The following is a 57,671-nucleotide window of genomic DNA, read 5'->3' as shown; positions in this document are numbered from 1 at the left end:
AAACCAGCTATCGCTAAACTCGCAGACCAAATTTCTTCAATTTTCGTTCCAGTTGTAGTAGCAATTGCTCTCCTATCTGCATTGGTCTGGTTTATGGTGGGTCCGGAACCTAAAGCCAGCTACGTGCTCATTGTCACTACTACCGTTCTTATTATTGCGTGTCCATGCGCATTAGGGTTGGCGACCCCGCTATCTGTAACGGTTGGTATTGGTAAAGCGGCCGAGATGGGGATCTTGATTAAAGATGCCGACGTTTTGCAGTCAGCAGGCAAAATAGACACGGTGGTCTTTGACAAAACAGGCACCTTGACTCAGGGCAAGCCAAATGTTCAAAGCATCTACGCAGTCAATGGTCATAGTGACCAGTTGCTAACGCTCACAGCTTCAATAGAACAACAGTCAGAACATCCACTTGCTAAAGCGATTGTTCAACAGGCTCATCAGCAGTCTCTACCACTGTTCGAGGTATCGGAATTTGAAAACCGCCGCGGTCAGGGAGTGCTTGCAAAAGTAGAACAACAATCTATTGCCGTTACCTCACTGGCTTATGCGCGTGAGCAAGCATGGCGTTTAGATGAGGTTGATAGTGAACTTCAACAATATCTAAACAACGCTTGGACACCGATTATTGTCGCTGAAAACTCAACTGTGATTGGCGTTATCGCCATCGCAGATCCGATAAAGCCCGATGCGAAACAAGCTGTAGAAGCACTAAAAGCCATCAATATCACGCCAATTATGCTCACTGGTGATAATTCGAGTGTCGCACAAGCCATTGCACAACAGCTGGGAATTGAGCAAGTAATCTCGCAAGTGTTGCCAGATGAGAAAGCAGGCCATATTGCTGATTTACAAAGTCAAGGCCACTGCGTTGCAATGATAGGCGATGGCGTTAACGATGCGCCAGCTCTAGCCCTTGCTAATATTGGCATCGCGATGGGGGGAGGCAGCGATATTGCCATCGAGAGTGCACAGATGACACTGCTTAACTCGTCACCACTGTCTGTTGTTCGAGCGATTGAACTCTCTAAAGCAACAGTACGTAATATGAAACAAAACTTATTTGGGGCCTTCGTCTATAACTCGCTAGGTATCCCTATTGCCGCAGGTATTCTTTATCCCAGCTTTGGCTTTTTGCTTAGCCCTGTTATTGCAGGTGCAGCGATGGCACTTTCCTCGATTACCGTAGTAAGCAACGCTAATCGTTTAAGACTTTTTAAAAGCTCGTAGAGGTTATTATGAAACGTAAATTTTTTGCCCTAGCAACACTGACTCTGATTTCTGGTCACGCATTAGCGACCGATGTACTCAACCATAAATCACCATACTGTGGCTGTTGTACTGAGTGGACGAAACATATGCAAGATGCAAGCTTTACAGTTGAAGAGAAGTTACACGAAAACATGAATCCTATTAAGCAAACGTTGGGGATTACACCTGAACTTGCTTCTTGTCATACAGCAGAAATTAATGGCTACGTATTCGAAGGTCATATTCCACCGGAAGACATTCAAGCTTTCCTTGAAAACCCACCACGCAATGCGAAAGGACTTGCTGTTCCGGGCATGCCAATGGGTTCTCCAGGCATGGAATATGGCAATGAAAAAGACGAATATTCAGTCTACGCGTTCAACGAAAAAGGTCAGGTATTTGAGTACCGACACTATAAAGGCAACAAATAACCAAATCTGTTGAGATTATATCAACGGCGCTTAAACGTGTTCTCCACATGTTTGAGCGCCAGTTACTTTCAATAAAATCATCAATTTAGATCTAAATTAACATCAAATTTAACTACGTGTAGTTTTGTTTTTCGCATTATTTCTCATCCTCAGATAACTTCCTCTTCAGTTAACTGACGCCCAACAGTTTGGCGCTCATCCTGACTCATCTGCATCACCACAACCAAATTAAGATGCAGAGTTCACCACTTAACTACCAGATAGAATTGAGAAGAATTATGCGTAAACACCTAATTGTCGTAGCTACTGCTGCTATCGTTTCTTTACCAACTTTCGCTAACACTCCATACGTAGCTGTAGAGCTTGCAAAGGGTTCATACAACACATCTGTCACGGAAGCAGAAGATAAAATGATCGCCGACAAACTTGATAATGCAGGCTCATTCGCTATCAAAGCAGGCAGCTACGTAAACGACAACGTACGTGTCTACGGTTACCTACAATACAACGGCGAAAACGAGCTAACCACTACCGATCCAATCGAAAATGATCAAGTGAAGTTCAATTTAGAAGGCTACCAATTCGGTGTGGGTTCAGATTATGTTTACCACATCGACAAGAGATTTTACGTTCTGGCTGGCGGCTCTCTGGGCTTTTACCAAAGTGAGCTAGAGACAAGTGTGACTATCTCTGGCTTTGGCACGGGTACAACGACTAGCAAAAACTCAGGCCTAACTTACGGTCTTAATGCAGGCTTAGGCTATATGTTCACCGACCATTTTGGTATGGAAGCAGGCTACCGTTTCAACTACTACGCAGGTAACGAGCATAAAGTGAGCGACGAACCACTGGCTAAGTTCAGCTCTTCTAACCAAGGCTATATCAACGCGACTTACAAATTCTAATCGTTGTAAAACTCGGTGCGTTACCCCTGACGCCCCGAGTTTCTCATTATTGATACAGAGAAACTAAGTTAGCTAGGAATCTATAAGTCACAGGAATATTTTAGTAGAATGCTCGGCGTCTTTTTGTTCCCCAAATACCTCTATGAATCTTCTCGATCTGGCTAAACAAAGCGGTAAAAGCATCGCTATAGCCGACCTAATCTATGACCCTATTGATAAAACGCTGACAAATAACCAGCAAGAAATTGCTTTGGAACCACGCAATGTTGCGCTATTAGAAGTCTTGTTAGCTAATGTTGGTGAACCAACGTCCATCGAACAATTCATCGATCAGGTGTGGGGCAATCAGTATATTTCTAAAAATGTCGTCACTAATCGCATCAGTCTATTGCGTAACTTGTTCAGAGAAAATCTCCCTGACATCGATTCAACCAAGCTAATTGTGACCTACCCTAAACGTGGTTATTACATCCCAAATTGCCATGTTCAACTAATAGAGAAGTCACACACTCTTTCGCCTCTGAAAGAGGCAAACAAGAGACACTCCAAACCGTCAAAGAGGGTGACTGCCTGCACCGCTGTTATTCTCGCTTGTGTGGTTGGCCTCGCAACCCTAGTGAATACTTACTTTGATGTAAAAGTTGAGTCAAAAGGTCAAGCTTTATACGTTCCTCAAGTACGTCTGTTACTTGATCAGATATCTTCTTCGCAGCCATCTACTCAGCACGAGGCACTTAAACTCAAAGTGCTTTTTCTCCATGCATACAGCCATTCTCCCTACATCCATTTGGCGAACATGCGCTCACCAAGCTACTACTTAATGAGTCTAAGCGAATATCATCATTTTCCTGGTTCAGATGCCCTGAATGATTCCGATTACAAACTCACTTTTAACCTGGTAAAGGACAAAGACGTCAGCGATAAACTGGAAGTCATCCTGAATCATTCGGTTTCTGCACGTGTCGCATGGCGAAATCTATATACGTTGAAGACCAACAACCTGTTGGAGACGGTCAATAAAATCAATGCTGATTTAACTGAGTATTTCAAGCTACCGACGCCAATTATGCAGATCGAACACAAGCTACAAACCAGTCTTAGTCAAATTACTGATAGTGATTTTGACCGCCTGGCAGATCAGCCGATGAGCGGAGCTGAAATCAGTTTCTATACTCGAGAATTACTGTTCAGTGCCCAGTCGCCAGACGCTCTGAGAAAGTGGATCAATAAAGTAAAACAAACCACGCTAACACCGTCTCCAGAATTACATATGCTACTGGCATTACTCACTTATCGCGCTGGAGACATTGAAAAAAGCCTACAGATGCTGCAAAGAGAGTATGTAGCGGAAATACCGAGCAACGCTTTGATCTTGTTGCTTCAAGCAAATATTAGCCGTAAAAAACGCAACATAGATGAATACTTGAGCAACTACCTAAAGGCAACAGCGGCTCTAACAAGTAGTGTACCTGCCAAGCAAGTTTTGGCTCACTATACGAGTGAAAACAGGCCGGCTGCCTGCTTAGATTTATGGAAAAATGCGCTCTCAAACATTGACTATATCCAAATGCCAGACAGCATTCTTTGGCAGGCAGTGGAACGATTTTGCTCGCCTTTAGATGGCGCATAGATGGCAAAGCCCAGTATAGGATGCACAAAAAAAGCTGCCACCGGCAGCCCTTTTAGAATCAGTTAGCGTGCATTAACCTTGAGTAACTAATTGCGTCATCATCTCAATATGCAAGTCATCGTCATTGAGGCAAGGAATATAGGTAAATGTTTCACCACCATTCTCGGTGAAAATCTCACAACACTGCTCAGCCAGTTCTTCCAGTGTTTCCAAACAATCGACAGAAAATGCAGGCGCAAGAATATCGAGCTTTTTAATCCCTTTACTCGGTAGTGTTTCCAAGGTCTTGTCCGTATAGGGCTGTAGCCACTCTTCACGACCAAAACGAGACTGGTAGGTCATACCGATTTGATTGGGTGCCAATCCTAACTCACGTGCAAGTAGCGTCGTGGTGACATCGCAATGCTGTGGGTAGATATCACCATTATCCGCATAGCGCTTAGGAATTCCATGGTAAGAACACAGCAGATAGTCACCTTTGCCGTTCTCTTGCCAAGAACGTTTTACGCTCTCTGCCAACGCTTTGATGTACAAAGGATGATCATGATAATCACGAATGAACCGATAACTTGGTACAACGGGCATCTTTTTAAATGCTTTGGTCAATCCATCCGAGACTGCCGCCGTCGTTGTACCTGAATACTGAGGGTATAGAGGCAGGACAATCACCTGTTCAACACCTTGCTCAAGTAGAGCTTCCAAACCTGTTTGCAAGCTCGGGTTGCCATACGTCATACCAATTTCAACAGGCATATCAATTGAAGTTTTTAGCTTCTCTGCTTGTCTTTTCGAATAGACCATTAACGGTGAGCCCTGCTCCATCCAAACTGACTGATACAACTTGGCTACTTTAGGTGCGCGAACAGGCAAGATAACACCATGCAAAATTGGACACCATAACCAGCGAGTCATATCGACCACTCGTTTGTCATGGAGGAACTGACCCAAAAACTGCTTTACTGCAGGGGACGTTGCTTCATCAGGGGTACCAAGGTTGACCAATAATACACCTTGTCTCTTATTGTTTTGCATAGCTTCCTATCAATCCTAAAAGGGATATTTACGTAAATAAGATCTTGATAGATCAACGAATAAACATAAAAAAGCGACCCAACTTGGGTCGCTTTAACTATAACAAATTTTCAAAATTCGCTGTTAGCTATTTATGCTAGCGCTTTCTCGATATCAGCACTGACTTCAGCAACTTGCTTAGTACCATCGAATTTAAGGTATTTAGTGTTACCCGCTTCTGCTTCTTTACCGTAGTACTCGATTAGTGGCGCAGTTTGATCATGGTAGACACCAAGACGAGCACGTACTGTCTCTTCTTTGTCGTCGTCACGAACAACAAGGTCTTCACCCGTTACGTCATCTTTACCTTCAACTTTAGGCGGGTTGTAAACAACGTGGTAAGTACGGCCAGAAGCCAGGTGAGCACGACGACCAGCCATACGCTCTACAATCACGTCATCAGCAACGTCAAATTCGATAACGTAATCGACCGCTACACCCATTTCTTTTAGACCATCAGCCTGAGGAATAGTGCGTGGGAAGCCATCTAGTAGGAAACCTTTTTCGCAGTCATCTTGAGCGATGCGCTCTTTGATTAGACCAAGGATGATTTCATCAGAAACTAGCTGACCAGCGTCAATAACAGCTTTAGCTTGCTTACCAAGCTCTGTACCTGCTTTGATAGCAGCACGTAGCATGTCACCAGTAGAGATTTGCGGAACACCGTATTTTTCCATGATGAAATTTGCTTGTGTGCCTTTACCTGCACCTGGAGCACCTAGAAGAATGATGCGCATGTTGAATCCTCTTAAGATAATGATGATTTATACCGAAGCTCACTATGGTGTCGTAAATCACACAGCCTTAGCTCACGGTAAGTTTCGGTATAACTGTTATTACAGTTAACAATAAAACAGGCGTGCACATTACACGCCCGCTCGTTTGGTTTCAAGAATGCATTCTATCATACAATTTAAAACCAAAGCGCGAATTACGACTAAAGAATGCTTAAACACTCACATTTGCCGCTTATTTAACGCGCTTCATTCACGATTAAAGCAATTAAGCTAAAAAGCCCGCAAGATGCGAGCTTTTTACCAATTTTCAGCTATTAGCCCTTAGTCAAAAGCGCATTAATTGCACCTAAGAATTGAGATGGATCTTCCATTGAGCCACGCTCAGCTAACATCGCTTGACCAAGTAGAAGTTCAACCCAACGGCCAAAGGCTTCTTCGTCTGCTTCATCAGCCATACGCTTAACCAAGGTATGTTCAGGGTTAATTTCGAAGATGTACTTCACTTCTGGCGCAGCTTGACCTGCGGCTTCCAGCAGTTTGGCCATCTGCGTACCCATGTCAAAGTCGTCAGTCACTACAACGGCTGGCGTTGTTGCTAGCTTAAAGGTGGTACGAACCTCCTTAACACGATCGCCTAAGTACTCTTTAGTACGTTCAACGACTGACTTGAACTCTTCTTCGGTTTCTTTGTGTTTCTCTTTCTCAGCTTCATCTTCAAACTTGCTAAGATCGAGCCCCGCCTTTGTGATCGACTGGAACTGTTTACCATCAAATTCAGTGAGGTAGTTCATCAGCCACTCATCAATACGGTCAAACATTAGAATGACTTCGATGCCTTTAGAACGGAACTGTTCTAAGTGTGGGCTATTCTTAGCCGCCGCATAACTATCCGCTGTTAAGTAGTAGATCTTATCTTGACCTTCTTTCATGCGCTCAACGTATGACGTAAGGCTAACGGTCTGTTCAGAAGAGTCCACTTCCGTCGAAGCAAAACGCAACAAGGCCGCAATTTTTTCCTTATTGCTGAAGTCTTCTGCTGGGCCTTCTTTTAGCACCAAGCCAAACTCTTTCCAGAATGATTGATACTTTTCTTCATCATTCTTAGCCATGCGCTCTAGCATCGTTAGAACACGCTTAGTACAAGCATTGCGTAGAGACTGAGTCACTTTGTTGTCTTGTAGGATTTCACGCGATACATTGAGTGGCAGATCGTTGGAATCTATCAGGCCACGTACGAAACGTAGGTACGATGGCATAAACTGCTCTGCGTCATCCATAATGAATACGCGCTGTACATACAATTTCAGACCAGATTTGTGGTCACGGTTCATCATATCCCAAGGTGCTTTCGCAGGGATGTAAAGTAAGCTGGTGTAGTCGTTTTTACCCTCAACACGGTTGTGGCTCCATGTTAGAGGATCGGCAAAATCGTGAGAAACGTGCTTGTAGAACTCTTGATACTCTTCTTCAGAAATATCGGATTTATTGCGAGTCCAAAGTGCTTGAGCCTTATTGATCTGCTCCCATTTTTTCTCACCTGTTTCTTTGCCTTCATCATCACGAACTGACGTTTGAATCGCAACAGGAATACCAATGTGATCGGAATACTTGCTGATCACTTCACGCAGACGCCATTCGTTTAGGAACTCTTTACCTTCTTCTCGCATATGAAGAACAATATCTGTACCGCGAGTTTCTTTGGTGATGTTTTCGATGGTGTACTCACCTTCACCCGCTGAGTGCCATTGAACGGCTTGGTCACTCGCTAGGCCAGCTGCGCGAGTGCGAACCGTGACGGCATCAGCAACGATGAATGCAGAGTAAAAGCCGACACCGAATTGACCAATTAACTGAGAGTCTTTCGATTGATCTTCTGAAAGCTTAGAGAAAAACTCCGCTGTGCCAGATTTCGCGATGGTGCCCAGATGCTCGATGACATCCTCACGACTCATACCGATACCGTTGTCTGAGATCGTTAAGGTATTCGCTTCTTCATTAAAGGAAAGTTTTACGCCAAGTTCAGCGTCACCTTGGTACAAGTCTGGATTTGACAGTGCTTGAAAGCGCAGTTTGTCAGAAGCGTCAGACGCATTAGAAATCAGCTCGCGAAGGAAAATCTCTTTATTTGAATAAAGAGAATGAATCATCAAATGAAGTAATTGTTTTACCTCAGACTGAAAACCGCGAGTTTCTTTGTTTTGTGTTACTGTTTCGCTCATGATAACTCCATAAGTTCTATAGTTATCAAGCCACTACCCTAATCAAAAAAAGAGTAATTTGGCCCAAATCTGTCAGTTAACATGAGGGTGACAAATGTAAATTCAAGGTCAAGAATCATAAAAACAGTGTTTTTTTATCTCAATCTTTACTATCCTTGCACTCTCTAAAAATCAAAAAATCTAAACTAGAGTAATTTTGGACTAGTCTTAGAAAGCGCCTTACTTGAATAACTGTCTGAAACTTAAATTAAATGGCCATCATTAATGAGTAATATAGGTACTAAGTTTAATCTTGCGAATAGATTTACTTTTGATCCCAATACAAACTCCCTCACAGACAAGGAATGCGAAAACGAACTGATTCGTTTAGGGAGCAACGAAAGCCGGATTCTTCTTTTACTTTGTGAAAAACCGAGTGAAATCGTCTCGCGTAATGATTTACACGATTTCGTATGGCGTAAACAAGGCTTTGAAGTCGATGATTCAAGCCTAACGCAAGCCATTTCTACACTACGTAAGCTTCTCAAAGACTCAACAAAGTCACCAATGTTCGTTAAAACGGTGCCAAAACGCGGTTACCAGCTAATCTGCTCGGTAGAACGTACAACGCCATTGATGAGTGGTGTTAACGAAGTTGAACAACCTGCTGTTGCAATGGAAGACGTAGAAATACCTCTTCAGCATGCTTCTGAACCTGTAATTGATACTGAGCTTATTTCTGCAGAACCTCAATTAGAAGCACCTATTCCAGCGCCTGAAGTAACGAAGTATTCAAGCTTAATGGCTAAGGTGTTGGTCGCACTCGCTCTGTTACTGCCACTGTGCGTTGTTTTATTTACTAACCCGAGTGAATCAAAATTCCGTCAACTTGCTGTTTATGACAATACTCCGGTTAAAACGCCACTCAATCATCCTGATTTAAGTCGCTGGTACCCGTCAATTGAGCAGTGTGTGAAAAAGTACAATGAAACACATACTAACGAGCTTGCGCCAGTCGAAGTCATTGCCACTGGTGGTCAGAATAATCAGTTGGTTCTCAACTACATTCATTCTCTGGATAACTCAGGCGAGAACGTGACATTACGTATCTTCGCTGAGCAACAAGATCTCAGTAAAGTTTGCCAATAGGAACCACCAAGATGAATCAGAAAATTGCAGCAGGCCTACTTATTCTGTCAGCGGTATTTAGTGGTTGGCTTTACTGGGGAAGTGACCTCAAAGTAGAGCAAGTGCTAACTTCAAATGAGTGGCAGTCAAAAATGGTTACTGTTATCGCGGCAAAGATTCCCGATGACTCAGTGGGTCCTTTACGTAAAGCGAATGTCGTCTCTAACGTTAAGTATCTGCCAAACAATACTTATATTCGTGTAGCGACAGTACGTCTCTATGGTAACGACACTGAAAATGAAAGCATTATCAACATTTCAGAGACAGGCCATTGGGACATCAGCGATAACTACTTACTCGTCTCTCCGACCGAGTTTAAAGATGTCTCTTCGGCGCAAAGTCAAGACTTTACCGAAGATCAGCTAAGTCTGATTACTCAGCTGTTTAAAATGGACGCACAGCAAAGTCGCCGTATCGATATTGTGAATGATAAAACATTACTTCTGACTAGCTTAAGTCACGGTTCTACGGTACTTTTCACCAACTAAACAATAAAACAAAAGGGGCATGACGCCCCCTTTTTTCTAAGCATCACATGGATTGGACAAACACTGTTGGCCTATTTGTTGGCTCTCTGATTGCTAACACTCTCGCCTCACTCTCTGGCGGAGGCGCTGGACTACTTCAGTTCCCATTACTGATATTCTTAGGTCTACCTTTCTCGATTGCTCTAGCAACCCATAAGATAGCCAGCGTTGCGCTCGGCATTGGGGCCGCCTATACCCATATCAAACACAAAAGCTTTAGCTACAAGGTTGCGTTATATCTGGTTATCGTCGGTAGCTTAGGCGTCATTATCGGTGCGAATATTGTCCTTCTCATCCCAGAGCAAATCGCGGAAACCGCTCTCGGTCTGATGATACTCGCTCTAGGAATCTACTCTCGATTTAAGCCACAACTCGGCCAGCAAGAGATCCAACGCAACCGTCATCACTTTGGCTGGGCGCTAGGTGGAATTGGTATGATGGTCATCGGCGTTATCAACGGTTCGCTGACCGCGGGTTCTGGTCTCTTAGTGACCATTTTTCTTGTTCGTTGGTTTGGGTACAGCTATAAACAAGCCGTTGCGTTAACCATGTTGTGTGTTGGTTTATTCTGGAATGGGATTGGGGGTGTCGCTATGGTTCATGCTGGAGCTCCCGTTTACTGGCCTTGGTTACCCGCTTTGCTGTTAGGCTCGTTTATTGGTGGTGGGCTAGGAGCCTACCTGACGACCCGTGTGAACAATCGCGCAATCAAGCTGTGTTTCGAGCTGCTTACCTTTGCTGTCGGCATTAAATTAATTATCTAGAAGGAAGGACCATGCAAAAAGCCAATATTAATATCTACTACTGTCGTCAGTGTAACTGGATGCTCCGTTCAACTTGGCTCAGTCAGGAGTTACTGCATACCTTTAGTGAAGAGATTGAGTCACTCACTCTTCACCCTGATACAGGCGGACGATTTGAGATCCACTGCAATGGAAAGATGATTTGGGAACGTAAGCGCGATGGCGGTTTTCCGGAAGCTAAAGTGCTTAAACAACGCGTCAGGGATCTGATCGACCCTGAGCGCGATCTTGGTCATTCTGATTCTAAGTAACGACGTTCAACTAACATCAACTGCGCCATTAACGTGGCGCTATCGTTGTTTGCATCATCACTTGATTGTCAAATGTCATGACTTTCAACTGAGAGTCGTCAAGCATGCCATAGCTTGCTTCGTAACCTTGCCGAGGAAAGGTTGCAGAACCAGGATTAAAGATATACTGATCGCCATCTAACTCAGCAGCCGGAATATGGCTGTGCCCGTGAACAATCACATCTCCAACCTTTAGTGGCGGTCGATTAGCAGCGTTGTATAGGTGACCATGCGTTACAAATAGGCGTTGACCGCTTTCCAACATAACCCAGGCGTAATCCATCATCATGGGAAACGAAAGTAGCATCTGATCCACTTCACTATCACAATTTCCGCGAACAGCAATGATTTGCTTAGCATACTGATTAAGCCGTTCACTCACTTGCTGTGGGTTATATCCTTCTGGTACAGGGTTGCGGGGACCATGATTTAACGTGTCCCCCAGCAAAAATAAGGTTTGCGCACCAGATTGCTCAAACGCATCCAAGACAAGTTCGGTTGCAGGCAAAGAACCATGCAGGTCAGAGGCAAAAAAGAGTTTCACGACATCATCTCCTCAAAAATACGCTGCAGATTCTACTCCCTGAGACCCAATTAGTCATCTCTAACCATGCCGTTTATCACTATGTTATTGTAGCTGACCATACCAACCACTTTGCCTTGTTCAATAACGGGAGCACGGCTGATACCAAAACGTTCAAACAAGCGAGCGCAATACTTCACATTCATGTCAGGAGAAACAGACAACGCGGGTTTGGTCATGATTTCGTAAATATTGGTGCGTTCTGGAGAACGATTCTGAGCGAGCACCTTCTTGGCTATGTCATTCATCAACACTACGCCGTACTCATCTTCATCGTTACGTTTGTCGACCACCAGCGCTTTCACTTCATGGCTGCGCGCTAGTTGAATACCCTCTTTAACGGTAGTTAAGCCATCCACAATGACATAGTTGCTAGTCATTACATCACGCACTCTGACTTTCACATGCTCTGTCATATCTCATCCTCCACAACTTTTGTTAGTTTCTCGACCTGATGGGCGACACCCACCGCATCTTCAATATCGATCTGAATCGCAATCCCCTGTCCGGACTCCTGATCAAACTCCCCCACCTCATTAATCGTCTCCAAGATGTGTCTTGATAAGTGTTCTTCAACCACAAAGAGCAATACGTCCTTTTGGACATCTAGAGTTAAACCAAAAAAGGTCCTTTTTTGATTTAGGCCCTCACCACGAGCATTATTTATCACTGTCGCCCCTGTTGCCCCAGCCTTTCGAGCGGCGTCCAGCACAACATCTGTTTTACTATCTTCAACAAATGCAACGAGTAATTTAAAGCGCATTTTCTTTGTCCTCCTGCTCAGTACCTTTGTTGAGCCACTGAGTGATTTGTGCGTATCCCATGACCGAGATCATCGGAAATAAACTAGCAAAAGCAATTAGTCCAAACCCATCTATCATTGGACTTCGTCCCGGTACGGTTGAAGCAAGCCCTAACCCTAACGCTGCCACTAAAGGAACGGTAACCGTAGATGTCGTCACCCCGCCTGAATCGTAGGCGAGGGGAATGATTAATTGGGGTGCGTAGAAGGTTTGGATAACGACAATGACGTAACCAGCAATGATGTAATAGTGAATTGGGTCTCCAGCAACAATGCGATAGCTTCCCAACGCAATACCAAATGCAACCCCTAGCGCAACAGCAATTCTCAAACCGTTGACGCTAATACTGCCCCCCGAGACCTGATTGGCTTTTATAGCCACCGCGATTAAAGAGGGTTCGGCTATGGTCGTGCTAAAGCCGATAAAGAATGCGAACAAATAGACCCAGTAGTAGTCGAACCACTCAATTTTCTCGCCAACCGAAACACGAAACTCAGCAATAAAATTTGGCTCAGTTAGCTGGGTTGCCATGGTTTCACCCAGCGGGAATAAGGCAAAATCAAGGCCGATAAGAAACAGCGACAATCCAAGAATGACATAGAAGAAGCCCAAAATGACCTTAGGCAAGTTGTTAACTGGTCGTCTCAATACCGCAAACTGAAAACCAAATATAATCGTCGCAATCGGTACAACATCACTGATGGTACCGATGAAAACGTCAATAAAGTGGGACCATTCGATCATGCGATCACCATTCCGTAGACCATCACGAACATCATGGGAAGTAGCGATGCAAACGCAATTAAACCGAATCCATCAATCATCGGATTGCGTCCTTTAATCGCTGATGCAAGCCCTACCCCTAAAGCCGTAACCAAAGGTACAGTAATCGTAGAAGTGGTCACACCGCCAGAGTCGTAGGCAACGCCAATAATGCTTTGAGGCGCAAACATAGTCAGAACCACGACTCCAATGTAACCACCGATGATCATGTATTGAATCGGCCAACCTTTCAGAATTCGAAGTACACCAAGTAAAATCGCGATACCGACAGAAAGCGCAACGGTGTAACGCAATCCATTCGCGTAATCTTCCATCGCTTGCTCATGGTGGGCAATCATACCTCCTTCAGCGGCCACTTCTGCGGCTTCATCAGCAACAGCGGTAAGTGCAGGCTCTGCGACGGTAGTACCAAAACCTAAACAAAAAGCGAAAGCCAGCAACCAAAATACACTGCCTTTGCGAGCAAATGCCTGAGCCATCGTCTCCCCTATAGGAAAGAGCCCCATTTCCAAACCAAAGATGAAGAAGGTCAGACCGAACACCACCAGCACTAAGCCAAATAGGATTGAAACTAAGTTCGGTAAGGGTTCCTGTAATACCACCAGTTGAAAGAAAGCAATTACAACCACAATAGGCATTAAATCCCTGAGACTTCCAAGTAGCGCCTTAGCTAACGCTATCATTGCCTGCACATAACCTCCTGTCCGTCGGTGCTATACCCCTACTTATTAGCATGGCAAACAAATACGACTTCGGCTGTGACTGCCCCTACGTAGAGGAATAGAAAGGTAACAAAATGTTAAAATTGTGATATTGATACATGTGATCACTTTTCATGCTAAGTCGCTATAATTAGTAACAATAGTTGTCTATGGTAAAACCTAATTTAGGTTGCCATGAATCATAAAAGGATAAGGAATGAAGGTACTGCTCACAGGTGGGACAGGTTTTATTGGCCGAGAACTCCTCAAACACTTAACCACCCATGAGATTGTACTGCTTACTCGCGACCCCAAAAGGGCAAAAGAGAGACTCAGCCACACCGATATGGGCAACGTGACCTACGTAACGACCTTAGATCGCTTTCAACATCTCAACGATTTTGATGCGGTAATTAACTTAGCCGGTGAACCTATCGCGGATAAACGTTGGAGTAAAACGCAGAAAGACATTATTTGTGACAGTCGCTGGTCATTAACAGAGCATTTAGTTGAATTGATTCATGCCAGCACAAATCCCCCTGACGTATTGATCAGCGGTTCTGCGGTGGGCTATTACGGCGATCAGCAAGAACACCCTTTCGATGAGTCTTTGCACGTCTCCGATCGTGGATTTCCTCACCATGTGTGTAGCAAGTGGGAACAAATAGCCAATCGCGCGCGTTCCGAAATGACGCGTGTCTGTATTCTTCGCACTGGTGTCGTACTATCCCCGCAAGGCGGTGCACTGCTTAAGATGCTACCACCCTATCGATTTGGTTTAGGTGGTCCTCTAGGGAGTGGACGCCAGTATATTCCTTGGATTCATATGCTAGACATGGTGAGAGGAATCATCTATTTACTCGAAACCCCTCACGCACACGGTGAGTTTAACTTCTGTGCACCACATCCGGTGACAAACAAGCTGTTTAGTCAGACTCTAGCCAAAACCTTAAAGCGCCCTCACCTATTACGAACACCTAAATGGTTGATGTCCTTAGCGATGGGTGAAAGCTCCGTGTTGTTGTTTGACAGTATTCGAGCCAAACCTAAAAAGTTGACTGAGCTGGGTTTTCATTTTAGCTATTCACGTATTGAGCCAGCGCTAAAAAATCTGTTACAACACCAAGAGTAATCCAGTACTCTAAAATTCACTATCGCTCAACTAATTACTTGAAATGCAAAAATCCATTCTCATTACCGGTTGCTCAACAGGCATCGGGTATACGTGCGCCCATGCCTTACACAAGCGTGGTTATCAAGTCATCGCCTCTTGTCGTAAACAAGCTGACGTTGATAGGTTACGCTCCGAAGGACTGACTTGTCTGCAACTTGATCTCAATGACAGCAACAGCATCAAGCTCGCCGTCAAACAAACTCTCGAGCTAACCGATGGGAAGCTCGACGCGTTATTCAATAATGGTGCGTATGGTCAACCGGGAGCGTTGGAAGATCTACCTACTGACGGGTTACGTGAACAATTCGAGAGTAACTTTTTCGGTTGGCATCAGCTAGTGTGTGAAATCTTACCCACAATGCGCCGCCAAGGTTCAGGAAGAATCATTCAGAACAGCTCCGTGCTCGGATTTGCAGCCATGAAGTACCGAGGTGCTTACAACGCCTCTAAATTCGCACTTGAAGGTTGGAGTGATACATTACGTTTAGAACTCAAAGGCAGTAACATTCATATCAGTCTTATTGAACCCGGCCCTATCGAAACTCAATTTCGAGCCAATGCCTTAAAGGCATTCCAGCGCTGGATTACCATTGAATCAAGTGTCCATCACGAGCAATATCAGCAACAAATGTCTCGCCTTGATAGCCAAAGTTCAAACAATGCTTTTGTCTTGCCAGCCGACGCATGTGTTGGTCCTCTCATCCATGCCCTTGAATCAAACAAACCAAAGATTCGTTATCGGATTACTACCCCGACTAAAGTTTTTGCCGTCCTCAAACGGATTCTGCCCACTCGGCTGTTGGATAAAATATTGTGGCATGCCGCGTAAAATAACTAACGCGGCTGTCATGATTTCGTAACATTGAGACACTATATTGAAGCTTGGGGAAACCCTTATACAGATTTTGCCAATGCTACATTATTCGGAATAACTCAATGTCTTTAATACAGTTAAACTGGCTAAGTGTAGGAGTTGCACTAACGTTGTTTATCGTTTTATAGACACCCTTCGCTTGCCCATTTGGGAAATACGAACACCGCCTACACTAGGCGGTGTTCTTGTTTTCGTCACGAGATATTTCAACTCGTTAACTTGAACTCAGCCTGTCACGCCCATATCTTGTCTATACAGACCATGTTGCAAGGAAACCTTACATGCAATCACCATTTATTGTTGAGCTCAATGAGCAGAACTTCCGCCAAGTACTTGAAGAATCGATGCAAACACCTGTGCTTATTCACTTCTGGGCGCCAATGAGCCAAGAGAGTTCACAAGTGATACCTGAACTGCAAACACTTGCCCAACAATATAACGGCGCATTTACTCTGGCACTGCTTAACTGTGAGCAAGAACAGATGATTGCAAGTCAGTTTGGCGTTCAAGCCTTGCCTACGATTGCACTGTTTATGAATGGTCAACCCGTTGATGGACTGGGCGGCCCTCAGCCGATTTCAGCAATCCAAGAGATGCTGACTAAACACCTGCCAAGCCAAGACGAACGCAACCTACAACAAGCATTTGAGTGGATCCAAACAGGTAACCATGCACAAGCGCTACCGCTATTAGAATCATTAGATGCAGCGATTCAACAAAAAGGCGACGTTAAGTTGGCTCTTGCAGATTGCTACATTGAAGGAAAAGATTACCAGCAAGCGAGAGCGCTGCTTGACCACATCCCCCTTGAATACCAAGACAACTACTACAAAGGCTTAATTGCCAAACTCGACCTGCAAGCCCAAGCTGCAAATAGCCCTGAGATCCAGTTGCTGGAACAAGCATTAGAAGCAGATCCAAACGATTTAAAGCTCACCAACGAACTCGCGCTCAGCTACCATCAGGTGAACAGAGATGAAGAGGCGCTTGAATTGTTAATGTCAGCACTAAAGGGCAACCTGAATGCCCTTGATGGTGAAATTAAAAAATCATTTATGGATATTCTTGCTGCTTTGGGACAGGGAAATGCAATCGCCAGTAAATACCGCCGACAATTGTATTCAATGCTATATTAGTGCCTTCTAAATCATAAACTTAAAGCCGGTCATTCCGGCTTTTATTTTGTCAAAACTCGCCTTTAGGTCTCACTTATGCCATTGTTTCAGTCGTTCAATTAAGCAACAATTATAAAACGACTCTCATAAGGAACTCTAATATGGCTATTGATTCATTGATTACTATTGGCGTCTTCATCATCGTCGCCATTGCCTTAGTGGTGGCAGGAGTAAAAACTGTCCCTCAAGGCAATAACTGGACGGTTGAGCGCTTTGGACGTTATACACATACCCTAAAGCCAGGCCTTAACTTAATCATTCCGTTAATCGATCAAGTTGGACATAAAATCAACATGATGGAACGAGTGTTGGATATCCCCGCACAAGAGGTCATCTCCAAAGATAACGCCAATGTCACTATTGATGCCGTTTGTTTCGTTCAAGTCATTGATGCCTCGCAGGCTGCCTATGAAGTTAACGACCTCGAACATGCCATTCGTAATTTAACCCTAACAAACATCCGTACAGTGCTAGGCTCAATGGAACTCGATGAGATGCTTAGCCAGCGCGACATGATCAACACCAAGTTACTGGCAATCGTTGATGAAGCAACCAATCCTTGGGGTGTAAAAGTAACCCGTATTGAAATCAAAGACGTACAACCACCCGCCGATCTAACCGCAGCGATGAACGCGCAAATGAAAGCAGAGCGTAACAAACGCGCTGAAGTACTTGAAGCTGAAGGGGTTCGACAAGCAGAAATCTTGCGTGCAGAAGGTCATAAACAATCTGAGATTCTTAAAGCTGAGGGTGACAAACAAGCCGCTATACTTCAAGCAGAAGCTCGTGAGCGAGCTGCCGAAGCGGAGGCTCGTGCGACCACAATGGTTTCTGAAGCGATCGCCAAAGGAGACATGCAAGCCGTCAATTACTTCATTGCTCAAGGTTATACCGAGGCGTTAAAATCAATTGGTCAGGCAGAAAACGGCAAGATTATCATGTTGCCTCTCGAAGCCGCTGGCTTGATGGGTTCGATCGCTGGTATCGCTGAAATGTTTAATCACAACAAACCTACAGACAAATAGAGGTTCAATTGCTGGAATTACTTGAAACTGTTAACTACTGGCATTGGCTGGCCTTGGGGCTTGTGCTGCTCGCTTTTGAACTGCTCGGCACCGCTGGCTACTTACTTTGGTTAGGCCTTTCCGCAATGGTGGTTGGGGCTCTGCTGACTTTGATACCCATGAGTTGGCAGTTGCAGTGGGTCTCGTTTGGCGTATTTTCCTTGGTAACCACATGGCTATGGTGGCGCAGGCAATTTAGATCAGATCGCGCATCCGATGACAACCGCGAACTCAATCAAAAAAGTAAGCAGTTAGTGGGTCAAACTTTTGTCCTCGATGAAGATTTCCCTGCGGGTAAAGGTCGAGTAAAAGTCGGTGATACGACTTGGACAGCACGATCTGAGATCAGTATAAGTGCAGGTCATTGGGTAGAGATAATCAAAATAGATGGTATTGTTTTAACTATTAAGGCTAAACCACTGAACAAAAATGATCTAATCCCCTAAAAAAGGGAGCTATATAGCTCCCTTTTTACCAACTATAGGTCGAGTAGTTTTTTTATTATCGCTTTACGTTCTTCTCGATCTGCTTTCTCGTACCAGTAACCAAACATTTCTGCCTCTTTGCTCTTACCAAAAAGCTCTGTATTTGACTCTGATCGATTCGCAACAGCCCAATTTACCGCCTTTTGCTGTTCATCCGCTTTCATTTGTTCAAACCAATATTGGGACATTTCCAATGCTTTAGATTGCGGTTCAAAGTCCGTAGCCTGATTTGTTACTATAGCGGGGCTGCTGGCCACCTTTTTGTTGGCTAATGTACCGTTGCTACCACTTTTAACTAATGCCTCAATGTATTTCGCTGGAACAGAAAAGGTAAATATAGAGTTCTTAGATGCTGCAACATCAAATACTAAGTCCTCACCGAGTGACTCCATAAATAGGGACTGGTCGACTGGAAACTTCAGATATTGGGTTGTAGTGCAGATATCACTACATGTCTCTGCCGAAGCTGCGTAAGATTCAAGGTCTACTTTTAAATTGTTTTCACTAAAATTGACATAGCTAAACTGTGAATAATTTTTGAAATACTGTAGCTCCATTGTGATGAATGAAGCTGGAGCGCTTTGGTTTTCATATGGAGCTACATAGTTAAATTCTAAGGTTGATTTGACTAACTGACCACCTTGAATATCAATGGTTTCAGGTGTAAGCGTTTTTCCAGTAACGATCTGGTATGTTTGTTTACTTTCAATACGTTTGACCGCATCTGAAAAATCACTATTCGCGTCCAAAGTGGTACAACCAACTAATACGAAAGGAAAAGAAATCAATAATGCTTTATTCATAGAAATCACCTTGGAATTGCTTTACTACATCAAGAAACGTTGTTCGTATTTACAGCGACAAAGTAAACAACAAACGCCGGCCAATATGACCGGCGTGCACTATTTACTAAAACTCTAATTAGAAGCCGTATTCTAGACCTACACGTACAACGAATGTCTCTGTGTTTTTACCATCTGACTTAATGTCGCGTTGAGCAACACGAACGTAAGGCACGAAGCCATTATGGACGTACATTAGCTGACCTGAAACGATGCTATCTTCGTCATTCTGCTTAACACCTGCTTTCTCTGACTCCATGTTTGCAGCGTAGCCTAGTTTAAAGCCCCATGGACCACTCCAGTACTGACCAATAACAGAGTAAGAAGCCTGTTCAGATGTTACACCTGAAGTAGTTTTAGACTCACCCGCTTTATACGCTGCTGCTAAACCAAAGCCAGCTGGTAGTGAAGCTTCAAAGCCAACGATATAACCGAAAGTATCTGCACTAACCGCGTCTGCAGCTTCGGCAGTTTGGTAGTTTGAACCCTGTGTCACATCTTGATCATCGTAATCTTTACAACCAGATGGAGTTGCACAGTACGCCCACGCCTCATCAACTTTTGCTGAAACTGAACGATCTTGCTCACTTTCTACACCAGCATGAATTGTGAAGCTATCAGCTAGTTTGTAATGAAGGTTAGCACCGTAGAAATAATTATCTTTCACATTAGATTCACCGCGACCTGTCGCTAGCGCAAAGCTGAAGCCGTTGTGATCCACAGAATCGTAACGCGCCATATCACCTTGACGATCACGGTTAAACTTCACATCACCACCCCAGTCGAAAGCAGCACCCAGACCTGGGTTTGAGTATGGCCAGTCAATGATTTCATACATAGGTGTCAACATACGACCGAAACGAACTTTACCCCAGTCACCTTGCAAACCTAGGAACGTATCACGGTTACCAAGAGTGGCACCTGTACCGTTTTCACCAACATAACCTGATTCGATTTGCATGAAAACATTTACGTTATCGAACATATCTTTACTAGCACGGAAACCAATACGTGATTCATTCTCGTAGTCGTAACCTGTACTTTTATCGGTTACAACACCAGTGCTCATGTTTGTTTCATCTTGGTCGTAGTTAACAACAGAGATTGCCGCCACACCGTAAGCTTGAACGTTGAAGTCTGAAATAATACCGACTTGAGATGTCTCTGCTGCCATAGCGCTAGTTGAAGCGAATGCTACTGCAGCACCAAGAAGAGTACGTTTAAACATTTTGTCCATGGAAAAACTCCTAAAAATGGATATAGCTGTCTTATTTTTTTCTCACCTTAAGTTGGCCGCCGAAGGGAGAAATCATTTCCTATCTGAGAGCTGCAAGTTAGTCATTAATTGTTAGCCCTCTATTTCCTGCATACACACCGTGTATCCATGGCTACAGACTAACTTCGCGGCAAAAAACATCAATCAGAACTTAATTTTCATATAAAAAAATATGACCAGCCACAAAGTTTTATCAAACGAGTGATCTAGATCGACAATAAGCATACACCGTTAATCAAAAAACAAATTAAAATATAAAAAACAGACACTTACATATAAAAAAGTCAAAAATCACATTGAAGTGCATCGCATTTTTTTGTCAAAAGAAGATAAATTTCAATTTTATTGACCAGCTTCACAGACGCAAAAATACGCCCAACCTAGACAAAAAAGCCCTATTAATTACAAACAAAAAAAAAGCCACCATAACGGTGGCTTTCATCATTTTTTTCAGTGTTACATTAAGGCAATTAAGTCTGCTTCTGTGCGAATTTCCACACCCAGTTCCTGCGCCTTCGCGAGCTTAGAGCCGGCGTTGTCGCCAGCAAAAAGAATATCCGTTTTCTTAGACACACTACCGGTCACTTTTGCGCCAAGCCCCTCTAAGGCGGCTTTTGCATCCGTTCTCGTTAGCTGCGACAACGAACCAGTTAATACAACTATCTTGCCAGCCAAAGGTTGAGGGGCACTTGAGTCTTTCGCTTCAATATCTGGCCAATGAACACCTTGAGCACGCAGTTCATCTATCACCAGTTTGTTTTTATCCTGAGCAAAAAAAGCCGTGATATGACTCGCAACAATACCACCAATATCTTGAACTTCGATAAGTTCTTCATGACTCGCCGATTGCACCGCTTCCAATGATTTGAAATGTTGAGCTAGGTTTGCCGCCGTTGCCTCACCTACTTCACGAATCCCCAACGAATATAGGAATCGAGGCAAGGTGGTGGCTTTGGCTTTAGATAACGCATCCACGACATTTTGCGCCGATTTGGGCCCCATTCGATCGAGCACGGTTATCACACCAGCAGAAAGTTTAAACAGATCAGCAGGAGTTTCGACCATCTCGCGATCCACAAGTTGTTCGATGACCTTTTCACCTAAACCATCGACATCAAGCGCCTTTCTCGATACGAAGTGTTTAAGTGCTTCCTTACGTTGAGCCTGACACACTAAGCCGCCGCTACAGCGAGCAACAGCTTCACCTTCGACACGCTCAACAGCGGAGCCACATACTGGACAAAGAGTTGGAAACACGATCTCTTGAGCGTTTTGCGGACGGCGGTCTAAAACAATTGAGACAATCTGTGGAATAACATCGCCAGCTCGGCGAATGACAACACTATCACCAATTTTTACGCCTAGACGAGCGATTTCATCCGCGTTATGTAAAGTGGCATTGCTGACCGTAACACCACCGACAAAGACAGGTTCTAGTTTTGCTACTGGCGTAATGGCGCCAGTGCGTCCAACTTGGAACTCAACATCATTTAAAAGAGTTATTTCTTCTTGCGCAGGAAACTTGTAAGCAATGGCCCAGCGTGGAGCTCTAGCGACGAAGCCTAGTTGCTCTTGGATAGCAATATTATCCACTTTGATTACAACGCCATCAATTTCATACGGCAGTTGATCTCGGCGATTGAGAATATCGCGATAGTAATCCTTAACTTGATCGAGATTTGCTACCCGTCGAGTTTCTGGACACATCGGCAGCCCCCAGCCTTTTAATTGGAGAAATCGCTCGTAATGACTTTCTGATAATGACGTCCCCTCTACCACGCCCACGCTATAGGCATAAAAGCTCAACGGGCGCTTAGCCGTAATGCGAGAATCAAGCTGACGTAAACTACCCGCTGCGGCATTGCGAGGATTAACAAAGACTTTGTCACCTTTTTTTAGTGCCTGTTCATTGAGCTTGGCAAAACCTTCTTTAGGCATAAACACTTCACCACGCACCTCAAGTCGCTCCGGCCAGCCTTCTCCTTGCAACTTCAAAGGGATCGCTTTAATCGTGCGCACATTTTCCGTGATGTTTTCTCCTGTGGCACCATCACCGCGAGTTGCCGCTTGAACAAATAGACCATTCACGTAGAGAAGGCTTACCGCAAGGCCATCAAGCTTAGGCTCACAACAAAATGTGTCTATCTGAGTACCAGTGAGTCGATCAGACATACGCTTGTTAAACGCGTCAAGTTCGCCATCATCGAACGCGTTGTCGAGAGATAGCATTGGGATCTCATGGCTGACAGAATCAAAGCCATCTAATGGAGCACCGCCAACACGCTGGCTTGGAGAGTCAAGTGTTACTAGGTCAGGATGCTGGGCCTCAATGTCCATCAGCTCGCGCATCAAGCGATCATACTCGGCATCTGGAATTTCGGGACTATCCTCTACGTAATACTTTACACCGTGATAATGCAGGCTTTCACGTAACTGGTTTAGTTTTTCTTGAATCTGTTGCGACATAACTAACTCTGATTTTTATCTAGTTTGAATTACAGACCGCATTGATATGCAGTACGGCAATTTAGTTGCCATGAAGTATGACCATGCCAGTACAAGTTATCAATAGCCTCAAGCTGTAATCAAAAATAATAAAGGCTCCATTTAGGAGCCTTTAAATTGGGGTTCGTGGTAACACCACTACGCTGTAGCGGCGGCCTTAAACTTTTGGATTTGAGCTTTGTAAGCATCGATACGATTTGGCGTCATTAAGTTTCTCGCATCGTCGAGTACATTCGCACCAAGATCGTCAGCAATTTGCTGTGCCGTTTTTAGCATCAGTTTGAAGTTTGGATCTGGGTCACCGTAACATGGTAGTGTCATAAAGAACGAGATGCCTTTTGTAGAAAACTCTGCAGGATCATCATGCTGCAACGTCCCTGGCTGCATCATATTGGCAACGCTAAATAACACTTTTCCAGTCCCAGAAAGATCTGCATGTCGGTGGAAAATATCCATCTCACCGTAAATTAGGCCATTCTGCTGCATACTTTCAAACAGTTTAGTGCCAATAAAAGGCTCATCACCCGAGCAGTGCACATTAAGCACAATCACTTCTAATGGTGCTTCTTCAACACGGTCTGCTTCTTTAACTTCCAAAGCTTCAGACTCGGCAGCTATTTCGATGCTCGTGTCGCCAATCGGTTCAATCTCATCCAACACTTGAGTTGAAATGGATGGTACCTCCAGCTCTAGCTCGTCTTCTCTCTTAGCAGGTTGCACAGGCTCTGCTTGCTCAAGATCTTGATAACTATCAATCAACGGATCCGCTATCACTTCTTCCTGCGCAACAAATCCCGGCTCTTTACGCTCTTTTTTGATAATCTCGAAATCGTCTTCTGGAGCAAAGGCTCGTTCAGGTACTACGTCCGACTCTTCATTTTCGACATCTAACTTACCAAGTGGCTTACTTCCAAACTTGGTCTTACCTTCTTTTTTACTTGTCCATAAACCATGGAACAAAAGAGCGGCAATCGCTAATGCTCCAACAATTATGAGTACAAATCGCAGTTCCTGCATGTTTAGCTCTCATTTGTTCAATAAGACAATGCGATAACATTGCTTAGATTGAATCTGTTTAAACCTATATCTAAGTTACTCTACCAAAACTCTGGCCCGTTTTAGAACAACTTAATGTTAGAAGTTCTGATAATGTTGTGATTTTGAACACGCTTTTTTCTTGATAAGATAGAATACGTTCGTTTTTAAACCACTAAAAATCACTATGAATACACATATTCGACAGCGTTCTGGATTTGGCTATTTCTTTCATGGCTTGGAATTGGCGCTCACTCCTGGCATTCGCCAGTTTGTTGTTTTACCTCTGTTGGCCAATGTCCTACTGGTCGGTGGTGCCCTATTTTATCTTTTCTCTCACCTAGATATGTGGATTGAGCAGTTGCTAGGGCAATTGCCAGAGTTTCTTTCTTGGTTGAGCTACCTTTTATGGCCTTTGCTTGTGTTAACTATACTGGCTACGTTTTCATACTTTTTTAGTACTCTAGCAAACTTCATCGCCGCTCCCTTTAATGGGCTGCTGGCTGAAAAAGTAGAAGTTTACCTCACTGGACAAAAAGTTAATGACGATGGAATGCTGGCGGTAGTGAAAGATACACCAAGGATCCTTGCGCGAGAATGGCGCAAGTTGGTCTATGTCCTGCCAAAGGCAATTGGTTTATTTTTGCTCCTGCTCATCCCAGCTCTAGGCCAAACAATGGGCCCAATACTCTGGTTTATATTTACAGCTTGGATTTTAGCGATTCAGTATTGTGACTACCCGTTTGACAATCACAAAGTCTCCTTTAACGAGATGCGTTACAATTTGAAACAAAAACAAGGGAAGGCATATAGCTTTGGCGCACTGGTGTCGGTATTTACGACGATTCCTATCTTAAACCTTGTCGTGATGCCTGTCGCTGTATGTGGTGCGACCTCAATGTGGGTATCGGAGTTCAAAAAATAGAGGCGAGAGGTTATCTCTCTGAAGGCACGAGTCCTGTCAACATCCTTAACAATAAAGGTTCTATCAACTCACTCTCTGCCCACACATCTCGCTGGGCGGAGCCCGATCTAAATTCTCTCAGCAAGAAGTCCGCTCTCGGAGCGAAGCGTTCTTTAGGGCGAAGCCCGCTCCTTCCTCTCACCCTTTCATATCATATAACTATTTAATCCTTTTCTCATTTTTCAAGCTGTCCTAATCTCTACCCAATAAATTATCTCCATACATACTTCTGTTTGATAACTATCAAGCAGACTGAAACAAAGATGAAGGATCACACCATGAGCAAAATCTACGAAGACAATTCTCAAACTATTGGTAACACTCCTCTAGTACGCCTAAACAAAGTAAGTAACGGTAAGGTGTTAGCGAAAATCGAAGCACGCAACCCGAGCTTCAGCGTTAAATGTCGTATCGGTGCAAACATGATTTGGGAAGCAGAAAAGGCTGGTACTCTTAAACCAGGCGTAGAGCTTGTTGAACCAACGAGTGGTAACACTGGTATTGCTCTAGCCTTCGTTGCAGCAGCTCGTGGTTACAAGCTGACTCTTACAATGCCTGAGTCAATGAGTCTAGAACGCCGTAAGTTGCTAAAAGCTCTAGGTGCAAACTTAGAACTGACTGAAGCAGCAAAAGGGATGAAAGGGGCAATTGCTAAAGCAGAAGAAATTGTTGCTAGCAATCCTGATAAGTACTTGCTTCTTCAGCAATTCAACAACCCAGCAAACCCGCAGGTTCACGAAAAAACAACCGGACCTGAGATTTGGGATGCCACTGACGGTCAAATTGACGTATTCGTTGCGGGTGTTGGTACTGGCGGTACTATCACAGGTACGAGCCGTTACATTAAGGGCGAAAAAGGCAAGAACATTGTCTCTGTCGCGGTAGAGCCAGCTGAATCTCCAGTTATCGCTCAAGCGCTAGCGGGTGACGAAATCCAGCCTGCACCACACAAAATTCAGGGTATCGGTGCTGGTTTCATTCCAGGAAACCTCGATTTAGAGATAATTGACCGTGTTGAAGCCGTGACTTCTGATGAAGCGATTGCGATGGCTCGTCGCCTAATGGAAGAGGAAGGTATCCTAGCGGGTATCTCTTCTGGCGCGGCAGTGGTTGCAGCCAACCGCCTTGCAGAACTTCCTGAATTTGAAGGAAAAACCATCGTTACCATCCTACCAAGTTCAGGTGAACGTTACTTGAGCACTGCCCTATTTGCTGGCATCTTTACTGAGAAAGAGAACCAACAGTAATATGTGTCGAAATCAATTTTTCGTCTAAAAAAGCCCCATTCAGGGGCTTTTTTGTTGATCCCTGCCTCACCTTTGGTAATATCAGGACTGTTTTATTTCTAGCTTCAAAATAAAAGCCAGATAAGAATTCATCTCAATTGCGAATGACAGCAAAGATTGAAAGCGCAATTGTTAAATTTACAACCAGTATCACTTATGACACGAATTGAACGTTCTGCAACTAGCGGAATACTATAATTGGAGTTAAGCTGATTCTGGTTAAGAAACTATCAAAATATAAATCAATTGGGGTATATAACATGTACGAGAAGCAAGTAGAAATCACTGCAGAAAACGGCCTTCACACTCGTCCAGCTGCACAGTTCGTTAAAGAAGCTAAAGCATTCGACGCGGACATCACTGTGACTTCTAACGGCAAAAGCGCTAGCGCGAAGAGCCTTTTCAAGCTACAAACTCTTGGCCTAGTTAAAGGTACAGTAGTTTCTATCTCAGCTGAGGGCCCACAAGCTCAACAAGCTGTTGACCACCTAGTTGCTCTAATGGATCAACTACATTAATTCGGTCTCCTATTTTCAAAGCCATTTTGCCAACGCAAAATGGCTTTGTTGGAAATAGGCCAAAATATAAGCTACAACTATTCGTTAGCGCACTCATTATCTCCCGTTTTAAAGTTGACCAATTTAAGGTAAGGCTATGATTTCAGGCATCCTAGCATCTCCTGGTATTGCTATCGGTAAAGCACTACTACTTCAAGAAGATGAAATTGTCCTAAACACAAACACCATTTCTGATGATCAAGTTGAAGCAGAAGTTGCGCGTTTCTATGACGCTCGCAACAAATCATCTGCTCAGTTAGAAACTGTTAAGCAGAAAGCACTTGAAACCTTCGGTGAAGAGAAAGAAGCGATCTTTGAAGGTCATATCATGCTTCTTGAAGACGAAGAGCTAGAGGAAGAAATCCTAGCACTGATTAAAAATGACAAGATGCACGCTGATAACGCGATCTACACGGTTATCGAAGAGCAAGCATCGGCGCTAGAATCTCTAGACGACGAATATCTAAAAGAGCGAGCAACTGATATCCGTGATATTGGCTCTCGTTTTGTTAAAAATGCTCTAGGCATCAACATTGTTTCGCTAAGCGATATTAACGAACAAGTGATCCTAGTCGCTTACGACCTAACACCATCTGAAACTGCGCAAATCAACCTAGACTACGTTCTTGGTTTCGCTTGTGACATCGGTGGTCGTACCTCTCATACATCTATCATGGCGCGCTCTCTTGAGCTTCCAGCTATCGTTGGTACTAACGACATCACTAAACAAGTTAAGAACGGCGACATGCTGATTCTTGATGCGATGAACAACAAGATCGTTATCAACCCTTCTGATGCTGAGCTAGAAGAAGCAAAAGCTGTTAAAGCCGCTTTCATCGCTGAGAAAGAAGAACTTGCTAAACTGAAAGATCTACACGCTGAGACTCTAGACGGTCACCGCGTAGAAGTTTGCGGTAACATCGGTACTGTTAAAGACTGTGACGGCATCATCCGTAACGGTGGTGAAGGTGTTGGTCTGTACCGTACAGAGTTCCTCTTCATGGACCGTGATGCGCTTCCAACTGAAGAAGAGCAATACCAGGCTTACAAAGAAGTCGCTGAAGCTATGAACGGTGAGTCAGTGATCATCCGTACTATGGATATCGGTGGCGATAAAGATCTGCCGTACATGGATCTTCCTCAAGAGATGAACCCGTTCCTAGGCTGGCGTGCAGTGCGTATCAGCTTAGATCGTCGTGAAATCCTACGTGATCAGCTACGTGGTATCCTACGCGCATCTGCGCACGGTAAACTGCGCATCATGTTCCCAATGATTATCTCTGTTGAAGAAATCCGTGAACTGAAAAACGCTATCGAAGAGTACAAAGCTGAACTACGTGCAGAAGGTCTTGCATTCGACGAAAACATCGAAATCGGTGTCATGGTTGAAACACCAGCAGCAGCAGCGATTGCACACCACCTAGCAAAAGAAGTGGCTTTCTTCTCTATCGGTACTAACGACCTAACTCAATACACGCTAGCCGTTGACCGTGGTAACGAGATGATTTCTCACCTATACAACCCACTGTCTCCAGCTGTACTAACCGTGATCAAGCAAGTTATCGATGCATCTCACGCTGAAGGTAAGTGGACTGGTATGTGTGGTGAGCTTGCGGGCGATGAGCGCGCTACGCTACTTCTACTAGGCATGGGCTTAGATGAGTTCTCTATGAGCGGTATCTCTATTCCTAAAGTGAAGAAAGTTATTCGTAACTCTAACTTCGCAGAAGTGAAAGCGATGGCGGAAGAAGCTCTATCTCTACCAACTGCAGCTGAGATCGAAGCAGTTGTTGAGAAATTCATCGCTGAGAAAACTCAATAACCAACTAATTCCAATGAGATAGACGGTAAAAAAAGTCGTCTATCTCTCTATATTGGTATACTATAATTCGACAGAATTAAATGAAAACGTTAGGAGCATGACACAATGGGTCTGTTTGACAAACTTAAGAAGCTAGTATCTGACGACAGCGCTGACGCTGGTGCAATCGAAATCATCGCACCTCTATCTGGTGAAATCGTAAACATCGAAGATGTGCCAGATGTTGTTTTTGCTGAAAAAATCGTTGGTGATGGTATTGCTATCAAACCTGCTGGTAACAAAATGGTAGCTCCTGTAAACGGTACTATCGGTAAGATCTTCGAAACGAACCACGCGTTCTCTATCGAATCTGACGATGGTGTAGAGCTATTTGTTCACTTCGGTATCGACACTGTTGAGCTGAAAGGTGAAGGCTTCAAGCGTATCGCTGAAGAAGGTCAAGCAGTGAAAGCTGGCGACACTATCATTGAGTTCGATCTAGCACTACTTGAAGAGAAAGCAAAGTCTACTCTTACTCCAGTTGTTATCTCTAACATGGACGAAATCAAAGAGCTGAACAAGCTTTCTGGTTCTGTAACTGTTGGTGAAACTCCAGTTCTACGTGTAACTAAGTAATTTTTACTTAGCTAGATATTAAAAAACGCAGCTGATGGCTGCGTTTTTTTTTGCTTATTTTGCTACTTCAACCCCAAGGCATATTTCAGCACTTGAGTTTTCAGAGGTCCAGCATTCTCAGCGACCTTAAGTGCCGCATTTCTTAACAGTTTAAGCGGCGCAAAATCATTGCTGAAACCCTTATAGAAAAAATCCATCCCGGATTGCATTAGCAAGTTGTCATAACGCCTATTACGTTCATATTGCACAAGTAAGGATTGAGTTAATACCTCGTGATTTTGAGTGGCCGTCAGCAGCGCTTCGACATCTTTAAATCCAAGATTCACACCCTGTCCAGCTAATGGATTGATAGTATGTGCAGAATCACCGACTAACACACAGCCTAATGCAGAATAGCGTTGAGCATGACGGCGCGTTAACGGAAACGAACCGTATTGAAGCACTTCGATATCGCCCAATTCCGCAGGAAAGTAAGCCAATACTTCTTCTCGAAGTTGTGCTGGCGTCATCGCACATAACTGCCTGATGCGCTTTGGTGAATCATACCAAACCAGTGAACCTTGATTGCCACATAATGGCAAAAAGGAACGAGGGCCTGATGGGGTGAACTGTTGCCACGTAATATCTTGCTGTTCGATCTCAGTTTTTACGTTGATTAGCATACAGTGCTGGCGGTAATCCCACGCGGTAACCCCTATCCCCGCTAGATCACGAACCTTTGAATTCGCTCCATCAGCGCCAACCACCAAGTCAACCACCAGTTCTTCTCCAGAGCTGAGAGTCACTTTCGATACTTCACCAAACTCAATATCAGATAAGGTATCTGGACAGCGTAAACTAATATTCGAGTAGTGGGAGAACTGAGCCCACAATCCAAGCTGAATCAGGCGATTTTCAACAATATAACCCAGACGATCCATACCAAGTTCGTCGCAATGAAAACGGGTTCGGCACTCAGGATGCTCCCACGTCTCTAAACGGCGGTATGGACACACGCGCATTTGTGATGTCGTATGCCAAGCCCCAAGCTCACTCAAAATATCGACCGAATGCTGTGATATCGCAGAAACACGTATATCCATAGGTTGCTCAGGGGAGAACTCTTCAGGTGCTGTGCCTTCGACAACAACTACCTTCCGCCCCTGTTTAGCGAAGCCCACTGCAACTGCAGCTCCAACCATACCACCACCGATAACTGCGACATCAAATCTGCTCATATTTTGCACTTCAATTACTTGATAAATTGACTGTTTTTTATTGTACGTTTTCATTACCAAAATGTAACGAAAAACCTTACCCACTATCAGGGCAAACCCCTTGCGCAATATGGGGTTTAACTGTTTTTGCACCAACACTAGTCAGTAGGTTTTTAAAGCAGTACAATACGCGGCTTACCGCCGAGATGGCGGCTAAAATAAGGTCACCCAAGCATGTAGATGCGAGTGACTCACTGGAAATATTGGGCGATTTGCTCCCTTAATTTAAACTAACGATCGAGCGAACAACATGAGTAAAAAACTGCTAATTAAAACCTGGGGCTGCCAGATGAATGAATACGATTCGTCTAAAATGGCGGATCTACTGAACGCGGCTAACGGCTATGAGCTGACAGAAGAACCAGAAGAAGCAGACGTGTTATTACTTAATACCTGTTCTATCCGCGAAAAAGCGCAAGAGAAGGTATTCCACCAGCTAGGTCGTTGGAAAACCCTAAAAGACAAAAAGCCGGGGGTTGTGATTGGTGTTGGTGGCTGTGTAGCAACACAGGAAGGCGACCACATTCGCGAACGTGCACCATTTGTAGACGTAATTTTTGGTCCTCAAACACTTCACCGCTTACCAGAGATGATTAAACAGTCTCAACTGGATGAAGCACCGGTGATGGACATTTCATTCCCTGAGATTGAAAAGTTTGACCGTCTTCCAGAACCACGTGCAGAAGGCGCAACTGCTTTCGTTTCAATCATGGAAGGCTGTTCTAAATACTGTACTTACTGTGTAGTGCCATACACTCGTGGCGAAGAAGTTAGCCGTCCAATGGATGATGTTCTGTTTGAAATTGCTCAATTGGCTGACCAAGGCGTGCGTGAAGTTAACCTACTGGGTCAAAACGTTAACGCTTACCGTGGTCCGATGCACGATGGTGAAATCTGCTCATTTGCTGAACTGCTTCGTCTTGTCGCATCGATTGATGGTATTGACCGTATCCGCTTTACTACTAGTCACCCACTAGAGTTTACTGATGACATCATTGCGGTATACGAGGACACACCAGAGCTAGTAAGTTTCTTGCACCTACCAGTGCAGAGCGGTAGCGACCGTATTCTTACGATGATGAAACGTCCACACACGGCGATTGAGTACAAGTCAATCATCCGTAAGCTACGTAAAGCGCGTCCTGACATTCAAATCAGCTCAGACTTTATTGTTGGTTTCCCAGGCGAAACGGCAAAAGATCATCAAGATACAATGAAGTTAATTAAAGACGTTGATTTTGATATGAGCTTCAGCTTTATCTTCTCACCACGCCCAGGTACGCCTGCGGCGGACTATCCATGTGATGTTCCAGAGCAAGAGAAGAAAGAGCGTCTATATGAACTACAGCAAACCATTAATGCTCAAGCAATGCGTTACTCTCGCTTAATGCTTGGTACTGAGCAACGTGTTCTTGTTGAAGGTCCTTCTAAGAAGAACCTAATGGAGTTACGTGCTCGTACAGAGAACAACCGAGTGGTTAACTTTGAAGGTAGTGCGGATCTTATCGGTCAATTTGTTGATGTTAAGATCACTGACGTATTCGCTAACTCTCTTCGTGGTGAGCTAGTGCGTACAGAGAAAGATATGGATCTGCGTACAGTCATTTCACCGACTCAAATGATGGCGAAAACCAAGCGTGAAGATGAGTTAGGTGTAGCAACATTTACACCTTAATTACGACTCTTCGCCACTAGAAGCTTGAAAATACCTCTCTAAGTGACCATCTTAGAAATAGGTATCGTAACCATTCGAAGCCCGGTCTAAATCGGGCTTCATGGCAATGGTCAAATATGAGAGGCAACTTTGAGCACGAAAATCGTTACGCTAGAAATCAATCTAGAACCTTCTGACAACCGCCGTTTAGCCAGTCTTTGTGGTCCTTTCGACGACAACATTAAACATCTTGAACGCCGCCTAGGTGTTGAAATCAGCTACCGTGGCAACTTCTTTACCATCGTTGGTAAACCACATACTTCCGCGGCCGCCTTGGAAATCATCAAAACACTGTATGTGAATACTGCGCCAGTCCGCGGCAATATCCCAGATATTGAACCCGATGAAATCCACCTTGCTATTAAAGAGACAGGTGTTCTAGAGCAAAATGTAGAATCCAGTATTGAACATGGCAAAGAAGTGTTCATTAAGACCAAGAAAGGGGTGATCAAACCTCGTACTCCAAATCAGGGACAGTATCTGGTCAATATGGTCACTCATGATATTTCATTTGGCGTTGGTCCAGCGGGTACGGGTAAAACCTATCTTGCTGTTGCCGCAGCCGTTGATGCGCTAGAGCGACAAGAAATTCGTCGAATCCTGCTGACTCGACCTGCTGTCGAAGCGGGTGAAAAGCTCGGTTTCCTTCCGGGAGATCTCAGCCAGAAAGTCGACCCTTACCTTCGTCCACTTTACGATGCTCTATTCGAAATGCTCGGATTCGAAAAGGTTGAAAAACTGATTGAACGAAACGTTATCGAAGTCGCCCCACTTGCCTATATGCGTGGTCGAACTTTAAATGATGCGTTTATTATTCTCGATGAAAGCCAGAACACGACAGTTGAACAGATGAAGATGTTCCTGACTCGTATCGGCTTCAACTCTCGTGCAGTTATCACAGGCGATATTACTCAGATCGACCTACCTCGTGGTGCTAAATCGGGCTTACGCCATGCCATTGAAGTTTTGAGCGACGTCGAGGAAATCAGCTTTAACTTTTTCCAATCTGACGACGTCGTTCGTCACCCCGTTGTGGCACGCATTGTTAATGCCTACGAGAAATGGGAAGCTCAAGACCAAAAAGAGCGCAAAGAATACGAGAAACGTCGCCGCGAAGAGCGTGAAGCAAAACTTATTGAAGCCCAAGTTGCAGCTGCACCTCAACCTGAAGTGACAACAGAGAGCAAACAGTGATGACAATCGAACTTGATCTACAATTAGCTGTCGAAGATGAAAGCGGCTTACCAAACACTGAAGATTTTCAACTTTGGTTAAGCTCATCCGTTAGCAAGTTTCAGCCTCAAGCTGAAGTGACCGTTCGAATTGTTGACGAGCAAGAGAGCCAGCAGCTCAATAGCGACTACCGTGGAAAAGACAAACCGACTAATGTGCTGTCTTTTCCTTTCGAAGCGCCACCAGGAATGGATATCGACCTACTTGGCGATTTAATCATCTGCCGTCAGGTTGTAGAACGTGAAGCCATCGAGCAAAACAAGCCTTTAATGGCTCACTGGGCGCATATGGTTGTACATGGTAGTCTGCATCTGCTAGGTTATGATCATATCGAAGATGACGAAGCCGAAGAGATGGAGTCACTCGAAACTGAAATTATGCAAGAGATGGGATTTGATGATCCATATCTTGCTGAAAAAGAGTAGTCAAGACTCAACCGGAACCAGCAAGCAGAGTCACCTCTCTCGCTGCAAGCTGATGTCTTACTACTAATGTGTGCTATCACACTTCTGATAGCGTTACTTAAATGAGAAACAATGAACGAAGACAATTCGCCCTCTTCTCTAGAAGGTAAGAAAGAAAAATCTGAAGGTCCGAGTAGAAAGTCCTTCTTCGGACGCCTAGGCCAACTTTTTCAAGGTGAACCAAAAGATCGCCAAGAGCTCGTCGATGTCATCCGCGACTCTGAAGAAAATGACCTGATCGACCACGACACTCGAGATATGCTCGAAGGTGTCATGGAGATCTCAGAAATGCGTGTGCGTGACATCATGTTGCCACGTTCGCAGATGGTTACCGTTGATCGCAGTGACGATTTAGACACCTTGATCAACCTCATCACCGATGCTCAGCACTCTCGCTACCCAGTCATCAGTGAAGATAAGGACCATGTTGAAGGTATTCTGTTAGCGAAGGACTTACTTAGATACTTAGGTTCTGGAAGTGAACCATTCGATATTGAGCAAGTGATCCGTCCTGCGGTTGTCGTTCCTGAAAGCAAACGAGTAGATCGTCTGCTAAAGGAATTCCGCGAAGAGCGTTATCACATGTCTATCGTTGTCGATGAGTTTGGTGGTGTATCCGGTCTTGTGACTATCGAAGATATTCTCGAAGAGATCGTGGGCGATATTGAGGACGAGTTCGATGATAATGAAGAACTTGATATTCGTAAGCTCAGCAAACATACATTTGCGGTAAAAGCACTGACCACTATCGAAGAGTTTAATACTACATTCGGTACCACTTTCAGTGATGAAGAGGTCGACACTGTCGGCGGTATGGTGATGACGGCATTTGGCCATTTACCATCTCGTGGCGAAGTTGTTGATATTGATGGTTACAGCTTCAAAGTAACCTCTGCGGACAACCGCCGAGTACTCCAACTTCAGGTAACCATTCCTGATGAAGAGCTGGTTACTGACTCTACTGAAGAGTAACGCTACTCCCCCTAAGGGAAACGAAATAATACGATGATGGATTCACTTTTTCATCGCCTCAAACGGCCGCTTGCGGCCGTTTTTGTTGGCGCATTAACAACTCTAGCATTTGCCCCTTATCAAATTTGGCCTCTGGCAATTGTCAGCCCTGCGCTTCTATTACTGCTTATTGACAAGCAGTCTGCTAAACACTCGCTATGGATAGGCTATGCTTGGGGCATCGGGCAATTTTCTACAGGCATTAGCTGGGTACATGTCAGTATCGACAACTTCGGCGGTATGCCCAAAATTGCCAGCGCCTTCCTCATGGTGCTATTAGTTGGCTACCTCGCTGTTTATGCCGCATTATTTGCATGGAGTCTAAACCGCTTTTTTCCGCACAAGCAGCGCTCACGATTGCTGCTCGCTGCGCCTGCTCTATGGCTAATCATGGATTGGTTGCGCGGCTGGGTAATGACGGGCTTTCCTTGGTTATGGCTAGGCTATAGCCAAATAGACAGTCCACTTGCCAATTTTGCTCCGTTAGGTGGAGTTGAACTTATTACCTTGTTGGTGATGATTAGTGCGGGCTCTATCGCTTACGCCGCTCTTTCGCGTCAATGGCGACATCTACTTATTCCTGCCGTTATTCTGATGACAGGCTTTGGATTACAATCCGCTCAGTGGGTGTCTCCTTCAATGGATAAAGTGACTAAAGTAGCACTTATTCAGGGCAATATCGCGCAAGAACTGAAATGGCAACCGAGTCAACGATGGCCAACCATAATGAAGTATACCGATCTGACTCGAGAAAATTGGGATGCAGACATTATCATCTGGCCTGAAGCGGCAATACCTGCTTTTGAATTCGAGATCTCCTCATTTCTAAGCAATCTCGATGCCGCAGCTCGTATGAACAACAGCGCGGTCATTACTGGAATTGTCAACCAAGGTGAAGACAAGAAGTTCTACAATAGCATTCTCACTGTAGGTCAAACGCCTTATGGTGATTATCGTTACGATATGAACCAGCGTTACCACAAACATCACCTGCTACCATTTGGAGAGTTCGTACCATTTGAGAGCATCCTGAGACCGCTTGCTCCATTCTTCAACTTACCCATGTCTTCCTTCAGCCGAGGAGATTTTATCCAGCCGAATATTGATGCCAATGGTAAGCAGATGGCTCCTGCATTGTGTTACGAGATTATCTTCAACGAGCAAGTCAGGCAAAATGTCGATGACGATACAGATTTTATTTTAACGCTTTCAAATGACGCTTGGTTTGGTCGCTCTATCGGCCCACTCCAGCACATGGAGATTGCCCGTATGCGAGCTCTAGAGTTAGGTAAGCCGGTGATTCGTGCAACAAACAATGGCATCACTGCTGTGACTGATTATCGCGGTCATATCACTGCGCAAGTGCCACAATTTGAAACGGCAGTGCTGCGCGCTGAAGTTCCTGCGACAAAGGGCGAAACACCCTACCGAAACCTTGGCACCTGGCCGCTGTATATCTGGGTTGGATTAAGTCTGGTGATAGGGTGGAGAATGAGGAAGGGAGTCTCTAGTCTCTAGTCTCTAGTCTCTAGTCTCTAGTCTCTAGTCTCTAGTCTCTAGTCTCTAGTCTCTAGTCTCTAGAAAAAGATTGAAGGGTTGGTGTGAAAGCATCAACCCTTTTTTGAGAATCGAGAAAATTATGGCTTGGTAAGGAGTCGCTCTGTCAACACCTTATGGACAAAGCTTACTTCTACTTACAACTAACATCCACCTCTCGCGCAGCGCGAAATGCGGTCTCGATTCTCGAAGCGAAGCGTTCTAGCATCTCGTAGGGCGCAGCCCGCTCTTTTTTACGGTTTCAATGCCTGTCGACTGAATCCTTTGTGGCCACAGTGCGTGCAAGGAATAATAACGGTTGGGTGAGTGTATTGTGTTTTATGACCACACTCATCACAGACAAGCATACCCAAACCAATCACTTCGCCCGCCTGATATAGACCTTGGTGCTCTAGATCCTGAAATAACTCGACCCACTCGACTTTCGTTCTATCCGTAATATCAAGTAGCCCTTGCCAGATGGAGTCGGCAATCATGATATAAAATGGACCACTTTTTGAGTCTTCATAATTGTCAGCAAACTCTTTTAAATCTGACTTAACATATGCAGACACAAGTGCTAACTCATCTTTGGTTAAGTCATTCGCGGCATCGACGACCTTACCAGAGGTTTCTAAAACGTGGTTAACTTCATCAGGACTATGCTTTAGAGCTTCGACAACATCTTCAAACATCTCCTCGTAACCTGCTTTGCGTTTTGCCATCGCTAACCTCCTTTCGATTCAGTGGTGCACATTCATAAAGCCCAGTTAAGGCATTAAACATCACAATCTTTACGTGATTTGAGTGGGTATTGGCTATTGTTGTGCCCCTCTCCTTTAGGTATTCTATGACGATCTATTAATGTCTGTTCTAACCGAACTCACAAATTCCAAGATAACCGGATATCATCGATGCAAGAACAATATAACCCGCAAGATATTGAACAAAAAGTTCAACAGCACTGGGATAACAACAAGACCTTTGTTGTAAGTGAAGACCCAAACAAAGAAAAATTCTACTGTCTCTCTATGTTCCCATACCCAAGTGGCCGACTGCACATGGGTCACGTGCGTAACTACACTATCGGTGATGTGGTATCTCGTTTCCAACGCCTTCAAGGTAAAAACGTAATGCAACCAATCGGTTGGGATGCATTCGGTCTACCTGCAGAAAATGCAGCCGTTAAAAACAACACGGCACCAGCGCCTTGGACTTACGAAAACATTGAGTACATGAAGAACCAGCTTAAACTTCTAGGCTTTGGTTACGACTGGAATCGTGAGTTTGCAACCTGTACACCAGAGTACTACCGTTGGGAACAGGAATTCTTCACTAAGCTTTACAATAAAGGCTTAGTTTACAAAAAAACATCTTCAGTTAACTGGTGTCCAAACGACCAGACGGTTCTAGCTAACGAGCAGGTTGAAGACGGCTGTTGCTGGCGTTGTGACACACCTGTAGAACAAAAAGAGATCCCTCAGTGGTTCATTAAGATCACAGAGTACGCTCAAGAACTGCTAGACGATCTCGATAACCTAGACGGTTGGCCTGAAATGGTTAAAACCATGCAGCGCAACTGGATCGGCCGTTCTGAAGGTGTTGAACTGCGATTTACAGTAAAGAACGTCGAAGCGAAAGGTCACCAAGACCTAGAAGTTTACACAACACGTCCAGACACACTAATGGGTGTGACATACGTGGGCATCGCAGCAGGTCACCCTCTAGCGGCTATCGCAGCGGAAAATAACGCAGAGCTTGCAGCTTTCATCGAAGAGTGTAAGAACACTAAAGTCGCTGAAGCGGAACTAGCAACAATGGAGAAAAAAGGTATGGCGACTGGCCTTACCGCAATTCACCCATTGAATGGTCGTGAAGTTCCTGTTTACATTGCTAACTTCGTACTGATGGATTACGGCACAGGTGCTGTTATGGCTGTACCTGCGCACGACCAACGTGACTTCGAGTTTGCGACCAAGTACGGTCTAGATATCATCCCTGTTATCAAGCCAACTGACGGCAGCGAGCTAAACATCGCAGAAGAAGCATATACAGAGAAAGGTGTGCTGTTCGATTCAGGCGAATTTGACGGTCTTGAATTCCAAGCAGCATTTGATGCCATTGCAGCAAAACTAGAAGCTGAAGGTAAAGGCACTAAAACAGTTAACTTCCGTCTACGTGACTGGGGTGTTTCTCGTCAGCGTTACTGGGGAGCTCCAATCCCAATGGTCACAACGGAAGATGGCCAAGTTCATCCAGTGCCAGCAGACCAACTACCAGTGATTCTTCCTGAAGATGTGGTAATGGACGGTGTCACGAGTCCGATCAAAGCAGATAAAGAGTGGGCGAAGACCACGTTCAACGGTGAACCAGCACTGCGCGAAACCGATACATTTGATACCTTTATGGAATCATCTTGGTACTACGCACGCTACTGTTCTCCGCAAGCTGATGACATCTTAGATCCAGAAAAAGCAAACTACTGGCTACCAGTAGACCAATACATCGGTGGTATCGAGCACGCTTGTATGCACCTACTGTACTCTCGCTTCTTCCATAAACTACTACGTGACGCGGGTTACGTAACCTCTGATGAGCCGTTCAAACAGCTGCTATGTCAAGGTATGGTGTTGGCTGATGCGTTCTACTTTGAAAACGAGAAAGGTGGTAAAGAGTGGGTTGCACCTACTGATGTAACCGTAGAGCGCGATGGCAAAGGCCGAATCACTTCTGCAAAAGACGACCAAGGCCGTGACGTTGAGCACTCAGGCATGATCAAGATGTCTAAGTCGAAGAACAACGGTATCGACCCACAAGAGATGGTAGACAAGTACGGCGCTGACACAGTACGCCTATTTATGATGTTTGCCTCTCCAGCAGATATGACTCTTGAGTGGCAAGAATCAGGCGTTGAAGGCGCTAACCGCTTCTTGAAACGTGTTTGGAAGCTGGTTAAAGAGCATGCATCAAAAGGCGCGGCTGAAGCCATTGACACGTCAGCACTATCTGGTGACCAGAAAGCGCTACGTCGTGATGTTCACAAAACTATCGCGAAAGTGACAGATGATATCGCTCGTCGTCAAACGTTCAACACAGCAATCGCCGCTATCATGGAACTAATGAACAAGCTAGCGAAAGCGCCTCAAGAATCAGCGCAAGACCGCGCGATCCTTGATGAAGCGTTAAAAGCGGTTGTCGCAATGCTTTACCCAATCACTCCGCACATCTCATACGAACTATGGGTTGCGCTAGGTGAATCAGATATCGATAACGCGGTATGGCCAACGTTTGACGAAAAAGCACTCGTTGAAGATGAGAAAACCATCGTTGTTCAAGTTAACGGCAAACTACGTGCGAAGCTAACAGTACCGGCAGATATCTCTAAAGACGAGATTGAACAACTGGGCCTAAACGATGAGAATGTGACTAAGTTCACTGAAGATAAAACGGTACGTAAAGTTATTTACGTACCAGGTAAACTTCTAAACATCGTTGCGAACTAATCTGTTCTAATAACGTCATAAACAGGGTAGCCACCTACCCTGTTTTATTTATCTTAGCGTTTTGACCCGCAATAACTCAGAACGCTAAGATAAGTATTCCAATAATCGAGAGCCATCAACCTATGTTTCCTCAAGTCATGCGACTCATTTCAACTCGTTCTGTAAAGCTATCTACGGTTGTTCTTGCTGCAAGCCTTTTATCTGCTTGTGGTTTCCACCTACGCGGTGACTACTCAATCCCTGAAGAGCTTGATACGATGTCACTGACCAGTTATGACCAGTACAGCAACTTCACGCGTATGATGAAAGGCCAACTGCGTATGAGTGAAATTAAATTGGTTTCTCCTGCGGCAGATGTTCCGAATTTGCACCTAATTAGCGAAGGCGTCGGTGAACGTACGCTCTCGCTATACCAAAACACCCGTGCAGCCGAAAAAGAGCTGACATTCCGTACCTCTTACCGTGTGACTATTCCAGAGCTAGGTTCCAAAACGTTTTCTACTAGCGTAACGCGCAGCTACTTAGATAACCCACTGACAGCTTTAGCGAAATCGGTAGAACGTGACATGATCGAAGATGAAATGCGTAAACTCGCAGCGTCACAGATCATTCGTCAGATGGCTCGCCTAAAAACCAATATCGAATCCGGCACTATGCTTAGTGAAACAGAGCAACAGGCGCAACTTAAGGCCGAAGAGGAACAGTACCGAGTGAAGACATTCGCTAGTGATGAGCCTCAACAAACCGTCACAACTTCCTCTGAGAACCAGCAGTAACTATGCGAGTTTTCGCTGATCGATTGGTGGAGCAGTTAACCAAACAGCTCCACCCTACCTACTTAATTTTCGGTAATGAACCGCTACTTCTTCAGGAGTCTCGCCAAGCGATTCAACAAGCCGCCTATAAACAAGGTTTTGAGGAAAAACATAGGTTTGCTATCGATAATTCCTTTGACTGGAACTTAGTTTACGATTGCTGTCAGGCGATGAGCCTTTTTTCTGCCCGACAAATTATTGAGTTAGAGCTCCCTGAATCTGGTGTAAATACCACCATCGCTAAAGAGTTGCTTGCGGTCTCCGACTTACTCCATAGTGATGTCATTTTGGTTCTAATTGGAAGCAAGCTGACCAAGGCCCAAGAGAGTGCCAAGTGGTTTAAAGCTCTCTCAGGAACGGGCTGTTTGGTAAACTGCCTAACGCCAGATATCCAGCGCCTACCCCAGTTTGTTCAAATCCGTTGCCGCGCTCTTGGTCTTAAGCCGGATCCTGAAGCAGTTCAAATGCTGGCTCAATGGCACGAAGGTAACTTGTTTGCACTGACTCAGAGTTTGGAAAAACTGGCTCTGCTCTATCCAGATGGCGTACTTAATCTTATTCGGTTAGAAGAGTCCCTTAGCCGTCACAACCATTTTACTGCGTTTCATTGGATAGACGCCCTATTGGCGGGCAAGGCTAAGCGTTCTCAGCGCATCCTTCGCCAACTGGAAGCTGAAGGTGTAGAAACCGTCATCCTAGCCCGCACAGTACAAAAGGAACTCACACAGCTACTGAGAATGTCTCAGCTTGTGCAAACCCAGCCAATTGGTCAGGTGTTTGAAAAATACCGTATCTGGCAATCAAAGCGTCCGCTTTACTCCGCGGCTCTGAACCGGTTATCACCAGTAAAAATCATGCAACTTTTGCAGTTGCTAGCGCAAACTGAACGAACGATAAAAACTCAGTACGAACAGTCAAGCTGGCCACTATTACACCAGTTGAGTACTGAGATTTGCTTACCTCAAGTTAAGCTATAAAAAGCGTGGTATACTTCGCCGCCCCAAAATACACTACCAAGTGTCAATCGATTAAATAACGAGGAAAAAGCCTTGCAACTTGAACAGTTAAACGAATTTCTAGTCGACAAAGTTGATGATATGAAAGCTCAAGACATTAAAACTATTGATGTTCAGGGTAAATCAAGCATTACAGATTACATGATCGTTTGTACTGGCACGTCAAAACGCCATGTTGCCTCTATTGCTGAACACGTCGCAAAAGAATCTAAACTTGCTGGTATTATTCCACTAGGCATTGATGGCGAAGCTGAAGGTGAATGGGTTGTACTTGATATGGGAACAACGATTATCCATGTTATGCAGGAAGAGCAACGCGAGCTATACCAACTTGAAAAGCTTTGGGGCTAAGCGATGAAATTACAGCTAATTGCCGTTGGCACTAAAATGCCGAAATGGGTTGAAGAGGGCTTTCAAGAGTATCGTCGTCGTTTCCCACACGATATGCCGCTTGAGCTGGTTGAAATTCCAGCTGGAAAACGTGGCAAAAACGCCGACATTGCAAGAATCTTGCAAAAAGAGGGCGAAGCGATGCTTGCAGCAGTGCCAAAAGGCAACCGAATTGTTACTCTCGATATTCCTGGCAAAAAGTGGGATACACCACAATTAGCTGAACAACTAGAGCATTGGAAACTTGACGCCAGAGACGTGTCTATTCTGATCGGTGGCCCAGAAGGTCTAGCACCGGCATGCAAAGCAGCCGCTGACCAGAGCTGGTCACTATCAGCACTAACGCTACCACACCCACTGGTGCGCATTGTAATGGCAGAAAGCCTGTATAGAGCGTGGAGCATTACTGCTAACCACCCATATCATCGAGAATAACCATCAATGTTAAGGAAGCGTACCCAAATAAGGGATTACCATGAAGAAGCGCGACTATTTAAAAGCCGCGCTATCGTCGCTTTCATCGGTATTGTCGCTATGCTGGGCATCTTGGTGACCAACCTGTACAACATCCAGATTAACCAATACCAAGATTACAAAACCCGCTCTAATGACAACCGAATTAAAGTTGTCCCTATCGCGCCTAACCGCGGCTTAATCTACGACCGTAACGGTAAACTGCTGGCGGAAAACCGCCCAGTGTTCAGCCTCGAACTGACGCCGGAAAAGATCAAAGATATGGACGATACCATTACTCGTCTGCAAAAAATCTTAACCATTACTCCAGAGCAAGTAGAGCGTTTTCAAAAAGAACGCCGACAAACTCGACGCTTTAAATCTGTTCCGATCTTAAACCAACTAACACCAGAGCAAGTCGCCAAATTTTCGGTCAACCAGCATAACTTTCCTGGCGTATCGGTTAATGCCGCGCTCAAACGTCACTACCCTTATGCTGAAGTGCTGACTCACGTTATTGGCTATGTGTCACGTATCAATGACCGTGACATGCAACGTCTAGTTCGTGAAGAGAAAGATGCCAACTACCAAGCGACACGTGATATCGGTAAACTCGGCATTGAACGCTATTACGAAGATATGCTGCATGGTACGGCGGGTTATCAGGAAGTCGAGGTTAACAGTCGTGGCCGCGTCATTCGTACACTTAAGTATGTACCTCCGGTTCCGGGCAAAGACATTGTACTTAACCTAGATATTGACCTTCAGCTCTATGTTCATAAGTTGCTTGATGGGCGTCGCGGCAGCGCGGTCGTTCTCGATCCTGAAGACAACGGCGTATTAGCGATGGTGTCCAGTCCAAGTTACGATCCCAATGCTTTCGTTCATGGCATTTCAGGGCAGGCATACAGCTCATTACTTAACGACAAAAACCGCCCGTTGGTGAATCGAGCAACACTCGGAATATATCCACCCGCTTCAACCATCAAACCATTTATGGCCGTGGCGGCGTTGCAAGAAGGCGTGGTTACCCCTTATACCACTAGAAATGATCCTGGGTACTGGAAGATTCCGAACTCTAAAACAAAGCCGTTCCGCGATTGGTTACGCTGGGGCCACGGCAAAGTAGATATTGTTCAGTCGATTGAAGAATCTGTTGATACCTTTTTCTATCAAATCGCTTACGATATGGGAATTGATCGCATATCGAGTTGGATGATGATGTTCGGATTCGGTGACTACACTGGCATTGATATTTACGAAGAAAGTAAAGCCAACATGCCAACCCGTGAATGGAAAATGGCACGACATCGCACGCCTTGGTATCAGGGTGACACTATTCCTGTCGGTATTGGACAAGGGTACTGGACATCGACCCCAATGCAACTTGCTAAGGCAACATCGGTACTCGTAAAACGCGGGAAGGTGGTCGCTCCTCACCTACTAAGAGCCACTATCGATAACGGTGAAATGTTTGAAAAACAACAGTTATCCGATATTGAAACTTATCCACCAATCGCTGGTGTCAAACCTCGTTACTGGGACATGGCCATTGAAGGCATGAGACTGGTTAACCATGGTAAGAAGGGAACCGCTCGTCGAGCGTTCACTAAGACACCGTATGTCAGTGCGGGTAAATCCGGGACAGCACAGGTGTTTGGGCTAGGTGAGGATGAAGAGTACAACGCAGATGAAATTGCGGAACACCTTCGCGACCATGCGCTCTTCACTGGGTTTGCTCCGATTGACAATCCAAAGGTGATTGTCACAATCGTATTAGAAAATGCTGGGGGTGGCTCTTCTCAGGGTGGCCCAGTGGTAAGAAAGATATTTGACCACGTACTCGTGGAAAACAAAGAGGCGAACTAATCATGGATTTGAATCCAGCAACGGGTCAAAACCGAGTTCTGTTTGAACGCTTCCACCTCGATCTGCCTTTGTTACTAGGAATTCTGGTCCTGATGGGATTCGGCCTTGTCGTCATGTACAGCGCTAGCGGACAAAGTTTAGCCATGATGGATCGTCAAGCAATGAGAATGGCTCTCTCCCTTGGCGTTATGTTACTTCTCGCACAAATTCCACCTCGCACTTATGAGGCGATGGCACCGATCATGTTTGCGGGTGGTGTGGTGCTACTACTAGGCGTGCTCTTTTTCGGTGAAGCCTCTAAGGGAGCTCAGCGCTGGTTAAACTTGGGATTTATTCGCTTCCAGCCATCTGAACTGCTTAAACTCGCAGTGCCGCTGATGGTGGCTCGTTATATTGGTAAACGCCCTCTTCCGCCAACATTCCAGACTCTGGTTATGTCATTGGTCATGGTGTTTGTCCCGACCATTCTGATTGCTAAGCAACCTGATTTGGGTACCTCAATACTGATTGCCGCATCAGGCATTTTCGTTATCTTTCTCGCCGGTATAAGTTGGAGAATCATTTTTGCAGCCGCCTGTGGCCTAGGCGCCTTTTTGCCTATTTTATGGTTCTTCCTGATGCGAGAGTATCAAAAGGTACGAGTGAGAACGCTATTTAACCCTGAGTCTGACCCACTTGGCGCGGGGTATCACATTATTCAAAGTAAGATCGCTATCGGCTCAGGAGGCATATCAGGGAAAGGATGGCTGCAAGGTACCCAATCACAATTGGAGTTTTTGCCTGAACGTCATACTGACTTCATTTTTGCCGTCATTGCCGAAGAGTGGGGACTGATTGGTATTCTTATCCTATTAGGCTTGTACCTGTTTATTATTGGTCGAGGCTTGGTGTTAGCCAGCAAAGCACAAACCGCATTCGGTCGAATGATGGCGGGTAGTATCGTGCTCAGCTTTTTCGTTTACGTGTTCGTAAATATTGGCATGGTGAGTGGAATTTTACCTGTTGTTGGCGTACCGCTTCCTTTAATCAGTTATGGTGGTACATCCATGGTAACTCTAATGGCTGGTTTCGGGATACTGATGTCAATTCACACTCATAGAAAAGCATTTTCGAAGGCAATTTAAATGATAAACAAGCGACTACTGCTTACTCTTGTTGCAACTTGTACTATTTTGGCAGGCTGCTCTTCAGCACCATCAAAACGCTACACCATTGATGATGACATTGCGCCTGATGCACCAATTTCAGTCGATCATATTGAAGATGCTACGCCACAATACGAATCCTATAGTTTAGGAGGTAACAGTAACTACACGCTAAGAGGCAATAGCTACACCATCATTAAAGAGCCTAAAGGCTTCAAACAGGAAGGCATTGCTTCGTGGTATGGTAAAAAATTTCACGGTCACTTAACTTCCAATGGCGAAGTCTATGATATGTATTCCATGTCAGCTGCCCACAAAGAGTTACCGATCCCTAGTTATGTCAAAGTCACAAACAAAGACAATGGAAAGACAGCGATCGTTCGCGTCAACGACCGTGGTCCATTTCACCCAGGCCGTATCATTGACCTGAGCTATGCAGCTGCAACGAAATTAGATGTGATTAAAACGGGTACTGCCAACGTCGCCATCGAAGTCATTACGGTCGATAAACCAACGCAAACCAATAAACAGGATTCCCTGACTAAGTTTGCCGTTCAGGTAGCCTCTTCACAATATCAAGATCGCGTTGAAACTTTAGCGCGAGATTTAAGTCAAAAGCTATCGGTGAAAAGCTACGTCAACTCGAGTAGTAATGTACACCGCGTCTTTTTGGGCCCTTTCGACGACTATATGTCGAGCCAAAAAGCACTAGAAAGAGTGAAAGAACTGGGTTATACCAGTGCTTTCATTAAATCCCAATAGTCCTCAATCCAGTGTACCCCTATTCCTATACTGGTTTGAGAGATTGATTCTGTTAAGATATGGACAGTTAACGATAAACCTGTAGTCAATATGAAAAAAACAACGCTAATTAAATCAGTTTTTGCGTCTTCTATTGCGCTTTCTGCAACCATCGCATCTTCTGCCTTCGCATCACCAATTGTGATGCCAGACGCGCCTCAAATCGCCGCTAAAGGCTACGTTTTGATGGATTATCATTCAGGTAAAGTTTTAGCTGAAAAAGAGATGAATACAAAACTCTCTCCAGCAAGCTTAACGAAAATGATGACCAGCTATGTTATTGGTCAAGAGTTGGAACGCGGTAACATCTCACTGCAAGACGATGTCACCATCAGCAAGAACGCTTGGGCAAAAAACTTCCCTGATTCATCGAAAATGTTCATCGAAGTCGGCACTACCGTAAAAGTAGAAGACCTCAACCGAGGAATCATTATCCAGTCTGGCAATGATGCTTGTGTTGCTATGGCTGAACATATTGCCGGATCTGAAGATGCATTTGTTGACCTAATGAACGCATGGGCTGACACAATTGGCATGAAGGACACACACTTCGCCAACGTTCATGGCCTAGACAACGCGAATCTTTACTCGACACCTTACGATATGGCACTACTTGGTACTGCGCTTATTCGCGACGTACCGGAAGAATACCGTATCTACTCTGAGAAAAAATTCACCTACAACGGCATTACTCAGTACAACCGTAACGGCCTGCTTTGGGATAAAAGCATGAACGTTGATGGTATTAAAACGGGCCACACAAGCAATGCTGGTTACAGCTTAGTAAGCTCTGCAACAGAGGGTAAAATGCGCCTTGTTGCCGTCGTGATGGGAACTAAAGATGCTAACGCTCGTAAATCAGAAAGTAAGAAGTTACTCAGCTACGGCTTCCGCTTCTTCGAAACCGTCGCGCCTCACAAAGCAGGTGAAACATTCGTAGAAGAAAAAATCTGGATGGGTAATAAAGACACTGTAGCACTTGGGTTGGATCAAGACACCTATGTGACTTTACCTCGTGGACAAGCGAAAAATCTCAAAGCTAGCTTTATCCTTGAAAAAGAGCTTGAAGCCCCAATAATGAAGGGTGACGTAGTTGGTAAGCTATACTATCAACTAGAAGGTGAAGATATTGCCGAGTACCCACTACTTGCTCTTGAAGACGTAGAACAAGGTAGCCTATTCAGCCGCCTATGGGATTACATTGTCATGCTGTTCAAAAGCTTCTTGTAATCTATGTACTTAGCAAAAAAAAGCCGCCGTTAGCGGCTTTTTTTATTTATCTCAGTAGTGACTAGCGTGAGCCACGTCTTGAGTTCATCTCAGATAGACAGTACTATTCCGCGCTGCGAATAACGACTTTCCAACTTGGAGTTTCAACATGCTGAACATTAACTCAGATGCAAAATTGAGAGACCTGCTTGAGTTTCCTTGTTCTTTCACATACAAGGTAATGGGCTACGCTAAGCCAGAGCTACCAGAAAAGGTTCTTGAAGTCATCCAACGCCATGCTCCAGGTGATTACAGCCCAACAGTAAAACCAAGTGCTAAGGGGAATTACCACTCGGTATCAATCAACATCACTGCAACCTCGATTGAACAGGTTGAAACGCTGTATAAAGAGCTTGGTGAGATTGACATCGTGCGCATGGTGCTATAAAAAATTTGAATACACTCAAATTTTATTGAAAGCAGCGAAAGCTGCTTTCTTTTTAGATATCAATTAGATAAATATCCTGCAAAAACTCTAGGGTTAAAAATGTGTTACTGGCATATAGTTCAATAACCAGAAGCAGTTTATAATCTTTCCACTTTACTAACCGACGATGGAAGAGCGGAATGCAAAACCAGCTTGTTGTGAAACATCTTGGTAGACAGGACTATAAGCCTATCTGGCAAGCGATGCACGATTTCACTGACAATCGAACAGAAGAAACGCCTGATGAAGTATGGCTTGTCGAACACAACCCTGTCTTCACACAAGGACAAGCCGGCAAAGCTGAACACCTGTTGAACACAGGGGATATTCCGGTCGTTCAAAGCGATCGTGGTGGGCAAGTCACCTACCATGGCCCCGGACAACTGGTCGCTTACTTTCTTATCAACCTTCGTCGTAAAAAGCTAGGTGTTAGAGAACTCGTTACACATATCGAGAACCTCGTAATCAACACTCTAAAAGCATACAATATCGAATCCGCTGCTCGACCTGATGCCCCTGGTGTCTACGTCGATGGCAAAAAGATTTGTTCCTTAGGGCTTAGAATTCGTAAAGGTTGTTCATTCCACGGCTTGGCACTAAACGTCAACATGGACTTGTCACCTTTCCTACGCATCAACCCATGTGGTTATGCAGGTATGGAGATGGTACAAGTCAGCCAATTAGGTGGACCTGACGATATCGCTCAAGTTGAGACAAAGCTAGTCGAAGAACTGGTGACTTTACTTGGTTATGACCACGTAGAACTAGATACAGCCGCAAAATCGGCAAGCAACAACGAGAAGTAAGAGAAGCATGAGTAAACCAATCCAAATGGAAAAAGGCGTTAAGTACCGCGACGCTGACAAAATGGCTCTGATCCCGGTAAAGAACATGCCTACCGAGCAGAAAGAAGTTCTTCGTAAGCCAGAATGGATGAAGATCAAACTGCCTTCTGACAGCCAACGTATCCAAGATATCAAATCTGCAATGCGTAAAAACAACCTGCACTCCGTTTGTGAAGAAGCTTCGTGTCCAAACCTAGCAGAATGTTTTAACCACGGAACAGCAACTTTCATGATCCTTGGTGCAATCTGTACTCGTCGTTGCCCGTTTTGTGACGTTGCCCATGGACGTCCACTCGCCCCAGAAAATGATGAGCCACAAAAACTGGCGAAGACTATTCAAGACATGAAGCTGAAGTATGTGGTGATCACATCGGTAGACCGTGATGACCTTCGTGATGGCGGCGCTCAGCATTTTGCAGACTGTAACCGTGAAATTCGTGCTCTCAACCCTAACATCAAGATTGAAACCTTGGTTCCTGATTTCCGTGGTCGCATGGATATCGCCCTTGAACTGCTTAAAGATAACCCGCCAGATGTCTTCAACCACAACCTTGAAACAGCACCTCGCCTTTATCGTAAAGCGCGTCCAGGAGCGAACTACAAGTGGTCACTAGAGTTATTGAAAAAATTCAAAGAACAGCATCCTAGCATTCCAACTAAGTCTGGTTTGATGATGGGTCTTGGTGAGACGAAAGAAGAGATCATTGAGGTTCTTAAAGACCTTCGTGCACACGGTGTCACTATGCTGACATTGGGTCAATACCTTGCACCAAGCCGCCACCATTTACCTGTTGAACGCTACGTGCCACCATCAGAGTTTGATGAGTTAAAAGAAATTGCTCTAGAGCTTGGTTTCACACATGCAGCATGTGGACCATTTGTGCGCTCGTCGTACCATGCAGACCTTCAGGCTCAAGGTTTAGAAGTGAGCTAGAGTAAGTCAATTTTGTGGCAAGGGTCGACATAATAAGTCGACCCTTTTTGTTATCGGTTGTTGAATGAATCACTACACTTCGATAGGCTTAACCTACAACCATTACTACTAAGCGTATTCCAAGGAACTAGTATGAAAAAGTTTGGACTAGCGGCAATGACTCTGGCGGCCCTGTCTGCTGGCTGTGCTTCAAATACCGAGCAAGACAATTTTCGAGAAGCTTCATTTGAGCTTTGCAATACCGAAGTGGATATCTACTCAGTGAGTGATGACGGTCGCGTACGCATTGTTTGTTCTGACGGTTCTAAATTCGCACTGACGAATGAAAGCACGCTGGAAACGATGCGCGACATTAATATCGACTACTGTGACGGTGAAGGCTTAGGTAAGTTCAACGAAAGCAGTAAGTATTACTCGTTCAAATGTAAGTCTGGCACTCTTCTTAGCCTACCTAAGTAACGGGAAATGAACAATAAAAAGGGCCGATGTAACAACATCGGCCCTTTTTGTTTTTTAACTGTATTGGTTCTAGCTCGAGGAAAAGGTGCGGAGTTTACGCTAGTAAATGAGCACCTTTGACAACAAAATAGACCAAGTCAGGCAGAACCATTATGCGTAAACTGGTAGACGCTTACAGATATCGAGCACCTTCGCTTTCGTTGCTGCGATAACTTCCTCATTACCGATGTTATCTAAAACATCACACATCCAGTTTGCTAGCTCTTTTGCGTCTTCTTCAGTGAAACCACGACGAGTGATTGCAGGAGAACCAACACGGATACCAGACGTGACAAACGGGCTACGAGGGTCATTTGGTACAGAGTTCTTGTTAACTGTAATGTTTGCTGCACCTAGTGCTGCATCTGCATCTTTACCTGTAATATCTTTGTCAATTAGGTCAACAAGGAATAGGTGGTTTTCAGTACCGTTAGAAACGATCTTGTAGCCGCGCTCTTGGAACTGAGCAACCATTGCTTTCGCGTTTTTAACTACGCGAGCTTGGTACTCTTTAAACTCTGGCTCCATCGCTTCTTTGAATGCAACCGCTTTACCAGCGATAACATGCATTAACGGGCCACCTTGGCCACCAGGGAAGACAGCTGAGTTGAGTTTTTTGTACATCTCTTCACCCGCGTTAGACAAGATAAGACCACCACGTGGACCTGCTAGCGTTTTGTGAGTTGTTGTAGTGACAACGTGAGCGTGTGGTACAGGCGTTGGGTATACGCCCGCTGCGATTAGACCCGCAACGTGAGCCATATCGACAAATAGGTACGCGCCTGCTTTATCTGCGATTTGACGCATGCGAGCCCAATCTACGATCTGTGAGTAAGCAGAGAAACCACCGATGATCATCTTCGGTTTGTGTTCTAGAGCAAGAGCTTCCATTTCGTCGTAGTTGATTTGACCAGCTTCGTCGATACCGTAAGGAATAACGTTGTAGTGTTTACCAGAGAAGTTGACTGGAGAACCGTGTGTAAGGTGACCACCGTGCGCTAAGCTCATACCAAGAACAGTATCACCAGGGTTAAGTAGAGCCATGTAAACAGCACTGTTTGCCTGTGAGCCTGAGTGAGGCTGTACGTTTGCGTATTCACAGCCAAATAGCTGACATGCACGATCAATTGCCAGAGATTCAGCTTTATCAACGTACTCACAGCCACCGTAGTAGCGCTTGCCTGGGTAACCTTCAGCGTACTTATTTGTAAGCTGAGAACCTTGAGCTTCCATTACACGTGGACTTGTGTAGTTTTCTGAAGCAATAAGTTCAATGTGTTCTTCCTGGCGAAGAGTTTCTTCTTGAATTGCTGCGAACAGTTCCGCATCGTAATCTGCGATGTTCATATCACGCTTTAGCATCTGTATCTCCTGACTCAGATTGAGACTTTAAATTGCAAAAAAACCGACCTTTGACACTCACGCAAACGTTTGCATCAAGCTAATGACGCGCATTCTACATAATTTGATCTTTGTCATAAAGAGAAAATTTCAGTTTTTCTCATGCAGTTTTTTCATAATGCTTTACAGGGAATCTCATGTTGAGCACTTATCCGAACATTTCGCCAGCTAAGTGTCAATTCCATCCTTTACACCCCGTAAAACGATAATTACATAGGTTTACCTTAAATTTCACTCTCAAGCTACCGAAATCCTATTTTTTTAAATAGTATGCACGCCATTATTTACTTGTTAAATTTCAAATTGATGGAAAAACACTCAAGACGAGAAGATTGGGTCGCAATTTTGACCGGCACCTTTTTAGTCGCCCAAGGCTTCTTTTTCCTCCAATCAGCATCACTGTTGACTGGAGGCACAGCAGGACTGGCACTTTTAGCCAGCCAGATGACCCACTTTTCACTCGGCACTCTGTACTTTATTGCCAACTGTCCATTCTATTTATTAGCATGGAAGCGTTTCGGTACTCGATTTGCAATTAATAGTGCGATTTCTGGTGCTCTTGTGTCACTGATTACTGATCACCTCTATTTAGTCATCAGTCTAGAGACCATCAACCAAGTCTACTGCGCGATCGCTGGAGGCCTTTTGATGGGATTAGGAATGCTGATTCTTTTTCGCCATCGTTCGAGTTTGGGGGGCTTCAATGTGTTGTGCCTGTTCATTCAGGACAAATTCGGCATTTCAGTGGGTAAGTCTCAGCTGGCTATAGATTGTGCGATTCTTTTTGCTTCGTTCTTTTTTGTCTCTCCAGAAGTGATTGGTTTATCGATTCTCGGAGCTGTCGCTCTAAATCTTGTCTTAGCAATGAACCACAAACCAACTCGCTACTCGGTGACTTACGGTTAGTCGTTAACTTCTACTACAAATACAATTAAGCCCGCGATCACTCGCGGGCTTATTGCGTTATTTAGTTCAATTCACCATGTGAGCTTCTCGCTTTCACATCATGACTTAACTCTTTATTCAGCTCAGCCTCAACATGACCAGGTGATTGTGTGCCTTGCGAAATCAGACGATACATTGCAGGAATGACAAACAAGGTAACAAAGGTCGCAAAGCCCATACCGAAGAATATCACTGTCCCTACCGCAACACGGCTCTCATAACCAGCACCCGTCGAGAGAATCAACGGTATCGCTCCCGCTAATGTGGTGAATGCGGTCATCATAATCGGGCGTAAACGACGCGCAGAGGCATCAAGAATCGCTTTTTCGAACTCAATCCCACGGTCACGCAGTTGGTTAGCGAACTCTACAATCAAAATACCGTTCTTAGTGACCATGCCGATAAGCATAATCATTCCGATCTGGCTGTAGATATTCAGTCCCTGCCCCATCAGAAATAGACCAAGAAAACCACCGAATACCCCCATAGGAACCGTAAACATCACCACCAATGGGTTTATAAAGCTTTCAAACTGCGCAGCCAGTACCAGATACGCGACTAAAAGTGCTAACGCAAACACCAATAGAATGCTCGATTGGTTCTCTTTGTAATCTTTCGATTCCCCAGAATAGCTAACTGAAATATCACTAGGCAGTAGTTCAATCGCTTGCTGGTCAAGGAAATCGAGCGCCTCACCAAGAGTGTAACCGTCCGATAAGTTCGCTGTTATCGTGACCGCTTTTTGCTTGTTGTAGTGAGAGAGTCGAATCGACGAAGCCACTTCTTCAATCTTCGTTACCGCATCAAGCGTAACAAGTTCGCCTGATGATGTACGCATGTAGATTTGGCTCAAGTCTGACGCATTGTTAAAGCTATTTTCATCACCACGCAGATAAACATCATACTCTTCACCTCGTTCGACAAAGGTCGTCTCGCTCTTACCGCCCAGCATGATCTCCAAAGTATCGGAAATGTCTTGTACGCTGATCCCTAGTTCAGCCGCACGCTGTTTGTCTACGCTCACCACCAGCTCAGGTGTTTTCTCAGAGTAGTTAATGTCGCTGCCTTCCATATACGGAGAGTCTTCCGCGATCTGCTCCAATTTCTCAGCCCAGGTTTTCAGTTCACTGTAATCTGAACCGCCAAGTACGAATTGAACAGGTTCACTTGACCCCCCTCTAAATCCTGGCATAAATGGGAACACGCGCACATCCGCCATACCAGCCAACGCCTTACGCACTTCACCTAACGCCTGCTGTGCTGTGACTTGGCGATCATTCCAGTCTTCAAGAATCATAATAACGAAGCCGGTCTGATCCCCCGCATTGCCGCCAAATGCTGGCGATTGGATACTGAAAGACTTCAGAAAACCTTGCCCAAGCAGAGGCATTAGTCTGTCTTCGACAATGTCCATATTTGCCGCCATGCGATTGTAACTGGTCGCATCGGCACCACGAACAAACGCAAAAATTACGCCGCGGTCCTCAGAGGGTGTTAACTGTGCAGGTACTTGTTGCATCAGCCCCCAACTGCCACCGATACAGGAGACAATAATCAGCGGTGCAGCCCATTGCCATTTCAATGCCCCTTTCAATACTCGACGGTATAGCAACTCCAAACGACCAAATATTTGGTCAATAAACAGATTAAATCGATTCGGTTTGACGTTCGCTTTAAGCAGTTTACTTCCCAAAACAGGTGTCAACGTCAATGCGATGAGTGAAGAAAAAATCACCGACATCGCAAGCAAAACAGAAAACTCAGTAAATAGCAGACCTACCATGCCGTCCATAAAGGAGATAGGCAGGAACACCATAACCAAAACCAACGTGGTAGCAATAACCGCAAAACCCACTTCGCGGGTCCCTTTGTATGCCGCAAGCAATGGCTTTTCACCATTTTCGATATGATGGAAAATGTTCTCTACAACAACGATAGCATCATCGACAACCAGACCAATCGATAGAATCAACGCCATCAAGGTAATCAAGTTAATCGAGAAACCAAAATAGTAAGCCGCGATAAACGACGAAATCAAAGAGACAGGAACGGTTACCGCAGGGATAAGGGTCGCCCTTACCTGACCAATAAAGATGTAGAGCACCAAGATGACTAAACCACCGGTAATAAACAAGGTGCTGTACACTTCTGCAATCGAGCGTTCAATGAACACTGTCGAATCATAATCGATCGCTAAACGAGTGCCTTGCGGTAGAAACTTCTGGATGTTTTCAACTTCTTGATGAACTAAGTCCGCCACTTCTAGTGGGTTGGCATCTGACTGCGGCACAATCCCCATACTGACGTTAACCACACCATCACTCTTAAAAGTCGAGTTCTCGTTTTCTGCACCTATGTAGACATCAGCAACATCTTTTAGGTAGATAGGTGTGTTATCTGATGCGCGCTTGACCACCAGATACTCAAAATCTTCTGCCTTGTTATAACTACGAGCCGTACGTACCGACATCACAATCTGATCGTTACGCACTTCACCTCCAGGGCTTTCAATATTCTCACTACGAAGAGCGGAAGTAATATCAGAAGTGGTTACGCCTCGGCCTGCCATCTGTTCTGGCTTCAACTTGACGTACATAACTTTGTATAAGCCACCCGAGATATCGACAGAGCTGACACCTGAGATAAGACTGAACCTGTCAATCAATACGCGTTCAACGTAGTCCGTTAACTGAGTTCTATCCATCTCAGAAGAACTGAGGTTGATATAGAGTGAAGCTTCACCTGAACCGTTGTTTTTGAACACAACGGGATCATCCGCTTCATCGGGTAGTGAACGCTGCGCACGGGCAACGGCATCACGAACATCACTTACGCCCGTATTAAGGTCATAACCAAGATCAAAAGTGATGGTAATACGCGACATACTGTTGCGGGTTGTCGACGATATCTCATCAATACCACTGATACCCGACAGTTGGTCTTCTAATACTGAGGTTATCTGGCTTTCAATAATGGTCGCCGAAGCACCTTCGTAACGAGTACTAATAGAGACAACAGGACTTTCAATGTCCGGCATTTCTCGCACGGCCAACTTATTAAAGGAAACAATACCGAAAACGCACAACAACAAACTTAAAACAACCGCGGCAACGGGTCGCTTAACTGAAACATCCGACAGCAGCATTAGTTAGCCCCTTCTTGCGGCTTTGCTTTCTCTTTAGGGCGGCCATCGCTACCTAACTCAGAAACCACTACGCCATCACGCATATTCACTATGCCCTGCACGACAATTTTGTCGCCAATCGATAATCCTTGCTCTATGACCACTAAATTGTCGACACGAGCGCCCAGCAGTACCTCGGTTCGTTTAGCATTGTTGTCTTGATCAATAACATAGACGTAACGCTTAGTGCCCGAATACTCCAGGGCCTGGACTGGAATAATTGGCGCTTCTATAGCAGGAAAATCCATATTGGCTGATACCAGCATGCCGGGTTTTAGCTCTTCAGATGGATTACTAAAGTGAATACGCACTCTAAGATTAAGCGTTTCTTGGTTAATACGAGAGTCAATAGCAACAACTTGTCCCTCAAACACTTTATTCTGCCAAGCAGCCGTAGTCGCCGTCACTTTCATGCCTTCAGAGAGCTGTGACAGGTAACGCTCTGGCACCTGAAGATCCAACTGCATCACGGATAGATTATCCAGTGTGAGTAACGCCTCGCCTGCCGTCACCATTTTTCCGCGACTAAAATCGATAAAACCAACGGTGCCTGCAAACGGAGAGGTAATATGAAGATCTTTAAGGTTTGCGTTGGCCGCATCTAGGCGAGCCTGAGCAATTTCCACACTGGCTTTTTGCGCATCGATCTCTGTCTGCGTAATGGCATTGCGTTTAACAAGACGCTCGAATTCTTTCAACTTACGTTGTTCATCTTTCAAATACGCTTTTGCCTCAGCGACAGAAGCGCGAGCTTTATCATCATTAAGCTGAATGATCATTTGACCTTGACGCACAGCTTGATTCGCTTTGACAGCAATAGTGTCGACTTTTCCGGCGACTTCGGTAGAGATCTCTACCGATTGCTCAGCTTCCAACTTACCGACCAAGACAAGGGACTGAGAGACATTGTGTGTTTGAACAAGCTCAGTGACGACTGTAACTGTCGAAGGTCCTTGCCTCTTTGCATAAGAGAGTGGTGCTGCTGTAAGAATAGACAGAGACAAAAGACTCAAAACAATTTTATTTTTCATAGTGAGATTCTGCATAGATAAACTAGATATATTGTATCCGCTAAAATCCATTATGAACGTCAAGTAATGTAAAGAGCGAGAAATATTCTGTAAGTGAAGCCGTTGATTGTTTGAGCTTTATGCTCATTTCCTGGCTTCTTTGTCCAAAAAGGCATCATTCAATTCAAAAATACAAGAAAAGTCTTTACAGCATTTACGAGTTTGCTATGATGCGCTCCGCACTTGAGCAATGTGTTGGGAAAACATTGCTTAAGCTATTCCTTAATGAGAATAGAAAACACCCTGGAGGGGTTCCCGAGTGGCCAAAGGGATCAGACTGTAAATCTGCTGGCACTGCCTTCGATGGTTCGAATCCG

General features: G+C 44.8%; 54 protein-coding genes (1 of these 54 running past the window's edge). 37 read left to right on the top strand and 17 right to left on the bottom strand.

Going from position 1 to position 57,671, the window contains the following annotated elements; translation table 11 throughout:
- From ACQEXT_RS13360 to ACQEXT_RS13345, 4 genes are all read left to right on the top strand, one after another.
- A protein-coding gene (locus ACQEXT_RS13360; RefSeq protein ID WP_426952464.1) for a copper-translocating P-type ATPase crosses the window boundary here: on the top strand, window positions 1–1,230 show its final stretch. Its footprint begins 1,455 nt before the window's first position; 1,230 of the gene's 2,685 nt are visible here — the last part of the coding sequence; its start codon lies off the left edge, out of view; it ends in the stop codon at window positions 1,228–1,230.
- 8 nt (window positions 1,231–1,238) lie between these two features.
- A complete protein-coding gene (locus ACQEXT_RS13355; RefSeq protein ID WP_426952463.1) occupies window positions 1,239–1,682 on the top strand; it encodes a DUF411 domain-containing protein in 444 nt (147 codons plus the stop codon).
- A 278-nt stretch (window positions 1,683–1,960) separates the two neighbouring features.
- Window positions 1,961–2,587 carry an outer membrane beta-barrel protein gene (locus ACQEXT_RS13350; RefSeq protein WP_426952461.1) on the top strand — a complete coding sequence of 209 codons (627 nt, stop codon included), beginning with the start codon at window positions 1,961–1,963 and terminating at the stop codon, window positions 2,585–2,587.
- A 142-nt stretch (window positions 2,588–2,729) separates the two neighbouring features.
- Window positions 2,730–4,217, top strand: coding sequence for a winged helix-turn-helix domain-containing protein (locus ACQEXT_RS13345; RefSeq protein WP_426952459.1), 1,488 nt, complete (start codon window positions 2,730–2,732; stop codon window positions 4,215–4,217).
- Between the two features lie 72 nt (window positions 4,218–4,289).
- Here ACQEXT_RS13345 and hemH read toward each other — a convergent pair whose 3' ends face one another.
- The 3 genes from hemH to htpG form a co-directional block, all read right to left on the bottom strand.
- Window positions 4,290–5,249, bottom strand: coding sequence for a ferrochelatase (hemH, locus tag ACQEXT_RS13340; protein ID WP_426952457.1), 960 nt, complete (start codon window positions 5,247–5,249; stop codon window positions 4,290–4,292).
- Window positions 5,250–5,380: 131 nt separating this feature from the next.
- On the bottom strand, window positions 5,381–6,025 hold the full coding sequence (gene adk, locus ACQEXT_RS13335; protein ID WP_138973371.1) for an adenylate kinase: 645 nt from the start codon (window positions 6,023–6,025) through the stop codon (window positions 5,381–5,383).
- 314 nt (window positions 6,026–6,339) lie between these two features.
- Window positions 6,340–8,244, bottom strand: coding sequence for a molecular chaperone HtpG (gene htpG, locus ACQEXT_RS13330; protein ID WP_426952456.1), 1,905 nt, complete (start codon window positions 8,242–8,244; stop codon window positions 6,340–6,342).
- A 264-nt stretch (window positions 8,245–8,508) separates the two neighbouring features.
- On the opposite strand from htpG, the gene ACQEXT_RS13325 reads away from it, so the two are divergent.
- Genes ACQEXT_RS13325 through ACQEXT_RS13310 form a run of 4 tightly spaced genes read left to right on the top strand, consistent with a single transcriptional unit; the run spans window position 8,509 to window position 10,992 of the window.
- The gene (locus ACQEXT_RS13325; RefSeq protein ID WP_331416063.1) at window positions 8,509–9,372 is read left to right on the top strand and encodes a transcriptional regulator; all 864 of its coding nucleotides are present in this window, start codon (window positions 8,509–8,511) and stop codon (window positions 9,370–9,372) included.
- Window positions 9,373–9,383: 11 nt separating this feature from the next.
- The gene (locus ACQEXT_RS13320; RefSeq protein ID WP_331416064.1) at window positions 9,384–9,899 is read left to right on the top strand and encodes a regulatory protein ToxS; all 516 of its coding nucleotides are present in this window, start codon (window positions 9,384–9,386) and stop codon (window positions 9,897–9,899) included.
- A 47-nt stretch (window positions 9,900–9,946) separates the two neighbouring features.
- Complete coding sequence (locus ACQEXT_RS13315; protein ID WP_138973375.1) at window positions 9,947–10,702, top strand: sulfite exporter TauE/SafE family protein; 756 nt, start codon at window positions 9,947–9,949, stop codon at window positions 10,700–10,702.
- Window positions 10,703–10,713: 11 nt separating this feature from the next.
- Window positions 10,714–10,992 (top strand): SelT/SelW/SelH family protein, encoded by a 279-nt coding sequence (locus tag ACQEXT_RS13310; RefSeq protein ID WP_138973376.1) that lies wholly within the window; start codon window positions 10,714–10,716, stop codon window positions 10,990–10,992.
- Between the two features lie 28 nt (window positions 10,993–11,020).
- Here the strand turns inward: ACQEXT_RS13310 and yfcE are convergent, their stop codons facing one another.
- The 5 genes from yfcE to ACQEXT_RS13285 are packed head-to-tail and all read right to left on the bottom strand — an operon-like array spanning window position 11,021 to window position 13,892.
- Window positions 11,021–11,575 carry a phosphodiesterase gene (gene yfcE / locus ACQEXT_RS13305; RefSeq protein WP_426952454.1) on the bottom strand — a complete coding sequence of 185 codons (555 nt, stop codon included), beginning with the start codon at window positions 11,573–11,575 and terminating at the stop codon, window positions 11,021–11,023.
- 50 nt (window positions 11,576–11,625) lie between these two features.
- Window positions 11,626–12,030: a CBS domain-containing protein gene (locus ACQEXT_RS13300; RefSeq protein ID WP_331416067.1), complete on the bottom strand. Its 405-nt coding sequence runs from the start codon at window positions 12,028–12,030 to the stop codon at window positions 11,626–11,628.
- On the bottom strand, window positions 12,027–12,377 hold the full coding sequence (locus tag ACQEXT_RS13295; protein WP_331416068.1) for a P-II family nitrogen regulator: 351 nt from the start codon (window positions 12,375–12,377) through the stop codon (window positions 12,027–12,029). Before ACQEXT_RS13295 ends, ACQEXT_RS13300 begins: the two co-directional genes overlap by 4 nt.
- Window positions 12,367–13,161, bottom strand: coding sequence for a DUF1538 domain-containing protein (locus ACQEXT_RS13290; protein WP_426952452.1), 795 nt, complete (start codon window positions 13,159–13,161; stop codon window positions 12,367–12,369). Before ACQEXT_RS13290 ends, ACQEXT_RS13295 begins: the two co-directional genes overlap by 11 nt.
- Window positions 13,158–13,892 carry a DUF1538 family protein gene (locus ACQEXT_RS13285; RefSeq protein WP_426952450.1) on the bottom strand — a complete coding sequence of 245 codons (735 nt, stop codon included), beginning with the start codon at window positions 13,890–13,892 and terminating at the stop codon, window positions 13,158–13,160. The genes ACQEXT_RS13290 and ACQEXT_RS13285 overlap by 4 nt, the downstream gene beginning before the upstream one ends.
- Before the next feature lie 226 nt (window positions 13,893–14,118).
- On the opposite strand from ACQEXT_RS13285, the gene ACQEXT_RS13280 reads away from it, so the two are divergent.
- From ACQEXT_RS13280 to ACQEXT_RS13260, 5 genes are all read left to right on the top strand, one after another.
- A complete protein-coding gene (locus ACQEXT_RS13280) occupies window positions 14,119–15,033 on the top strand; it encodes a TIGR01777 family oxidoreductase (RefSeq protein WP_331416070.1) in 915 nt (304 codons plus the stop codon).
- Between the two features lie 43 nt (window positions 15,034–15,076).
- Window positions 15,077–15,904, top strand: coding sequence for an SDR family oxidoreductase (locus tag ACQEXT_RS13275; RefSeq protein WP_426952448.1), 828 nt, complete (start codon window positions 15,077–15,079; stop codon window positions 15,902–15,904).
- Between the two features lie 326 nt (window positions 15,905–16,230).
- On the top strand, window positions 16,231–17,085 hold the full coding sequence (locus ACQEXT_RS13270; RefSeq protein ID WP_138973384.1) for a co-chaperone YbbN: 855 nt from the start codon (window positions 16,231–16,233) through the stop codon (window positions 17,083–17,085).
- A gap of 140 nt (window positions 17,086–17,225) precedes the next feature.
- Window positions 17,226–18,149, top strand: a complete 924-nt coding sequence (locus ACQEXT_RS13265; protein WP_331416072.1) for an SPFH domain-containing protein — start codon at window positions 17,226–17,228, stop codon at window positions 18,147–18,149.
- An 8-nt stretch (window positions 18,150–18,157) separates the two neighbouring features.
- Window positions 18,158–18,634, top strand: a complete 477-nt coding sequence (locus ACQEXT_RS13260; RefSeq protein WP_426952446.1) for an NfeD family protein — start codon at window positions 18,158–18,160, stop codon at window positions 18,632–18,634.
- Window positions 18,635–18,666: 32 nt separating this feature from the next.
- Here ACQEXT_RS13260 and ACQEXT_RS13255 read toward each other — a convergent pair whose 3' ends face one another.
- The 4 genes from ACQEXT_RS13255 to zipA all read right to left on the bottom strand — a co-directional run bounded on the left by ACQEXT_RS13255 (window position 18,667) and on the right by zipA (window position 24,313).
- Window positions 18,667–19,476: a DUF2057 domain-containing protein gene (locus ACQEXT_RS13255; RefSeq protein ID WP_426952444.1), complete on the bottom strand. Its 810-nt coding sequence runs from the start codon at window positions 19,474–19,476 to the stop codon at window positions 18,667–18,669.
- A gap of 118 nt (window positions 19,477–19,594) precedes the next feature.
- Complete coding sequence (locus ACQEXT_RS13250) at window positions 19,595–20,752, bottom strand: porin (protein WP_426952442.1); 1,158 nt, start codon at window positions 20,750–20,752, stop codon at window positions 19,595–19,597.
- Between the two features lie 495 nt (window positions 20,753–21,247).
- Window positions 21,248–23,257, bottom strand: a complete 2,010-nt coding sequence (ligA, locus tag ACQEXT_RS13245; protein WP_331416076.1) for an NAD-dependent DNA ligase LigA — start codon at window positions 23,255–23,257, stop codon at window positions 21,248–21,250.
- A 177-nt stretch (window positions 23,258–23,434) separates the two neighbouring features.
- Window positions 23,435–24,313 (bottom strand): cell division protein ZipA, encoded by an 879-nt coding sequence (zipA, locus tag ACQEXT_RS13240; protein ID WP_138973390.1) that lies wholly within the window; start codon window positions 24,311–24,313, stop codon window positions 23,435–23,437.
- Window positions 24,314–24,518: 205 nt separating this feature from the next.
- Between zipA and cysZ the strand changes: the two genes are divergently transcribed.
- The 5 genes from cysZ (at window position 24,519) to crr (ending at window position 29,575) form a co-directional block, all read left to right on the top strand.
- Window positions 24,519–25,256, top strand: coding sequence for a sulfate transporter CysZ (gene cysZ / locus ACQEXT_RS13235; protein ID WP_331416077.1), 738 nt, complete (start codon window positions 24,519–24,521; stop codon window positions 25,254–25,256).
- A gap of 317 nt (window positions 25,257–25,573) precedes the next feature.
- Window positions 25,574–26,542: a cysteine synthase A gene (gene cysK, locus ACQEXT_RS13230; protein ID WP_331416078.1), complete on the top strand. Its 969-nt coding sequence runs from the start codon at window positions 25,574–25,576 to the stop codon at window positions 26,540–26,542.
- Window positions 26,543–26,841: 299 nt separating this feature from the next.
- Window positions 26,842–27,099: an HPr family phosphocarrier protein gene (locus ACQEXT_RS13225; protein ID WP_004415108.1), complete on the top strand. Its 258-nt coding sequence runs from the start codon at window positions 26,842–26,844 to the stop codon at window positions 27,097–27,099.
- Between the two features lie 136 nt (window positions 27,100–27,235).
- Window positions 27,236–28,960, top strand: coding sequence for a phosphoenolpyruvate-protein phosphotransferase PtsI (ptsI, locus tag ACQEXT_RS13220; RefSeq protein ID WP_426952438.1), 1,725 nt, complete (start codon window positions 27,236–27,238; stop codon window positions 28,958–28,960).
- Window positions 28,961–29,065: 105 nt separating this feature from the next.
- On the top strand, window positions 29,066–29,575 hold the full coding sequence (gene crr, locus ACQEXT_RS13215) for a PTS glucose transporter subunit IIA (RefSeq protein ID WP_138973394.1): 510 nt from the start codon (window positions 29,066–29,068) through the stop codon (window positions 29,573–29,575).
- Window positions 29,576–29,637: 62 nt separating this feature from the next.
- Here crr and ACQEXT_RS13210 read toward each other — a convergent pair whose 3' ends face one another.
- The gene (locus tag ACQEXT_RS13210) at window positions 29,638–30,792 is read right to left on the bottom strand and encodes a 2-octaprenyl-3-methyl-6-methoxy-1,4-benzoquinol hydroxylase (RefSeq protein WP_138973395.1); all 1,155 of its coding nucleotides are present in this window, start codon (window positions 30,790–30,792) and stop codon (window positions 29,638–29,640) included.
- A gap of 289 nt (window positions 30,793–31,081) precedes the next feature.
- Between ACQEXT_RS13210 and miaB the strand changes: the two genes are divergently transcribed.
- The 5 genes from miaB to lnt all read left to right on the top strand — a co-directional run bounded on the left by miaB (window position 31,082) and on the right by lnt (window position 36,771).
- Window positions 31,082–32,506: a tRNA (N6-isopentenyl adenosine(37)-C2)-methylthiotransferase MiaB gene (miaB, locus tag ACQEXT_RS13205; protein ID WP_138973396.1), complete on the top strand. Its 1,425-nt coding sequence runs from the start codon at window positions 31,082–31,084 to the stop codon at window positions 32,504–32,506.
- 129 nt (window positions 32,507–32,635) lie between these two features.
- Window positions 32,636–33,739 (top strand): PhoH family protein, encoded by a 1,104-nt coding sequence (locus ACQEXT_RS13200; protein ID WP_269378073.1) that lies wholly within the window; start codon window positions 32,636–32,638, stop codon window positions 33,737–33,739.
- Window positions 33,739–34,203, top strand: a complete 465-nt coding sequence (gene ybeY, locus ACQEXT_RS13195) for an rRNA maturation RNase YbeY (protein ID WP_426952489.1) — start codon at window positions 33,739–33,741, stop codon at window positions 34,201–34,203. Before ACQEXT_RS13200 ends, ybeY begins: the two co-directional genes overlap by 1 nt.
- 111 nt (window positions 34,204–34,314) lie before the next feature.
- Entirely contained in the window at window positions 34,315–35,214 is a 900-nt protein-coding gene (corC, locus tag ACQEXT_RS13190; RefSeq protein ID WP_331416081.1) for a CNNM family magnesium/cobalt transport protein CorC, read from the top strand.
- Window positions 35,215–35,247: 33 nt separating this feature from the next.
- Window positions 35,248–36,771 carry an apolipoprotein N-acyltransferase gene (gene lnt / locus ACQEXT_RS13185; RefSeq protein WP_426952435.1) on the top strand — a complete coding sequence of 508 codons (1,524 nt, stop codon included), beginning with the start codon at window positions 35,248–35,250 and terminating at the stop codon, window positions 36,769–36,771.
- Between the two features lie 272 nt (window positions 36,772–37,043).
- Here the strand turns inward: lnt and ACQEXT_RS13180 are convergent, their stop codons facing one another.
- Complete coding sequence (locus tag ACQEXT_RS13180) at window positions 37,044–37,514, bottom strand: zinc ribbon-containing protein (RefSeq protein WP_138973400.1); 471 nt, start codon at window positions 37,512–37,514, stop codon at window positions 37,044–37,046.
- A gap of 189 nt (window positions 37,515–37,703) precedes the next feature.
- On the opposite strand from ACQEXT_RS13180, the gene leuS reads away from it, so the two are divergent.
- The 13 genes from leuS to ACQEXT_RS13115 all read left to right on the top strand — a co-directional run bounded on the left by leuS (window position 37,704) and on the right by ACQEXT_RS13115 (window position 50,715).
- On the top strand, window positions 37,704–40,292 hold the full coding sequence (leuS, locus tag ACQEXT_RS13175) for a leucine--tRNA ligase (protein ID WP_426952433.1): 2,589 nt from the start codon (window positions 37,704–37,706) through the stop codon (window positions 40,290–40,292).
- A gap of 137 nt (window positions 40,293–40,429) precedes the next feature.
- Complete coding sequence (lptE, locus tag ACQEXT_RS13170; protein ID WP_426952487.1) at window positions 40,430–41,068, top strand: LPS assembly lipoprotein LptE; 639 nt, start codon at window positions 40,430–40,432, stop codon at window positions 41,066–41,068.
- Window positions 41,069–41,070: 2 nt separating this feature from the next.
- Window positions 41,071–42,084: a DNA polymerase III subunit delta gene (holA, locus tag ACQEXT_RS13165; protein WP_426952431.1), complete on the top strand. Its 1,014-nt coding sequence runs from the start codon at window positions 41,071–41,073 to the stop codon at window positions 42,082–42,084.
- A 72-nt stretch (window positions 42,085–42,156) separates the two neighbouring features.
- Entirely contained in the window at window positions 42,157–42,474 is a 318-nt protein-coding gene (gene rsfS / locus ACQEXT_RS13160; RefSeq protein WP_138973403.1) for a ribosome silencing factor, read from the top strand.
- A 3-nt stretch (window positions 42,475–42,477) separates the two neighbouring features.
- Entirely contained in the window at window positions 42,478–42,948 is a 471-nt protein-coding gene (gene rlmH, locus ACQEXT_RS13155) for a 23S rRNA (pseudouridine(1915)-N(3))-methyltransferase RlmH (protein WP_331416085.1), read from the top strand.
- A 6-nt stretch (window positions 42,949–42,954) separates the two neighbouring features.
- On the top strand, window positions 42,955–44,835 hold the full coding sequence (mrdA, locus tag ACQEXT_RS13150) for a penicillin-binding protein 2 (protein WP_426952429.1): 1,881 nt from the start codon (window positions 42,955–42,957) through the stop codon (window positions 44,833–44,835).
- A gap of 2 nt (window positions 44,836–44,837) precedes the next feature.
- Window positions 44,838–45,959 (top strand): rod shape-determining protein RodA, encoded by a 1,122-nt coding sequence (gene rodA / locus ACQEXT_RS13145; protein WP_138973406.1) that lies wholly within the window; start codon window positions 44,838–44,840, stop codon window positions 45,957–45,959.
- Window positions 45,960–46,742: a septal ring lytic transglycosylase RlpA family protein gene (locus ACQEXT_RS13140; RefSeq protein WP_426952428.1), complete on the top strand. Its 783-nt coding sequence runs from the start codon at window positions 45,960–45,962 to the stop codon at window positions 46,740–46,742. It abuts the gene before it with no gap.
- Between the two features lie 90 nt (window positions 46,743–46,832).
- A complete protein-coding gene (locus ACQEXT_RS13135; protein WP_138973408.1) occupies window positions 46,833–48,011 on the top strand; it encodes a serine hydrolase in 1,179 nt (392 codons plus the stop codon).
- Window positions 48,012–48,159: 148 nt separating this feature from the next.
- Window positions 48,160–48,438, top strand: a complete 279-nt coding sequence (ybeD, locus tag ACQEXT_RS13130; protein WP_138973409.1) for a DUF493 family protein YbeD — start codon at window positions 48,160–48,162, stop codon at window positions 48,436–48,438.
- Window positions 48,439–48,617: 179 nt separating this feature from the next.
- Window positions 48,618–49,283: a lipoyl(octanoyl) transferase LipB gene (lipB, locus tag ACQEXT_RS13125; RefSeq protein ID WP_331416088.1), complete on the top strand. Its 666-nt coding sequence runs from the start codon at window positions 48,618–48,620 to the stop codon at window positions 49,281–49,283.
- 7 nt (window positions 49,284–49,290) lie between these two features.
- The gene (gene lipA / locus ACQEXT_RS13120; RefSeq protein ID WP_269378082.1) at window positions 49,291–50,256 is read left to right on the top strand and encodes a lipoyl synthase; all 966 of its coding nucleotides are present in this window, start codon (window positions 49,291–49,293) and stop codon (window positions 50,254–50,256) included.
- Window positions 50,257–50,388: 132 nt separating this feature from the next.
- Complete coding sequence (locus ACQEXT_RS13115; protein ID WP_138973412.1) at window positions 50,389–50,715, top strand: hypothetical protein; 327 nt, start codon at window positions 50,389–50,391, stop codon at window positions 50,713–50,715.
- 150 nt (window positions 50,716–50,865) lie between these two features.
- Here ACQEXT_RS13115 and glyA read toward each other — a convergent pair whose 3' ends face one another.
- Window positions 50,866–52,116, bottom strand: a complete 1,251-nt coding sequence (glyA, locus tag ACQEXT_RS13110) for a serine hydroxymethyltransferase (RefSeq protein WP_138973413.1) — start codon at window positions 52,114–52,116, stop codon at window positions 50,866–50,868.
- A 345-nt stretch (window positions 52,117–52,461) separates the two neighbouring features.
- On the opposite strand from glyA, the gene ACQEXT_RS13105 reads away from it, so the two are divergent.
- Window positions 52,462–53,061, top strand: a complete 600-nt coding sequence (locus ACQEXT_RS13105) for a YitT family protein (protein WP_331416091.1) — start codon at window positions 52,462–52,464, stop codon at window positions 53,059–53,061.
- A 61-nt stretch (window positions 53,062–53,122) separates the two neighbouring features.
- Here the strand turns inward: ACQEXT_RS13105 and vexH are convergent, their stop codons facing one another.
- Complete coding sequence (vexH, locus tag ACQEXT_RS13100) at window positions 53,123–56,245, bottom strand: vibriobactin export RND transporter permease subunit VexH (RefSeq protein WP_426952423.1); 3,123 nt, start codon at window positions 56,243–56,245, stop codon at window positions 53,123–53,125.
- On the bottom strand, window positions 56,245–57,315 hold the full coding sequence (locus ACQEXT_RS13095; RefSeq protein WP_426952422.1) for an efflux RND transporter periplasmic adaptor subunit: 1,071 nt from the start codon (window positions 57,313–57,315) through the stop codon (window positions 56,245–56,247). The genes vexH and ACQEXT_RS13095 overlap by 1 nt, the downstream gene beginning before the upstream one ends.
- Between the last annotated feature and the right edge of the window lie 356 nt (window positions 57,316–57,671).

The sequence above is a fragment of the Vibrio sp. TRT 29B02 genome, from assembly GCF_050113655.1.
GTDB lineage: Bacteria > Pseudomonadota > Gammaproteobacteria > Enterobacterales > Vibrionaceae > Vibrio.
Note: the sequence above shows the minus strand (reverse complement) of the source record. Positions and strands in the feature narration are given on the sequence as shown.

Bases quoted from the DNA above. Each gene is read 5' to 3' on its own strand.
- ACQEXT_RS13355 (WP_426952463.1), top strand. From the start codon at position 1,239: ATGAAACGTAAATTTTTTGCCCTAGCAACACTGACTCTGATTTCTGGT.
- ACQEXT_RS13350 (WP_426952461.1), top strand. From the start codon at position 1,961: ATGCGTAAACACCTAATTGTCGTAGCTACTGCTGCTATCGTTTCTTTA.
- ACQEXT_RS13345 (WP_426952459.1), top strand. From the start codon at position 2,730: ATGAATCTTCTCGATCTGGCTAAACAAAGCGGTAAAAGCATCGCTATA.
- hemH (WP_426952457.1), bottom strand. From the start codon at position 5,249: ATGCAAAACAATAAGAGACAAGGTGTATTATTGGTCAACCTTGGTACC.
- adk (WP_138973371.1), bottom strand. From the start codon at position 6,025: ATGCGCATCATTCTTCTAGGTGCTCCAGGTGCAGGTAAAGGCACACAA.
- htpG (WP_426952456.1), bottom strand. From the start codon at position 8,244: ATGAGCGAAACAGTAACACAAAACAAAGAAACTCGCGGTTTTCAGTCT.
- ACQEXT_RS13325 (WP_331416063.1), top strand. From the start codon at position 8,509: ATGAGTAATATAGGTACTAAGTTTAATCTTGCGAATAGATTTACTTTT.
- ACQEXT_RS13320 (WP_331416064.1), top strand. From the start codon at position 9,384: ATGAATCAGAAAATTGCAGCAGGCCTACTTATTCTGTCAGCGGTATTT.
- ACQEXT_RS13315 (WP_138973375.1), top strand. From the start codon at position 9,947: ATGGATTGGACAAACACTGTTGGCCTATTTGTTGGCTCTCTGATTGCT.
- ACQEXT_RS13310 (WP_138973376.1), top strand. From the start codon at position 10,714: ATGCAAAAAGCCAATATTAATATCTACTACTGTCGTCAGTGTAACTGG.
- ACQEXT_RS13300 (WP_331416067.1), bottom strand. From the start codon at position 12,030: ATGACAGAGCATGTGAAAGTCAGAGTGCGTGATGTAATGACTAGCAAC.
- ACQEXT_RS13295 (WP_331416068.1), bottom strand. From the start codon at position 12,377: ATGCGCTTTAAATTACTCGTTGCATTTGTTGAAGATAGTAAAACAGAT.
- ACQEXT_RS13290 (WP_426952452.1), bottom strand. From the start codon at position 13,161: ATGATCGAATGGTCCCACTTTATTGACGTTTTCATCGGTACCATCAGT.
- ACQEXT_RS13280 (WP_331416070.1), top strand. From the start codon at position 14,119: ATGAAGGTACTGCTCACAGGTGGGACAGGTTTTATTGGCCGAGAACTC.
- ACQEXT_RS13275 (WP_426952448.1), top strand. From the start codon at position 15,077: ATGCAAAAATCCATTCTCATTACCGGTTGCTCAACAGGCATCGGGTAT.
- ACQEXT_RS13270 (WP_138973384.1), top strand. From the start codon at position 16,231: ATGCAATCACCATTTATTGTTGAGCTCAATGAGCAGAACTTCCGCCAA.
- ACQEXT_RS13265 (WP_331416072.1), top strand. From the start codon at position 17,226: ATGGCTATTGATTCATTGATTACTATTGGCGTCTTCATCATCGTCGCC.
- ACQEXT_RS13255 (WP_426952444.1), bottom strand. From the start codon at position 19,476: ATGAATAAAGCATTATTGATTTCTTTTCCTTTCGTATTAGTTGGTTGT.
- ACQEXT_RS13250 (WP_426952442.1), bottom strand. From the start codon at position 20,752: ATGGACAAAATGTTTAAACGTACTCTTCTTGGTGCTGCAGTAGCATTC.
- ligA (WP_331416076.1), bottom strand. From the start codon at position 23,257: ATGTCGCAACAGATTCAAGAAAAACTAAACCAGTTACGTGAAAGCCTG.
- zipA (WP_138973390.1), bottom strand. From the start codon at position 24,313: ATGCAGGAACTGCGATTTGTACTCATAATTGTTGGAGCATTAGCGATT.
- cysZ (WP_331416077.1), top strand. From the start codon at position 24,519: ATGAATACACATATTCGACAGCGTTCTGGATTTGGCTATTTCTTTCAT.
- cysK (WP_331416078.1), top strand. From the start codon at position 25,574: ATGAGCAAAATCTACGAAGACAATTCTCAAACTATTGGTAACACTCCT.
- ACQEXT_RS13225 (WP_004415108.1), top strand. From the start codon at position 26,842: ATGTACGAGAAGCAAGTAGAAATCACTGCAGAAAACGGCCTTCACACT.
- ptsI (WP_426952438.1), top strand. From the start codon at position 27,236: ATGATTTCAGGCATCCTAGCATCTCCTGGTATTGCTATCGGTAAAGCA.
- crr (WP_138973394.1), top strand. From the start codon at position 29,066: ATGGGTCTGTTTGACAAACTTAAGAAGCTAGTATCTGACGACAGCGCT.
- ACQEXT_RS13210 (WP_138973395.1), bottom strand. From the start codon at position 30,792: ATGAGCAGATTTGATGTCGCAGTTATCGGTGGTGGTATGGTTGGAGCT.
- miaB (WP_138973396.1), top strand. From the start codon at position 31,082: ATGAGTAAAAAACTGCTAATTAAAACCTGGGGCTGCCAGATGAATGAA.
- ybeY (WP_426952489.1), top strand. From the start codon at position 33,739: ATGACAATCGAACTTGATCTACAATTAGCTGTCGAAGATGAAAGCGGC.
- corC (WP_331416081.1), top strand. From the start codon at position 34,315: ATGAACGAAGACAATTCGCCCTCTTCTCTAGAAGGTAAGAAAGAAAAA.
- lnt (WP_426952435.1), top strand. From the start codon at position 35,248: ATGATGGATTCACTTTTTCATCGCCTCAAACGGCCGCTTGCGGCCGTT.
- ACQEXT_RS13180 (WP_138973400.1), bottom strand. From the start codon at position 37,514: ATGGCAAAACGCAAAGCAGGTTACGAGGAGATGTTTGAAGATGTTGTC.
- leuS (WP_426952433.1), top strand. From the start codon at position 37,704: ATGCAAGAACAATATAACCCGCAAGATATTGAACAAAAAGTTCAACAG.
- lptE (WP_426952487.1), top strand. From the start codon at position 40,430: ATGCGACTCATTTCAACTCGTTCTGTAAAGCTATCTACGGTTGTTCTT.
- holA (WP_426952431.1), top strand. From the start codon at position 41,071: ATGCGAGTTTTCGCTGATCGATTGGTGGAGCAGTTAACCAAACAGCTC.
- rlmH (WP_331416085.1), top strand. From the start codon at position 42,478: ATGAAATTACAGCTAATTGCCGTTGGCACTAAAATGCCGAAATGGGTT.
- mrdA (WP_426952429.1), top strand. From the start codon at position 42,955: ATGTTAAGGAAGCGTACCCAAATAAGGGATTACCATGAAGAAGCGCGA.
- rodA (WP_138973406.1), top strand. From the start codon at position 44,838: ATGGATTTGAATCCAGCAACGGGTCAAAACCGAGTTCTGTTTGAACGC.
- ACQEXT_RS13140 (WP_426952428.1), top strand. From the start codon at position 45,960: ATGATAAACAAGCGACTACTGCTTACTCTTGTTGCAACTTGTACTATT.
- ACQEXT_RS13135 (WP_138973408.1), top strand. From the start codon at position 46,833: ATGAAAAAAACAACGCTAATTAAATCAGTTTTTGCGTCTTCTATTGCG.
- ybeD (WP_138973409.1), top strand. From the start codon at position 48,160: ATGCTGAACATTAACTCAGATGCAAAATTGAGAGACCTGCTTGAGTTT.
- lipB (WP_331416088.1), top strand. From the start codon at position 48,618: ATGCAAAACCAGCTTGTTGTGAAACATCTTGGTAGACAGGACTATAAG.
- lipA (WP_269378082.1), top strand. From the start codon at position 49,291: ATGAGTAAACCAATCCAAATGGAAAAAGGCGTTAAGTACCGCGACGCT.
- ACQEXT_RS13115 (WP_138973412.1), top strand. From the start codon at position 50,389: ATGAAAAAGTTTGGACTAGCGGCAATGACTCTGGCGGCCCTGTCTGCT.
- glyA (WP_138973413.1), bottom strand. From the start codon at position 52,116: ATGCTAAAGCGTGATATGAACATCGCAGATTACGATGCGGAACTGTTC.
- ACQEXT_RS13105 (WP_331416091.1), top strand. From the start codon at position 52,462: ATGGAAAAACACTCAAGACGAGAAGATTGGGTCGCAATTTTGACCGGC.
- vexH (WP_426952423.1), bottom strand. From the start codon at position 56,245: ATGCTGCTGTCGGATGTTTCAGTTAAGCGACCCGTTGCCGCGGTTGTT.
- ACQEXT_RS13095 (WP_426952422.1), bottom strand. From the start codon at position 57,315: ATGAAAAATAAAATTGTTTTGAGTCTTTTGTCTCTGTCTATTCTTACA.